The sequence below is a fragment of the Vagococcus bubulae genome (genome assembly GCF_003950315.1).
In the GTDB taxonomy this organism is placed as follows: domain Bacteria; phylum Bacillota; class Bacilli; order Lactobacillales; family Vagococcaceae; genus Vagococcus; species Vagococcus bubulae.
Genome location: NZ_NGJT01000002.1, coordinates 57,672 through 115,342 on the forward strand (window position 1 = coordinate 57,672; position 57,671 = coordinate 115,342).

47 protein-coding genes, 1 pseudogene and 1 riboswitch (2 of these 49 cut by a window edge) are annotated in these 57,671 nt (G+C 32.9%); of the genes and pseudogenes, 35 read left to right on the forward strand and 13 right to left on the reverse strand.

Annotated elements, in window-relative coordinates:
• From CBF36_RS01445 to CBF36_RS01465, 5 genes are all read left to right on the forward strand, one after another.
• On the forward strand, positions 1-806 hold the 3' portion of the coding sequence (locus CBF36_RS01445) for an NAD(P)H-dependent oxidoreductase (RefSeq protein ID WP_125955975.1). Its footprint begins 394 nt before the window's first position; 806 of the gene's 1,200 nt are visible here — the last part of the coding sequence; the start codon falls outside the window, past its left edge; it ends in the stop codon at positions 804-806.
• Between the two features lie 190 nt (positions 807-996).
• On the forward strand, positions 997-6,390 hold the full coding sequence (locus tag CBF36_RS01450) for a S8 family serine peptidase (protein WP_125955977.1): 5,394 nt from the start codon (positions 997-999) through the stop codon (positions 6,388-6,390).
• A gap of 139 nt (positions 6,391-6,529) precedes the next feature.
• The gene (locus CBF36_RS01455) at positions 6,530-6,883 is read left to right on the forward strand and encodes a PTS glucitol/sorbitol transporter subunit IIA (RefSeq protein ID WP_125955979.1); all 354 of its coding nucleotides are present in this window, start codon (positions 6,530-6,532) and stop codon (positions 6,881-6,883) included.
• Between the two features lie 11 nt (positions 6,884-6,894).
• Positions 6,895-8,058 (forward strand): AI-2E family transporter, encoded by a 1,164-nt coding sequence (locus tag CBF36_RS01460; RefSeq protein WP_243637951.1) that lies wholly within the window; start codon positions 6,895-6,897, stop codon positions 8,056-8,058.
• 161 nt (positions 8,059-8,219) lie between these two features.
• On the forward strand, positions 8,220-8,759 hold the full coding sequence (locus CBF36_RS01465; RefSeq protein ID WP_125955980.1) for an FUSC family protein: 540 nt from the start codon (positions 8,220-8,222) through the stop codon (positions 8,757-8,759).
• Here the strand turns inward: CBF36_RS01465 and CBF36_RS01470 are convergent.
• A complete protein-coding gene (locus CBF36_RS01470; protein WP_125955982.1) occupies positions 8,751-9,605 on the reverse strand; it encodes a LysR family transcriptional regulator in 855 nt (284 codons plus the stop codon). The two genes, CBF36_RS01465 and CBF36_RS01470, sit on opposite strands and share 9 nt — an antisense overlap.
• A 149-nt stretch (positions 9,606-9,754) precedes the next feature.
• Here CBF36_RS01470 and CBF36_RS01475 point away from each other — a divergent pair, with 149 nt between their 5' ends.
• Positions 9,755-10,045, forward strand: coding sequence for a hypothetical protein (locus CBF36_RS01475; protein ID WP_125955984.1), 291 nt, complete (start codon positions 9,755-9,757; stop codon positions 10,043-10,045).
• Between the two features lie 50 nt (positions 10,046-10,095).
• On the opposite strand, the gene zwf is transcribed toward CBF36_RS01475, so the two are convergent.
• A complete protein-coding gene (zwf, locus tag CBF36_RS01480; protein ID WP_125955985.1) occupies positions 10,096-11,604 on the reverse strand; it encodes a glucose-6-phosphate dehydrogenase in 1,509 nt (502 codons plus the stop codon).
• A gap of 183 nt (positions 11,605-11,787) precedes the next feature.
• Here zwf and CBF36_RS01485 point away from each other — a divergent pair, with 183 nt between their 5' ends.
• The 6 genes from CBF36_RS01485 (at position 11,788) to CBF36_RS01510 (ending at position 17,339) form a co-directional block, all read left to right on the forward strand.
• Positions 11,788-12,519 carry an acyl-[acyl-carrier-protein] thioesterase gene (locus CBF36_RS01485; RefSeq protein ID WP_125955987.1) on the forward strand — a complete coding sequence of 244 codons (732 nt, stop codon included), beginning with the start codon at positions 11,788-11,790 and terminating at the stop codon, positions 12,517-12,519.
• Positions 12,520-12,607: 88 nt separating this feature from the next.
• Complete coding sequence (locus tag CBF36_RS01490) at positions 12,608-13,771, forward strand: betaine/proline/choline family ABC transporter ATP-binding protein (protein ID WP_125955989.1); 1,164 nt, start codon at positions 12,608-12,610, stop codon at positions 13,769-13,771.
• Entirely contained in the window at positions 13,771-14,406 is a 636-nt protein-coding gene (locus CBF36_RS01495; RefSeq protein WP_125955991.1) for an ABC transporter permease, read from the forward strand. The genes CBF36_RS01490 and CBF36_RS01495 overlap by 1 nt, the downstream gene beginning before the upstream one ends.
• On the forward strand, positions 14,406-15,335 hold the full coding sequence (locus CBF36_RS01500) for an osmoprotectant ABC transporter substrate-binding protein (protein WP_125955992.1): 930 nt from the start codon (positions 14,406-14,408) through the stop codon (positions 15,333-15,335). Before CBF36_RS01495 ends, CBF36_RS01500 begins: the two co-directional genes overlap by 1 nt.
• On the forward strand, positions 15,335-16,030 hold the full coding sequence (locus CBF36_RS01505) for an ABC transporter permease (protein WP_125955994.1): 696 nt from the start codon (positions 15,335-15,337) through the stop codon (positions 16,028-16,030). Before CBF36_RS01500 ends, CBF36_RS01505 begins: the two co-directional genes overlap by 1 nt.
• Before the next feature lie 91 nt (positions 16,031-16,121).
• Positions 16,122-17,339, forward strand: a complete 1,218-nt coding sequence (locus CBF36_RS01510; protein WP_125955996.1) for a pyridoxal phosphate-dependent aminotransferase — start codon at positions 16,122-16,124, stop codon at positions 17,337-17,339.
• 40 nt (positions 17,340-17,379) lie between these two features.
• On the opposite strand, the gene CBF36_RS01515 is transcribed toward CBF36_RS01510, so the two are convergent.
• Positions 17,380-17,553 carry a DUF2187 domain-containing protein gene (locus tag CBF36_RS01515; protein ID WP_125955998.1) on the reverse strand — a complete coding sequence of 58 codons (174 nt, stop codon included), beginning with the start codon at positions 17,551-17,553 and terminating at the stop codon, positions 17,380-17,382.
• Positions 17,554-17,791: 238 nt separating this feature from the next.
• On the opposite strand from CBF36_RS01515, the gene nagA reads away from it, so the two are divergent.
• The 3 genes from nagA to CBF36_RS01530 all read left to right on the forward strand — a co-directional run bounded on the left by nagA (position 17,792) and on the right by CBF36_RS01530 (position 20,730).
• Entirely contained in the window at positions 17,792-18,943 is a 1,152-nt protein-coding gene (nagA, locus tag CBF36_RS01520; RefSeq protein ID WP_125955999.1) for an N-acetylglucosamine-6-phosphate deacetylase, read from the forward strand.
• Between the two features lie 62 nt (positions 18,944-19,005).
• Positions 19,006-20,097: a M24 family metallopeptidase gene (locus CBF36_RS01525; protein WP_125956001.1), complete on the forward strand. Its 1,092-nt coding sequence runs from the start codon at positions 19,006-19,008 to the stop codon at positions 20,095-20,097.
• Positions 20,098-20,370: 273 nt separating this feature from the next.
• The gene (locus tag CBF36_RS01530) at positions 20,371-20,730 is read left to right on the forward strand and encodes a hypothetical protein (RefSeq protein WP_125956003.1); all 360 of its coding nucleotides are present in this window, start codon (positions 20,371-20,373) and stop codon (positions 20,728-20,730) included.
• Positions 20,731-20,757: 27 nt separating this feature from the next.
• On the opposite strand, the gene CBF36_RS01535 is transcribed toward CBF36_RS01530, so the two are convergent.
• Positions 20,758-21,138: a hypothetical protein gene (locus tag CBF36_RS01535; protein ID WP_125956005.1), complete on the reverse strand. Its 381-nt coding sequence runs from the start codon at positions 21,136-21,138 to the stop codon at positions 20,758-20,760.
• Positions 21,139-21,152: 14 nt separating this feature from the next.
• Positions 21,153-21,827 carry a DNA/RNA non-specific endonuclease gene (locus tag CBF36_RS01540; RefSeq protein ID WP_125956007.1) on the reverse strand — a complete coding sequence of 225 codons (675 nt, stop codon included), beginning with the start codon at positions 21,825-21,827 and terminating at the stop codon, positions 21,153-21,155.
• Between the two features lie 145 nt (positions 21,828-21,972).
• On the opposite strand from CBF36_RS01540, the gene CBF36_RS01545 reads away from it, so the two are divergent.
• The 8 genes from CBF36_RS01545 (at position 21,973) to CBF36_RS01580 (ending at position 40,140) form a co-directional block, all read left to right on the forward strand.
• On the forward strand, positions 21,973-22,674 hold the full coding sequence (locus tag CBF36_RS01545; RefSeq protein ID WP_125956008.1) for an ABC transporter ATP-binding protein: 702 nt from the start codon (positions 21,973-21,975) through the stop codon (positions 22,672-22,674).
• Between the two features lie 16 nt (positions 22,675-22,690).
• On the forward strand, positions 22,691-25,441 hold the full coding sequence (locus CBF36_RS01550; protein ID WP_125956010.1) for an FtsX-like permease family protein: 2,751 nt from the start codon (positions 22,691-22,693) through the stop codon (positions 25,439-25,441).
• A 141-nt stretch (positions 25,442-25,582) separates the two neighbouring features.
• The gene (locus CBF36_RS01555) at positions 25,583-26,101 is read left to right on the forward strand and encodes an NfeD family membrane protein (protein WP_117973141.1); all 519 of its coding nucleotides are present in this window, start codon (positions 25,583-25,585) and stop codon (positions 26,099-26,101) included.
• Positions 26,102-26,120: 19 nt separating this feature from the next.
• Positions 26,121-27,551: a flotillin family protein gene (locus CBF36_RS01560; RefSeq protein ID WP_125956012.1), complete on the forward strand. Its 1,431-nt coding sequence runs from the start codon at positions 26,121-26,123 to the stop codon at positions 27,549-27,551.
• Between the two features lie 432 nt (positions 27,552-27,983).
• Positions 27,984-36,371: a SpaA isopeptide-forming pilin-related protein gene (locus CBF36_RS01565; RefSeq protein ID WP_125956014.1), complete on the forward strand. Its 8,388-nt coding sequence runs from the start codon at positions 27,984-27,986 to the stop codon at positions 36,369-36,371.
• Between the two features lie 143 nt (positions 36,372-36,514).
• Entirely contained in the window at positions 36,515-38,092 is a 1,578-nt protein-coding gene (locus tag CBF36_RS01570) for a peptide chain release factor 3 (RefSeq protein ID WP_125956015.1), read from the forward strand.
• A gap of 124 nt (positions 38,093-38,216) precedes the next feature.
• Positions 38,217-38,756 carry a sigma-70 family RNA polymerase sigma factor gene (locus CBF36_RS01575; RefSeq protein WP_125956017.1) on the forward strand — a complete coding sequence of 180 codons (540 nt, stop codon included), beginning with the start codon at positions 38,217-38,219 and terminating at the stop codon, positions 38,754-38,756.
• Positions 38,743-40,140, forward strand: a complete 1,398-nt coding sequence (locus tag CBF36_RS01580; RefSeq protein ID WP_125956019.1) for a hypothetical protein — start codon at positions 38,743-38,745, stop codon at positions 40,138-40,140. Before CBF36_RS01575 ends, CBF36_RS01580 begins: the two co-directional genes overlap by 14 nt.
• Before the next feature lie 46 nt (positions 40,141-40,186).
• On the opposite strand, the gene CBF36_RS01585 is transcribed toward CBF36_RS01580, so the two are convergent.
• Both CBF36_RS01585 and CBF36_RS01590 read right to left on the reverse strand, forming a co-directional pair.
• Positions 40,187-40,984, reverse strand: a complete 798-nt coding sequence (locus tag CBF36_RS01585; protein ID WP_125956021.1) for a YncE family protein — start codon at positions 40,982-40,984, stop codon at positions 40,187-40,189.
• A 4-nt stretch (positions 40,985-40,988) separates the two neighbouring features.
• Positions 40,989-41,237: a hypothetical protein gene (locus tag CBF36_RS01590; protein WP_125956023.1), complete on the reverse strand. Its 249-nt coding sequence runs from the start codon at positions 41,235-41,237 to the stop codon at positions 40,989-40,991.
• Positions 41,238-41,538: 301 nt separating this feature from the next.
• On the opposite strand from CBF36_RS01590, the gene CBF36_RS01595 reads away from it, so the two are divergent.
• The 3 genes and pseudogenes from CBF36_RS01595 to tnpA all read left to right on the forward strand — a co-directional run.
• The gene (locus CBF36_RS01595; protein WP_125956025.1) at positions 41,539-41,865 is read left to right on the forward strand and encodes a DUF3784 domain-containing protein; all 327 of its coding nucleotides are present in this window, start codon (positions 41,539-41,541) and stop codon (positions 41,863-41,865) included.
• Positions 41,866-42,002: 137 nt separating this feature from the next.
• On the forward strand, positions 42,003-42,395 hold the full coding sequence (locus CBF36_RS01600) for a PTS transporter subunit EIIB (RefSeq protein WP_125956027.1): 393 nt from the start codon (positions 42,003-42,005) through the stop codon (positions 42,393-42,395).
• 1 nt (position 42,396) lies between these two features.
• Positions 42,397-42,843, forward strand: a pseudogene (tnpA, locus tag CBF36_RS01605) (IS200/IS605 family transposase); the annotation flags it as partial.
• A 113-nt stretch (positions 42,844-42,956) separates the two neighbouring features.
• On the opposite strand, the gene CBF36_RS01610 reads toward tnpA, so the two are convergent.
• The 4 genes from CBF36_RS01610 to CBF36_RS01625 all read right to left on the reverse strand — a co-directional run bounded on the left by CBF36_RS01610 (position 42,957) and on the right by CBF36_RS01625 (position 45,905).
• The gene (locus CBF36_RS01610) at positions 42,957-43,616 is read right to left on the reverse strand and encodes an ABC transporter ATP-binding protein (protein ID WP_125956029.1); all 660 of its coding nucleotides are present in this window, start codon (positions 43,614-43,616) and stop codon (positions 42,957-42,959) included.
• Positions 43,617-43,631: 15 nt separating this feature from the next.
• The gene (locus tag CBF36_RS01615; RefSeq protein ID WP_125956031.1) at positions 43,632-45,158 is read right to left on the reverse strand and encodes an ABC transporter permease; all 1,527 of its coding nucleotides are present in this window, start codon (positions 45,156-45,158) and stop codon (positions 43,632-43,634) included.
• Between the two features lie 92 nt (positions 45,159-45,250).
• Positions 45,251-45,565: a DMT family transporter gene (locus CBF36_RS01620; protein ID WP_125956033.1), complete on the reverse strand. Its 315-nt coding sequence runs from the start codon at positions 45,563-45,565 to the stop codon at positions 45,251-45,253.
• Between the two features lies 1 nt (position 45,566).
• Positions 45,567-45,905 (reverse strand): DMT family transporter, encoded by a 339-nt coding sequence (locus CBF36_RS01625; RefSeq protein ID WP_125956035.1) that lies wholly within the window; start codon positions 45,903-45,905, stop codon positions 45,567-45,569.
• A gap of 56 nt (positions 45,906-45,961) precedes the next feature.
• Positions 45,962-46,065: riboswitch (guanidine-I (ykkC/yxkD leader) on the reverse strand.
• Positions 46,066-46,183: 118 nt separating this feature from the next.
• Here CBF36_RS01625 and CBF36_RS01630 point away from each other — a divergent pair.
• The 4 genes from CBF36_RS01630 to CBF36_RS01645 all read left to right on the forward strand — a co-directional run bounded on the left by CBF36_RS01630 (position 46,184) and on the right by CBF36_RS01645 (position 49,944).
• Positions 46,184-46,732 carry a DUF3885 domain-containing protein gene (locus CBF36_RS01630; RefSeq protein WP_125956037.1) on the forward strand — a complete coding sequence of 183 codons (549 nt, stop codon included), beginning with the start codon at positions 46,184-46,186 and terminating at the stop codon, positions 46,730-46,732.
• Between the two features lie 33 nt (positions 46,733-46,765).
• Entirely contained in the window at positions 46,766-47,851 is a 1,086-nt protein-coding gene (wecB, locus tag CBF36_RS01635) for a non-hydrolyzing UDP-N-acetylglucosamine 2-epimerase (RefSeq protein WP_125956230.1), read from the forward strand.
• A 102-nt stretch (positions 47,852-47,953) separates the two neighbouring features.
• Positions 47,954-48,502: an RNA polymerase sigma factor gene (locus CBF36_RS01640; RefSeq protein ID WP_125956038.1), complete on the forward strand. Its 549-nt coding sequence runs from the start codon at positions 47,954-47,956 to the stop codon at positions 48,500-48,502.
• Positions 48,499-49,944 carry a DUF4179 domain-containing protein gene (locus tag CBF36_RS01645; RefSeq protein ID WP_125956040.1) on the forward strand — a complete coding sequence of 482 codons (1,446 nt, stop codon included), beginning with the start codon at positions 48,499-48,501 and terminating at the stop codon, positions 49,942-49,944. The genes CBF36_RS01640 and CBF36_RS01645 overlap by 4 nt, the downstream gene beginning before the upstream one ends.
• 54 nt (positions 49,945-49,998) lie before the next feature.
• On the opposite strand, the gene CBF36_RS01650 is transcribed toward CBF36_RS01645, so the two are convergent.
• Both CBF36_RS01650 and CBF36_RS01655 read right to left on the reverse strand, forming a co-directional pair.
• On the reverse strand, positions 49,999-50,301 hold the full coding sequence (locus tag CBF36_RS01650) for a DUF1827 family protein (RefSeq protein ID WP_125956042.1): 303 nt from the start codon (positions 50,299-50,301) through the stop codon (positions 49,999-50,001).
• A 115-nt stretch (positions 50,302-50,416) separates the two neighbouring features.
• Complete coding sequence (locus CBF36_RS01655) at positions 50,417-52,576, reverse strand: ATP-dependent Clp protease ATP-binding subunit (protein WP_125956044.1); 2,160 nt, start codon at positions 52,574-52,576, stop codon at positions 50,417-50,419.
• A gap of 431 nt (positions 52,577-53,007) precedes the next feature.
• Here CBF36_RS01655 and CBF36_RS01660 point away from each other — a divergent pair, with 431 nt between their 5' ends.
• From CBF36_RS01660 to CBF36_RS01680, 5 genes are all read left to right on the forward strand, one after another.
• A complete protein-coding gene (locus tag CBF36_RS01660) occupies positions 53,008-53,274 on the forward strand; it encodes a phosphocarrier protein HPr (RefSeq protein WP_071456474.1) in 267 nt (88 codons plus the stop codon).
• Positions 53,274-54,995 (forward strand): phosphoenolpyruvate--protein phosphotransferase, encoded by a 1,722-nt coding sequence (gene ptsP, locus CBF36_RS01665; protein ID WP_125956045.1) that lies wholly within the window; start codon positions 53,274-53,276, stop codon positions 54,993-54,995. The genes CBF36_RS01660 and ptsP overlap by 1 nt, the downstream gene beginning before the upstream one ends.
• Positions 54,996-55,167: 172 nt before the next feature.
• Positions 55,168-56,196 (forward strand): glycosyltransferase family 4 protein, encoded by a 1,029-nt coding sequence (locus CBF36_RS01670; protein WP_125956047.1) that lies wholly within the window; start codon positions 55,168-55,170, stop codon positions 56,194-56,196.
• Positions 56,197-57,402 carry a glycosyltransferase family 4 protein gene (locus tag CBF36_RS01675; RefSeq protein ID WP_125956048.1) on the forward strand — a complete coding sequence of 402 codons (1,206 nt, stop codon included), beginning with the start codon at positions 56,197-56,199 and terminating at the stop codon, positions 57,400-57,402.
• A gap of 18 nt (positions 57,403-57,420) precedes the next feature.
• Positions 57,421-57,671: the start of a lysylphosphatidylglycerol synthase transmembrane domain-containing protein gene (locus CBF36_RS01680; RefSeq protein ID WP_125956050.1), read on the forward strand. The gene runs 766 nt beyond the window's last position; 251 of the gene's 1,017 nt are visible here — the first part of the coding sequence; its start codon is at positions 57,421-57,423; the stop codon falls past the right edge of the window.

Consider the following 57,671-nt stretch of genomic DNA (forward strand, 5'->3'; position numbering starts at 1 on the left):
ATGCATTGGTTATGCCAGGTAATGAATTTTTGCTTGGAAAAGTACGTGATGCATTTGATGATGAAAATAATTTAAAAGATGAGAAAACAATAGAATTTTTAGGGAGTGTATTAGATAAATTTATTCGATTTATTGAAGTTGTTTCAGCATTAGAAGGACCGAAAACTCCCGTTATGGAGCCAGAAGATTTATATTGCAATTCTTCTATAGAAACAACGATTGATGGTGTTGATAAAGGAGCAGATGACTGGGTAGAACAGGCATCAGAAAAAGTAAACGCAGTTGAAGGACAGACATATGTGAAGTTAAATCGTGGCGTTTTAACAGTCGATCAGATTAACTATTTCTTATCATCTATGCCAATGGAAATAACCTATGCCGACGATAATAATCAATTTTTATATTATAATTATACAAAAGAAGATAAAGAGATGCTGGCTTCAAGACATCCTAGTCAGGTCGGAAATCCTCTAGCATATTGTCATCCTGAAAAAGCATTAAAAGGTGTTAATTGGGTGATTCAACAATTACGTTCTGGCGCTCAAGATTGTGTGAGAGTCCATGTTCCTACTCATGGACCGGACAAATTTGTTGTACATAATTATCAAGCCATTCATGATGATGCTGGAAATTATGCCGGGATTAATGAGTACATTTTAGATTTTAAACCTATTGTTGATTGGTACTTACAACAAACAGGGCAAACACTTACTCCGGGAACAGATGCAGTCAGCGGGGCATCTGAATCAACCTCTCATAGTGAATCAGAGAATGATGCGGTATCAAGTGCGTCAGTAACAGAATAATAATAGACTAAAAATGACCAAATTGTGTGATGTTGGTCATTTTTTGTTCGTAAATAGTAAAGTATCTAGTATAAATACCTAAAACCTATTGAAAATGAGAAAAAAGTTCATCATAATGAGAAAAACTTAATAAAAAATAAACAATATTCTCATTGTATTATTGTTATTAAATAATAAAAGGGGTAGGTAAATGAAAAAGTCGGTTGTTAAAAAATCTGCAGTACTTGTGAGTAGCTTATTATTATTGTCCACGCCAATCTTAAATGCAACAGTTGTATTGGCGCAAGAAAATGAGAAAACTAGCGACAAAAAATCAGGGAAAAAGCAGATAGAAGAGAGTTTGAAGAAGTATTTATTGGAGGAAAATGCTTCTGCAAATAAAGCGTATTCTAAAGACTTTTACGCTAGAGTCAATGAACAATTAAAAAAAGATGGATTAATACAGGAAAAATCATCAGAAACAAAAGTCGATAATAGTCAGCGTATTAGAGTATTAATTCAACTTGATAAAGAAGTAGCTGTTAATCATGTTGATTTACCAACAGGATCTAAGTCTTCTGTTCAATCAATTGAAAAAGCAACGGAAAAAGTAGTAAAAAAACAATCGTCTTTAAAAAATAAAATTGAAAAAATATCCGGCTCACAAGCTAAACGATCGTTTGGTTATTTATTAAATGGTTTTTCAATTGATGTCAAAGTAGGCGATATTGAAAAAATTGAAGCGTTACAAGGTGTCATTTCAGTCACACCAGCACAAGTTTTTTATCCAACAGATACGCATGCGAATGCTATTGCTGAAGTTCAAAAGGTCTGGGAAGAAAGAAAACTTCATGGTGAGGGAATGGTCATCTCAATCATTGATAGTGGGATTGATCCGAGTCATAAAGATTTGTTTTTGTCTAACCCAGAGAGTGGAACGTTAACAAAGGATAGTGTTAACAAAATGGATAAGGGCTCTTATTTTAGTGAAAAAGTTCCATTTGGTTATAACTACGCAGACGGCAGTGATGATATCGTCGATGTGGGTGATGCAGGGATGCATGGACAACACGTTGCAGGAATCGCTGCATCAAATGGTGACGTAAAAGGAGTGGCACCAGAAGCACAGTTACTTGCGATGAAAGTTTTTTCAAATAATAAAAACATTCGTGGGTGTTACAGTGATGATGTCATTGCTGCGATTGAGGATTCTGTCAAATTAGGAGCAGATGTTATTAACATGAGTTTGGGTTCTGTTAGTGCTAACACCGATCCAGAAGATCCGCAAAATCAAGCCATTAAACGAGCGAGTGATGTGGGAGTTATTTCAGTTATTTCTGCTGGGAATAACAGTGTTAGTGGAACAAATGACATGCATGATACACCAAAAAATTTACTTGATACATCAGATATGAGTACTGTTGGAAGTCCTGGTGTAACAACAGAGGCATTAACAGTTGCTTCATCTGAAAATTCGATTGTGACAATGGAAACGCTATATGATAAATTAGGACATGCTGTTTTCAATTCAGTACCTGAACTAACAGATGGATCTACCACTATTTTTAGTAAAGTAGAAACAAATTATGATGTGTTAAATAGTGAGCGTCAATTAGTTGACGTAGGTCTTGGACGAAAAGAAGACTACACAGACGATATTAAGAAAGCACTTAAAGGAAATATCGCTTTAATTAAACGTGGGGAAATTTCTTTTACCAATAAAGCAAGATTAGCTAAAGAAAATGGAGCTGTTGCTGCTTTTATCTATAATAATACAGATGGTGTTGTTCAAATGTCTCTAGAAGATGCTGAATATCCAACGATTGGTCTATCAGATGTGGATGGAGAGATATTGCTTCAAGTCGCTAAAGATAAAAAACCTGTTGCTTTTACGCTTGGTAAGGCGGAAGTTGATAACAAAATGTATGGTAAAATGTCTGATTTTAGCTCATGGGGACCAACACCCGAATTGAATTTTAAACCAGAAATTTCAGCACCTGGTGGAAATATCTATTCATTAGCTAATGGTAATAAATACCAGACAATGAGCGGAACAAGTATGGCATCACCATTTGTTGCAGGGTCACAGGCATTGATTTTACAAGCAATTAAAGAGAAAAAAATAAATTTAAGTGGAAAAGAATTAGTGAAATTTGCAAAAGACTCAGCTATCAGTACCTCTGTGCCAATGTTTGATGTGGCACATACGAAGGAAATTATTTCACCTAGACGTCAAGGTGCTGGTGAAATAAACGTGGCTTCAGCTATTGAAAATGAAGTGAGTCTTCATTACACACCAACTAAAGATTCAACCATTGCATTAAAAGAAATTGGCCGCTCAACAACTATCAATGTCACATTAACAAATCATGGAGATAAAGAAAAAGAGTTTACGGTTAATGATTTTGGTGGTGTATACACTCAAGCAACAGATGCTAATAAAGAAATCTATGATACAAAGATTGAAAAAGCATCTCTGTCAACGGATAAACAAACCATTAAACTTGCAGCTGGAGAAAGTAAAGAAGTAGTATTCCAGTTAAGTTTACCTTACTCTTTTGAAGAGCAACAATTCGTGGAAGGATTTATTGGTTTTGATGGAGTAGATACACCAAATCTTGTGATACCTTACATGGGATTTTTTGGTAAATACTCAACTGGAAATACAATTGATCCGTTAATTTACCAAGATGGACATAGTGCTCCTACTGCGTCAGGTTTTCTAGCAAGTAATAATAATTTTATTTTAGGAATGCTTAAAGATGATCAAGGTCAATCAGTTGTTTCTCCTGATGCGATGGCCATCTCTCCTCAAAATGAAGATAACATTCAAGATTACAGTATTCCTTATCTATTTTTCAATCGTAATTTTGCTAAAGCGACTTATGATATTGTAGATGATAAAGGGGAAACGATAAAAGAGTTATATATTGCTAAAAATGGACGAAAAGATTTTTACAATACAAGTTCTGGAAAATGGACAACTCATGTCGTATCTCAAGCAAAATGGTCAGGAACTCAATACGATAAAAAATCAGGAAAAGAAGAGGTAGTTCCAGATGGTCGTTATCAATATAAAGTTACGGTATCATCACAAAATGATAATTCCGATCAAGTAACGTATATCCCTGTCACAGTCGATAACACAAAACCTAAGATAGAAAAAGTTGAGGTAACAAAATCAGGAAAACTATTAGTAGATGCAAGTGATAAGTTATCGGGTATTAAGCAAGACGTTGTAGCATTGAGCGTCAACGGTAAGAATTACAAAGTAGCACTTAGACAGATACCAAAAGGTGAGGAAAATGCAGGGAAATATGAAACAGTTCAAAAAATTTCAAGTGTCTTTTTACCAGGGAAAAATCAAGTCATTCTTGCATTGAGTGATCATGCAGGTAACGTTGAATTTTCTTCAACAATCGAAGAACAAGGGAACCAAGATAATTTATTAATTTACAACGTGTCTCCAAATCAAACCATTAGCCAAAATACAGCAGGGTATAACAAAGAGGACAGCACATTTACTTTAACAGGAAGTTATGCAAAAGATACGTTACTTTATGTGGATGGTGTAGAGGTTAAAACATCAAATAAAGGATTATTTGAAGTGAGTGTTCCAATTACTAAAGATAAGACAGTTTTCAACTTTACACTAGACAAAGAAGGAAATGAACCTTTAGGAACATTACCTATAAAAGTAGATATCGAAGCACCAACTATTCAAGTGCAGGACTTGACAGATGGTGTCATTAATACAACAAAAAATAATTATACAGTAACTGGACAGATAACAGATGCAAAAGAAGCTGTTATATATGATCCAAAAGAAGACGTTTCGACGCCACTTACATTAGATAATGGGGCATTTTCATATGATTTATCGCTTGTTTACGGGGATAATTTATACTTTGTTATTGCGGCTGACGATGCTGGTAATGAAACCGTTCAACAAGTTGTTATTCACTCATCTGGTACGACAAAATTAGATGATACTTTCATTAAATTTGATAATATCGAATCAAGTTTATCTATTATTAATACAGAGAGTCCTGGCTATGATAAGGAAAATAAAGTGTTAACCATAACAGGTAAATTAGCTTATCCAGTTAAACAGTTTACATTAAATGGAGAGAAAGTTGATTATGATCCAACGACATTAGCGTTTAGCTACCAAATGAAAAATATTTCAACAGGTTCTTATCGATTAACTGCTTATGCACAAGATGATGATTTAAATAATGGTCGACCTGTTGTTAATTATGGCTATACGATTTGGGTAGATGACAAATTACCAACGTTAACGTTAGACAATGTGGAACAAGATGAGTCAGGAAAACTTGTAGGATTTACGAATCATAATCCATATGTAGTAAAAGCAACGATTACAGATAACTTAGCTGGGTATAACTTAAGTATCAATCATAATCACGTTCATACTGATTCAGATTATGATGTGTTTAATGAAGCATTTTTTGCTAATCGACCTGCTGTTGATGTAGCATATAAAGTGAAAATATTACCAGAAGAAACATCAAAAATGACAGCGACACTAACAGATTTAGTTGGGAATAAACAACAGTTAGATTTTGATATTAATCATCATAAAGATGAGGCTATTAGTGCGCCAGAGATTACGTCCAATGAAACATCATTAACCAATAAGCCAATTGTTCTAACACCAAAAAATAAAGAGTCTGTCATTAAACATGCTGGGAAATTCAGTGCGCCAGAGTTATATTATTCAACTGATCAAAACACTTGGACACTTGTGCCAGATACGATAACAGTCAGTGAAAATGGTGATTATTTCTTTAAATACAGTGATAAATATGGAAATGAATCTCCAGTGACTCAAACAACAATTCAAACTATTCGTTCTGAAGTTAAAGCTCTTCCAACTGTCTCATTAAGCTCATATGGAGGAAAAGAGAAGCAAGTAACGGTTACTTTAGGTATGACGACAAAGGATGAACATACAAGTATTAAGTATAGTTTGGACGAAGGAAAAACATGGAAAGATTATAAAGATGCCTTTGTTGTGACAAAAAATAGTGTGCTACAAGTGAAAACAGTTGATACAGCATCTAATGAAAGTCCAGTATTTTCTGAAAATATTATGGTAAAACCATCATCTGTTGAAACGACTGATAGTGGTACACAAACAGATTTGCCAACTAAAAAAGAAGATGAAGTGAAACCATCAAAAGAAACGCCATCTGAAAAAGAGGATGAATTAACTAAAGATGATGGCAAGAAAGAAAAGGATTCAAACAATGATGATTCTGATAAGTCAAAAGAAACATTACCACCTTTTGATGATAATAAAGATGACTTAAAAGAAGAAAAAGGTAAAGATAAAAAAGTAGACAAACATATGACATCACAAGCACCAATCGGTTTTATTGATGGAAACACAAGTAAACAGATTACCTCATCAAATCAATCATCAGCACAAAGTACGAGACAAGAATCTAATGCAACAAAAGGGTTGCCTAAAACTGGTGAAGTAACGAATAAGAAAGTGTTTATTTTAGGATTATTAATGCTATCTTTCGTTTCTATTGGTTGGTTTGGTAAACATAGAAAAGATACAAAAAATAGTTAATACATGAAAAAGGAGAGGGATAGAATTCCTTCTTCTTTTTTAAATCCTTTGCAAATAATCTAGCATAAAATGAGAGTCTTGTTTGTTATTGTGGTATAGTTATATCATAAAATACTATAAAAGTGGGGAAGATGTCTTTATGATAAAAGCAGTTGTCAAACAAATTGGAGAACATTCAATGGATGCAAAAGATGAAATGATTATTTTATTTGGAGAAAAAGTGACAGATGAGTTAGAAAAATTTTCTGTTATTCAAAAAATTGAAACAGATGGACCATTTAATCTTGAAGTAGGTGGAACGATTTTATTTGATGAGCAAGAATATCACATTGTCAAAATTGGATCAGTAGCTAACAGACATTTAGACTCTATGGGTCATGTCTCATTAATGTTTAAAAATCCAGAAGGAATGGATGAATTATCTAACGCTATCTATTTAGAACCATATACATTCCCTACAATTAATGAGGGGACTGTTATTACATATCGTTAGGGGGAAGGTAGTTGAAATTAAAAAAAGAAGGAAATTCTAAGTCCTTATTTTATCGTTTATTTTTAAATAATAAACTTGTGACAGGGCTCATGGTTATATTACTGATATTGTTGATATTATTAGTGTTTACGAAAGTATCAAATTTATTTACGCCGGTTGCACAATTTTTAGGTATTGTGGGTGTTCCTATCATTGTATCAGGATTGTTGTATTACTTACTGAACCCAGTAGTAAATTTTTTTGAAAAGCGTGGCATTAAACGTGTTTACACAATAAGTGCCCTGTTTATTACTATTTTAGGGTTAATTATTTGGGGCATTGTTATTTTGATTCCTAAAATAGAATACCAAACAAAAAGCTTTATAACAGAATGGCCACATTACTGGGAAATTATTGAGCAAAAGACGACTGAATTTTTGGCGTTACCAGCTTTAAGTGAATTCAGTGAACCATTTGAGAAATATTTTAATGAGCTGACAGCCTCTATCAGTAGTTTGGCAAAGACTGTTTCAAAGACGACATTTAATAGTTTGGGTAATATTGTAGGAGCAGTCGCAAATATTGTGGTTATGGTCATTACTGTTCCGTTCATTTTATTTTATTTATTAAAAGATGGAAAACAACTTGTACCTTATATTACACCAGTGATACCAACTAAGATGAGAAAACCAACACTTAGAGTGTTAGAAGATATTAATAAACAATTGTCTTCTTATGTTAGAGGTCAAGTAACAGTAGCATTCGCAGTAGCTGTCATGTTTATGATAGGGTTTAGCGTGATAGGTCTGGAGTATAGTGTGACATTGGGGATTTTAGCAGGAGTACTAAATCTGATTCCTTATATAGGGTCTGCGTTAGCCACTATTCCAGCAATTGTTTTAGCATTGGTTAACGGGCCTAAAATGTTAGTGGCCGTGATTATCGTTTTTATTGTTGAACAAACGATTGAAGGACGAGTTGTGTCACCACTTGTTTTGGGCAGTCAATTGGATATTCATCCTATAACCATTATTTTTGTGTTATTATCAGCCGGGAAATTATTTGGTGTATTAGGTGTTATATTAGGAATACCTGGATATGCTGCTATTAAAGTTGTTGCAATACATGTATTTACTTGGTACAAGGAAGTATCAGGACTATATGAAGACGAAGAAGAAACGATAGAAACTCAATAAAGGAAAGACCGTCGAAAAATTTTTGACGGTCTTTTTATAATGACTAAAACGATTCCAATATTCTTCACATATAGTCACAAAAACATTCATAAACAAGTGGTTTAATAAGAGTGCTCTTAGCTAAGAAATTCTTTAAAGAACCTTTGAAGGTAGGTTACAAGGTGATTAATCGTTTTAAAGATATCACAACAATCAAAATAACACTTGTTACATTAATGGTTGTAGCATCCTATTATTTTTTTAATCATGTTAAAGATTCAACACTTACTGTTATTTCTTTAACAAATGCTGTTTTTGGTATAAGACCCAAAACAATTGACGCCTGGATTTTTTTAAGGTATCGGTTATTAGGCACAGTGATAGGCTGTACGTTTGGCGTTATATATTTAGCAGTAGCGACTCATTTACCCAAAAACAGTCCGTATATTATTTTTTTGATTCCATTATTTACGTATGTAACAGTTTTTTTATCAGGAGGTAGTCAGTCGCCCACCACGGTGAAAGGAGCAGTCATGACGCTAATTACAATGACTTTACTTTGTGCTCCTTCTGGTAGTAATCAATACGCATTTTACCGGATTATAGCGACTTTTTATGGGTTATTAATTTCTATTTTAGTTAACTGGGTCATTGCACCAACAAAAGAACATCCTTTAAAAGATTTTGAGAAAAGCTTAGATGATGACACATACTCAAAATGATAAAAATTCTGTCATAATTTGTGGAAGGTATCTATTTTTTAGATATACCCACTGATAAGAATAAACTAAGCTAGGATTAGTCACTTTGTGAACATGGATGCTTTTGGGTAATTCACTAAGCAAAAATTCTGGAACAAAACTCACACATTGATTGGTTTTAATCAGTTGTAAGAGTAACTTGATATCAGTGCAACTTGTGATTCTTTTTTCACTATCAATGGTACGATTTAACCAGAGTACAAGTTCTTTATAAAGTGTTTCTTTTTTATGTAAAGGTAAAATAATATCATTTGATTGATTTAGTATTTCATTTACTGTCCAGTGTTCGTCATAGTTTTCAGAGTAAACGAGATAAACAGGAACCGTTTCTTTGCGAGCTGTAACGTACTCTTCTTCGTTAAGAAGATAATGAGTTAATGCGATATCGATTTGTCGATCTTCAAGCATTTCTTTCAATGTAAATGGATCATTTTGAAAGAAGTTGAGTTTGACATCAGGAAATTTGTTTAGGTAGTCCTTGATAGCGGCATACAATACAGTAGATAAAAGGGCATCTACACCAATATTAATTGATCCTAGTGTTCCAACAGAGCTATCTTGGATACGTTGCTTGGCTAGATTGATTTGGGCAATAATAGATAGTGCTTCATCATACATAATCCGACCACTAGGAGTAAGATGGTGTTGCTTTTTATGACGTTCAACTAAAACAGTACCTAATTCAGTTTCTAATTGTTTAAGCATTTGACTCAATGCTGATTGGGCAATGTTTAATCTTTTAGCAGCGTCGGAAATCGTATTTGCTTCGGCAATCGCAACAAAATAAGTGAGTTGTCTTATGTCCATGTGATTTCCTCCTTTCTGATTAAAAAATAGTTAAAAAATGAGATTATTCTAATGATATCAAAAAAAGAGATACACGTCATCAATAAATTGAATAGAAAGTAAAGTTGTTTGTCTTTAAACAACTAACAGTTAATTATGGAGGGCTTAACATGGAAACAAAAGAAAAAAAAGAAGAAAAAATTATTAATCACATTGTAAAGAGTATCGAAAAAATGGACAAACATTTAGATAGTATAGAACAAGAAGAGGAAACAACTCAGTCAAGGTTAAAAGAATGGTTTTTTGAAAAAGAAACATTGTATGATATCAGACACATACTACATGAAGTAGATAAGTATGATGGTTATAATTTAAAAAAACTTCAACCAATTGATGAAAATTTTCTTGAACTTGGTCTAGACTCTGAAACAGCTTCTTTCATGAAAGATTATTTTGGTTAAAAATAAAAAGTGTGAGCTTGATGATGTAATCAAGTTCACACTTTTTTGTTTTATAATAATTCTTTTTCTCTATACCATTGGTCTGGTTCCCAAACCCATGAGCGCCCATCTTTTTCAAGCAAATCAAAGGCTTCTTTAGGGCCCATTGTTCTTGCTGGATAAGTAGGAACTTTAGTTACTTGTTTATCCCATGCTTGTCTTATAACATCAACAATCTTCCAGGAAGCAGCTACCTCGTCCCAGTGAGTGAAGTTTGTGGCATCTCCTTTTAGACAATCCAAAAGTAATTTTTCGTAGGCTTCAGGACTATTTTCTAATGTCTCACTTGAATGACGATAATTTAATTTAACAGGGTCCATTGCAAAACCCGGCCCAACTTCTTTACCGTTTAACGTTAGAGAAAATCCTTCAGTGGGTTGAATATAAATAGTTAAAATATTTTCAGGAATGTCTTCTGTTTGATCTGAGGTACGAAAAACATTAATAGGTGTCGTTTTAAAGACAATGTTAATACGAGTTCCTTTTTCAGTCAGACGTTTCCCAGTACGAATGTAAAATGGAACACCAGCCCAACGGAACGTATCAATCATTAATTTTCCAGCTACAAACGTTTCAGTTGTTGAGTCTGGATCAACATCTTTTTCTTCGTGGTAACCTAAAAATTGATTATTACCTAAATGGCCTTTTGAATACTGTCCTCGTACAAAGTTTTCTTGAACTTCATCTTCATTATAGATACGAATCGACTCTAATGCGCTTATTTTTTCAGTTCGAATAGCATGATCAGAAAAAATGGTTGGTGGTTCCATAGCAAGAAGAGCAACTACTTGCAAGATATGATTTTGTACCATATCTTTTAATGCGCCACTCTTATCATAATACCCACCGCGTTCTTCTACGCCTAAAGATTCTGCTAAAGTGATTTGGACATTGTCAATATAGTAGTGATTCCATAACGATTCAAAAATATTATTCCCAAAGCGAATCGCAGAAATATTTTGAACCATCTCTTTTCCTAAGTAATGATCAATACGGAAAATTTGATCTTCAGTAAATGCAGCAGAAATAGAATCATTTAATTCTTTTGCCGTTTGATAATCTGTTCCAAATGGTTTTTCGATAATTAAACGGTTGAAACCATTTTCACTTAAAATATGCTCAGATTTAATGTGTTGAGCAATTGTTCCAAAGAAACTTGGTGCCATAGCTAGGTAAAATATACGATTGCCATCTAATTGATAAGTATCATCTAGTTCACTAGCAAGTTTTTCAAGAGTGACGTACTCTTGTGTATTGGTAACATTGTGTGCTTGATAATAAAAATGTGATGTAAAAGAATCAAGTTCTTTTGGGGTAGGGTCTAATTCTTGAATACTTTCTGTTACGACTTCTCTAAAGTGCTCATTTGTCCATTCACGACGTGCTGTTCCTATGACAGCAAAATGTTTGTTGATGGCTCCTTTACGGAATAAACGAAAAAGAGATGGATAAAGTTTTCTTTTAGCTAAATCTCCAGTTCCCCCAAAGATGATGAATAATGCTTTATTGTCTTGTGTCATCTTATTTCCTACTTTCCTAACGATATATCTGAATAATCTTATTATTGGTCTTATTTTACTTGTAAAAGACAGACAAATCAATAAATTAGAGTTTTATGAGAATCTTTTTTACTCAATCGCCATGATAAGATAAACATGACTTTTGTGATATAATTGATTAAAAACATATGAGAGGTTGAGAATATGACAAATACGTTTACTGAAAAGTACACAATTCCATATTATGATTGTGATGCTGAAGGGTTATTAAAGGTACCAACCTTAATAAAAATGATGATACGAACATCAGGTAATCAAAGTGACTCTCTAGGAGTGAATGCAGAGTTACTTAAAAGTTTTAATATTAATTGGATTATTACAGAACATGATTTAACGATTCATTCTCTACCTATGTCTGGGGACAGTGTCTTTGTGACCACCCAAGCTGAAAGTTATAATAAATATTTTTGTTATCGTAAATTTTGGATACATGATAGTCATCGTAATGAATTAGCCGTTATGGAATCTACGTTTGCTTTGATGGATAATACAACCAGAAAAGTTCATGCAGTACCAGATGAGGTAATCGTACCATTTGAATCTGAAAAAACGAAACGAATAAAACGTGGAGAAAAAATTCCAACGCTGCAATCAGAATCAATCAATCGCTCATTTGATGTCAGCTTTTGGGACATTGATGATAATCATCATGTTAATAATGCTACCTATCCTGCTTGGATGATGGATAGTATGTCCTATGATTTTTTGATTAGTCATGTGCCAAGTCGAGTGATGATTAAATTTAATAAAGAGATTCGCTACGGAGAAGCAGTGGATAGCTATATTGAAGAAATGGATGATAATAAAACGATTCATCAAATAAAATCAGGGGCAGATGTTTGTGCAGATGGTTTGATAGAATGGAAGAAACGTTAGTTTAATAATCAAAATAAATCATATTTGCATATTTAGTTGAAATCGTGCACACTTAAATTAGACAAAATAAAAAGGGAGTTGCGAAGTTTTGATTGAATTTCAAAATGTGTCGAAAATCTATAAAGGAAATAAAAAAGCGGTATCTGATATAAATTTATCATTTGGGGATGGTGAATTTATTTGTTTTATCGGGACAAGTGGTAGTGGTAAAACTACTGCGATGCGTATGATTAATCGGATGATTGAGCCAACATCGGGAAAAATCTTAATTGATGGAAAAGATGTGACAAAAGAAAATCCAGTTGATTTAAGACGTAGTATTGGATACGTCATCCAAAATATTGGGTTATTACCGCATATGACAATCCGTGAAAATATTACATTGGTGCCAAAATTGTTAAAATGGCCTGAGGAAGAACGGGATGAAATTGCCGAAAGATTGATTACGCTCGTTGAATTACCAAAAGAGATGTTAGATAGATACCCAAGTGAATTATCAGGTGGACAACAGCAACGGATTGGTGTCATTAGAGCATTAGCAGCAGATCAAAATATCATTTTAATGGATGAACCTTTTGGTGCGCTTGATCCTATTACTCGTGATTCTTTACAGGATTTTGTTAAAGAATTACAAGAAAAAATGGGTAAGACCATTGTTTTTGTCACACATGATATGGATGAAGCTTTGAAACTAGCGACAAAGATTGTTGTCATGAGTCATGGCAAAGTGGTTCAGTGTGACACGCCAGAAAATATTTTACGAAATCCAGCCAATGACTTTGTTCGCGAATTAATTGGAGAAGAGCGTTTGATGCATAGCCAACAAGATTTTATTACAGTTGGTGAAGTGATGATGAAACGAGCTATTTCTATTACACCAGAAAAATCATTATCACAAGCGATTCGTTTGATGCGTGAAAAACGAGTGGATACTTTACTTGTTGTTGATGGAAATAATGTCTTAAAAGGATTTATTGATGTTGAATCCATCAATGATAAACGAGGCTATTCAACAAGTGTGGGTGACATTATGGAATTAGATGTTTTCTATATCAAACAAACAGCCCTTCTAAGAGATGCCATTCAACGTATTTTAAAACGCGGACTGAAATATGTTCCAGTTGTTGATGGCAATAAAAAATTAGTCGGCATTTTAACGCGTTCTTCTCTAGTGGACATGGTTTATGATACGATTTGGGGAGAAGAGGGGTCATCTGAAGATGAAACTCCAGTGGAAAAGGAGGAAGTATAATGAACACCTTTTTATTGGAGAATGGAAACGAATTAATTGTTAAGACCTTTGAACATATTTATATCTCAGGAATTGCGTTACTTTTAGGCGTGATTGTAGCAGTGCCACTAGGTATTGCATTGACGCGAACTAATAAATTAGCAAATATTATAATAGGTCTAGCTAGTGTATTACAAACGGTACCTTCCTTGGCATTACTTACAATGTTTATTCCGTTATTTGGTGTAGGAAAAGCAACGGCTGTTGTGGCTCTATTCATTTATTCGCTCTTACCTATTTTAAGAAATACGTATCTGGGCATTAAGGGAGTCGACCCAAACATGGTAGATGCCGCTAAAGGAATGGGAATGACCGATTTTGAACAAATACGTTTAGTTGAAGTTCCACTCGCTTTACCAACTATTATGCGAGGTATTCGTCTAGGGACAGTTTATGTTATCGCTTGGGCAACACTTGCTTCTTATATTGGTGGTGGTGGACTGGGAGATTTAATTTTTAGTGGTTTAAATCTTTATAAACCAGATTTAATTATAGGTGGTACTATACCAGTTGTTTTACTCGCTTTAATTAGTGATTTTTTATTAGGGTTGCTTGAAAAAAAATTGTCTCCAAAGATGAAGGAGGCAAATAGTTAATGAAAACAAAACGAAATAAATTATTATTATTGCTTGTTCTAGGCCTTCTTTTTTTAACAGGTTGTGAATTACCTGGTCTAGGAGGGGGTAAGGGTGACAATCAAACCATTCGTGTGGGTTCTTTAGCTACAACCGAAAATCAAATTTTAGCTAATTTGGTAAAAGAAATGATTGAACACTATACAGATGATAAAGTAGTCCTTGTCAATAACTTAGGAACCAGTACAGTTGTTCACAATGCGATGATAAATCATGACATTGATGTTTCTGCCGGACGATATACTGGAACGGATTTAAGTGGGACGCTAAATCTACCTGCTGAAAAAGATCCAGAAAAAGCGTTTGACATTGTTTCGGAAGAATTTAACAAGCGATATAATCAAACATGGTTACCATCATATGGCTTTGCCAATACTTATGCTTTTATGGTATCAAAAGAAACAGCAGAAAAATATCATTTGGAAAAAATTAGTGACTTAAAAAATGTTGCAGATCAACTAACAGCTGGTGTCGATACGTCTTGGATGAAGCGTGATGGAGATGGTTATCAAGCCTTTTCTGATACATATGATGTTGATTTTAAAAAAGTTTATCCTATGCAAATTGGTCTTGTTTATGATGCGGTAGCTGCAGGCAAGATGGATGTGGTGTTGGGGTATTCAACAGATGGTCGTATTGCGAGTTATGACCTAGTTGTGTTAGAAGATGACTTAAGATTTTTCCCTCCATATGATGGCAGTATTGTGATTGATAATGATGTGATGGAGAAAAATCCAAAATTAAAAGCAGCACTGCTTAAATTATCTGGAAAAATTGACACGAAAACGATGCAACGACTTAACTATGAAGCAGATAATAATTTGCTCGAACCAGAAACAGTTGCTAAAAAATTCTTACGAGAAAATAACTTTTTTGAGGGGGAAAACTAATGCAAGACATGAATATTGCACAACAATTCTTTTATTATTTACAAAATAATAGTGGTTACGTCCTTTCTCAATTTATTCGTCATTTTCTTATTTCAATTTATGGCGTCTTTTTTGCCGCAGTTGTTGGGATACCAATAGGCATTTTTATTGCGAAAAAGAAGCGGTTAGCAGACTGGGTGATTGGGGCAGCAAATGTTATTCAAACAGTCCCTTCTCTGGCAATGGTCTCTTTACTGATGTTGGCTTTCGGTTTAGGAGTCAATACGGTTATTATTACCGTATTCTTATACTCACTTTTACCGATTATTTCCAATACTTATACAGGTATGACACAGGTAGACAAAGACATACTTGATGCTGGTAAAGGAATGGGAATGACTTCTTTTCAACGTCTGTGGATGATTGAATTACCATTATCTATTTCTGTTTTAATGGCAGGTATTAGAAATGCGTTGGTTGTTGCCATTGGTATTACAGCGATTGGTTCATTTGTTGGTGCTGGTGGTTTAGGAGATATTATCATTAGAGGAACAAATGCCACCGATGGAACGGCCATTATTTTAGTTGGAGCATTGCCAACTGCGCTGATGGCGATTGTAACAGATTGGGCATTAGGAATAGTGGAAAAACGTCTTGATCCAGCAGGAAAATTAGTTGGTGCGTCAACAGCAGTAGAAGGAAAAGACACACCATAAACAATTTAAAGAAAAATTAACTTGCATTTCATTGATTCTAGGTGTAATTTAGAAAAAATGAAGGCAAGTTTTTTTATTAGGGGGAGAGTCAGTGAGACAATTTAAAAAATCGTCAAAGTTAGATTATGTTAGTTATGATGTAAGAGGTCCTGTACTAGAAGAAGCAGATAGAATGACTGCTAAAGGAATTGATGTATTAAAATTAAATACAGGAAATCCTGCCGCGTTTGGCTTTAAAGCTCCTGATGAAATTATTCATGATTTAATAACGAATGCTAGAGAGTCTGAAGGTTATTCAGATTCAAAAGGGATTTTTTCCGCACGAAAAGCGATTCAACAATATTGCCAATTAAAAAAAATACCGAATGTGACTATTCATGATATTTATACTGGAAATGGCGTCAGCGAACTCATCACATTATCTATGCAAGCATTGATTGACAATGGCGATGAAGTACTTGTCCCAATGCCAGATTATCCCTTATGGACAGCAGCTATTACACTATCAGGTGGTCGCGCAGTTCATTATGTGTGTGATGAACAAGCTGATTGGTATCCTGATATTGATGATATCAAAAGTAAAATCACACCAAAAACGAAAGGGATTGTGTTGATTAATCCTAATAATCCAACTGGAGCTCTTTATCCAAAAGAGTTATTATTAGAAATTGTAAAAGTAGCAAGAGAACATGAACTAATTATTTATTCAGATGAAATTTACGACCGATTAGTGATGGATGGTTTAGAGCATATATCTATTGCTAGTTTAGCACCTGATTTATGCGTGGTAACGTTTAATGGGTTATCCAAATCTCATCGTGTAGCAGGATTTCGTTGCGGTTGGATGGTTATTAGTGGAGAAAAGAAACATGTTCAAGGTTACATTGAAGGAATTAACATGTTAGCCTCTATGCGACTATGTTCAAACGTATTGTCGCAGCAAATTATCCAAACAGCTTTAGGTGGGCATCAAAGTGTGGATGAATTACTCTTACCAGGTGGACGAATTTATGAGCAACGTGAATACATAACCAATGCTTTAAATACGATTCCTGGTGTAACAGTGAAAAAACCACAAGCTGCATTTTACATTTTTCCAAAACTAGATGTAGAGAAATTTAATATCCGAGATGATGAAAAATTTGTGTTAGATTTTTTACATGAACATCAAATTTTATTGGTTCATGGAAAAGGATTTAATATGTCGACTCCAGATCATTTTAGAATTGTTTATTTACCAGAGATGGAAGAACTAAAAAAAGCCGCATTAAGTTTAGAAACCTTTTTATCAACTTATAGACAAAAGTAAAAAGTAGCTAGCCGATTTTGGCTAACTACTTTTTTAATGTCTATTTCTTTTTAATATCTTTTTTGCTCACGACGATTCGACCTAAATACTTATCTTTTAATTCATCATCGGGATTATTGACTTCAATTAAAACAGAATTTTCGTATTCTTTTTCAATGATGCCTTCATAGCGTCCACCTTGCCATTTAAAGAACACTTTTTCTTTAGTATCCATACTAATCTCTCCCATATCATTCAAAAATAAAAAGCATAGTAATAATTATTTTTGTATTATAACATTAAAAAATCAAAAAGTGGAATAAAAACCCTTTTAAATTTACGCTATTATATCATAAATAAATATACAGTGCACTAATAAACGAAGTGTTTGTGAAATATCTAGACCAATTATTGACTAATGAATTGAATAGTGATAGTTTTAAGTTATACAAGAAAAGAAAGAAGTGTTGGCAATGAAAAAAGTAATTTACGCTGATAAATTTTTTTTAGCAAGTGGAGAAGTCGGACCAGGTTATTTGGAAATAAATGACGGTGTTTTTGGAAACGTTACACTTGAGATTCCTAATGAGTATGATGAGTTAGTTGATTTATCTGGCAAATGGATAGCACCAGGGCTTGTGGATACTCATATTCATGGTTTTAAGAACCATGATGTCATGGATAACGATGCTGATGGGATAAAAGTGATGTCAGAAGCACTCTTATCATGTGGTGTGACTTCTTTTTTACCAACAACATTGACGTCTGATCACGAGAGGTTAAAAGAAGTGGCGACAACGATTGGTAAAGTAAAAAATAAAGTCGATGGAGCTAAAATTCAAGGGATTTATTTTGAAGGCCCATTTTTCACAGAAGAACATAAAGGAGCTCAAAATCCTGGTTATTTTTCAGACCCAAGTATTGAAGTATTTCATGAGTGGCAAGAAGCATCAGGTGGTATTATTAAAAAAATAGCATTGGCTCCTGAAAGAGAAGGCGTAAAAGAATTTGTTCAGCAAGTGACAAATGAAGGAGTTGTTGTGTCTCTTGGTCATAGTAATGCGACACTTGCTCAAGCTAAAGCAGTAGTTGAGTCAGGTGCAAGCGTCTTTGTCCATACTTATAATGGGATGCGTGGATTAAATCACCGAGAGCCAGGAATGGTAGGAGCAGCCCTTAGTTTGGAACATGTTTTTTCAGAATTAATTTGTGATGGTCATCATGTTCACCCTACAGCTGCCGAAATTTTAATGGATTCAACTGGTCGAGATCATGTGGCACTAATCACTGATTGTATGATGGCTGGGGGGATGCCTGATGGAGAATATATGTTGGGTGAATTTAAAGTAACGGTTAAAGATGGCACTGCTAGAATGCAAGAGGGAAATCTAGCTGGTAGTATTTTGAAATTAAAAGAAGCTGTTAAAAACGTGGTCGAGTGGGGGATTGCGACACCTGCTGAAGCCATTATGATGGCAAGTTATGTTCCCGCCGTTAGTTGTAAAATAGATGACGTATGTGGCATGATTAAGCCAGGTCGTGCGGCTGACTTTATTGTTTTAGATAAATCATTAAATTTAGAAGCAACTTACCTAGACGGTGAATGCCGTTATGAAGTACAATAAAATAAGTGAAACGGTAGAGTTTTCTACCGTTTTTTTATTCAAGAAAAAGGAGACGAAGTTTAATGAATAAAGAACGAATGAACCGTGTGTTACAAGAGATGAAACGACAACAATTACCCCAATTAATCGTATCGGATCAGGCATCAATTGCTTATTTGACAGGACAATCGATTGATCCAGGAGAACGTTTAGTTGCTTTAATTATTAGAGAAGATGGTCATCATGTAGCTGTAATCAATCGATTGTTTCCTATTTCTGAAGAATCGTTAGGAATGCCGATAATTTTTGTGGATGATACTGATAAAGGAATGGGTGTTTTAACATTAGCTAAAGAACTAGATTCTAACAAACCAATAGCAGTTGAAAAAAATTGGGCAGCCCATTTCTTATTAGATATTATGAAAGAACTGGATGCGCCAATTAGTCAATATACGTTAAGTTCTAATGTTATAGATAAAGTAAGAGCGATTAAAACAGAAGAAGAAATAGAAAGAATGTTAGAAGCATCTCATGATAATGATTTGGCGATGAACCAATTAATAGGGTTAATTCCTGAAAAACTAACTGAATTAGCTATGGCAGAGCGTTTAGAAAAAATTTATCATAAATTAGGTAATGATGGATTTTCATTTGAACCGATTGTTGCTTATGGAGCTAATGGAGCTGATCCCCATCATATGAATGATGAATCAGTAGTAAAACCTGGTGATAGTATTATTTTAGATATTGGCGGTGTTAAAAATGGCTACTGTTCAGATATGACGCGAACAGTTTTTTATAAAGAAGTATCCGATAAAAGTCGTGATGTATACGAAACAGTACTTGAAGCGAATAAGCGAGCAATTGACACAGTTAAACCAGGCGCTCGTTTATGCGATATTGATGCAGCGGCACGAGATTATATTGACTCAAAAGGATATGGAGAGTATTTTACTCATAGAACAGGACATTTTATCGGAACAGAGGTACATGAGGCTGGAGATGTATCAGCCAGTAATACGGATATAGTTGAAGAAGGAATGATTTTCTCGATTGAACCTGGTATTTATATTTCTGGAGAAGTTGGTGTTCGAATTGAAGATTTAGTTGTTGTAACAAAAAATGGCTGTCAGATTTTAAATGAGTATCCAAAAGAATTAATTGTGATAGATTAAAAATAATAAAAACTATGAACATAGATTTTTTGTCTGGTTCATAGTTTTTATTACTTTAGTGAGAAATCATTAGTCTAAATCTATTAAAATAACGATGACATGTTTTTATAAAATAAGAATATGCTTATTTTAGACGATTATTTCAATGAAATTATTTATTTTTTTGTTTATTTAATGTAATATAAATAATGGGAACTATCTTAGTCATCTTTCTAAGATAGTCATGGAATAAAGTTGAAATAGTAACAAAAGGATTGTGTCAGGGGGAAGAGGATGGAAAAAAAGCCATATAACAGCATAACTTGCTTTAAATGTGTTATATCATTTTTATTAAAAATTGTTTTTTGGGGATTAATAGTGTTTAGTATCTCATGTTTTATATGGAACGTTGTAAAATACCATCACATTAGTATCATTGTACTGTTAATCTTTGGTAATTCGCTTTTTGGATTGGGATTATTAAAAGATTTAAAAAATAAATCAATTAAGCGAATGTCTTTTTTTACGTTGATTTTCGTTATGATGTCTTTTTTTATTATGTATAGCATTCACTATAAATTATTTTTTTATCATGGAGAAGTTGTGAATGACAGCATAGAATTAAATCATGATTCAATAGAGTCTTTAACATAAAAAAATAGACTAGTAGGAATTGTTCCTCTAGTCTATTTTTGCGATGATTTTTGAGTGTAGTTCATTATCCTCAACAAGTGAAAAAAAAGTGAAGACAGATACATCAAATGTTTCACTATCAGATTGATAACAAGAATAAGGGACAACCAATGTTTTGTCATCTGTTGCTAAAACATAATCATTGTCAATGGTTTGAGCAACAAAGGTGTAGCCTGTTAATTCTTCTTTTGTCCAGATACCATCATCGGCCAGGAACTCCAACGTTTGATAAAATTGTTGGCTGTTTTTTTCATTGTTAAAAATGAAATAGTCTGTCATCTCTTGTAGATTTTTTTCTTTAATGAGATTTAAAAAATGTGTTGGTGAAGTATTTGTTGTCATTAGTGCTAGTTGTTTAAACGTCTCCATTAACCTCAACTCCATTATTGTTTGTTTTCAATTGTCACATAAAAATCAATGTTTGATTGTTTGCTTAATCCTTTACCTTCTATATCAACTGCAACAGGCATAGGATCATTCCCATTATACACTGGTTCCACTCGGTAGCGAATGGTTTCTCCATCATCAGCAGCTTTTCGAACCATGTTTTCATATTTTGTCATGAAGGGAGTGTTAACTGGATTTTGATACAGCGTGACCAAGTTTTCTAACTTGTCGCCTGTTCCACCAAGTTGTCTTCCAATCAAATGGCCACGCGAATGGTTATGAGGTTCTAAACCAGAAATAAAACCAGGAGGACGAATACTTTGGTTAGCAGATGTACCTGTATTGACCATATTGGGTTTAATAAGGGCATTGGCAGTAGTTGGTCTACCAAGTTTATCTAATTTGCCATATTCTATCCATCCTTTTGAACTATTTGTCAATTCTTCTGCTGTAAACCTTGCTTTACCATGTTCTATTGGTCCAGGATTATCTTTTTGAATGATGTCGTTAGTTTTTTCAGTTTTTGTGACAGATTGATTATGCTCAAATGGTAAAAACTCCATCAATGTTTCAGGTGATTTTACACCTGCTACTACTAATATAATACAAACCACTAATCCAATGATATATTGAATAGGTGATGATTTTTTATTCTTGTTTTTTTTAGTCATGTCATACTCCTTTTTTGTAGTCGCTTGTTATTATACGATACTCCTATAAAAAGAACAAGAGTTCTCTTTATTTAGGATTGTTATTAATGTTTAAATAATCTATCTTTTGTTATAATAATAAATGAGATAAAAAAGGGGTGATTAGATGAGTTATGTAGAATTAAAAAATGTGTATAAACGTTATAAAATGGGAGATAATGTGATTGTTGCTAACAATGATATTAGTTTCTCAATTGAAAAAGGAGAATTTGTTGTGATATTGGGGCCTAGTGGTGCTGGTAAATCGACAGTCTTAAATATTTTAGGCGGTATGGATAGTTGTGATGAGGGGCATGTCATTGTAGATGAAACAGATATTGCCACGTTTAATGCTAAGGAATTAACCAAGTATCGTCGTTTGGACGTAGGATTTGTTTTTCAATTTTATAATTTAGTTCCCAACTTAACGGCTAAAGAAAATGTTGAGTTAGCATCACAAGTCTCACCAAATGCATTAGATGTTGACAGTGTGATTGAAATGGTTCAATTGGATCATCGTAAAGATAATTTTCCTGCCCAATTATCTGGTGGAGAACAGCAACGTGTAGCGATTGCAAGAGCGTTAGCTAAAAACCCTAAATTATTATTGTGCGATGAACCAACAGGAGCATTAGATTTTGAAACAGGAAAGCATGTGTTAGCAATTTTAGAAGAAACTTGTCGTAAATATGGCACAACCGTGATTGTGATTACACACAATTCAGAAATTGCAAAAATGGCTGATAGAGTAATCCGGATTAATGATGCTAGAGTGAGAAGTATTGAAAAAAATGAACATCCAGTAAAAGCCAGCGAGCTAGAATGGTAGAGGGAGGTTCAGCTAAATGAAAAAGAAAAAAGCATTATGGACATCTACTTTTCGAGAAATTTATCAATCTAAAGCGAGATTTATCTCAATCCTATTAATTATTATGTTAGGTGTTGGATTTTACGCGGGTATTAAAGCAACAGGCCCTGATATGTTAAATACAGCAGACACATATTATAAAGACTATAAGTTAATGGATACAAAACTTGTGTCAACGATAGGATTAGAAGACAAAGACATTGAATTAATCAAGGAAGACAAGACTGTCAAAACAGTTGAACCGTCATATAGTTTAGATGTTCTTACAAAAGAAAATAATCATGTCTTAAAATTAATGTCCTATGAATCTGGAAAAAATGAACTTAACAAACCAGTTCTTGTAAAAGGAAAATTGCCAGAAAAAGATAATGAAATTGCACTTGATACTCAAGTACAAGACAATCAATATTATAAAATCGGCGATACATTAACGATTCAATTGGACGATAAGAAAAGTGTCTCACAAACTAGTTATAAAGTTGTTGGATTTGTGAATAGTCCTATGTATATAGATAAAGTTTCCAGAGGCTATACAACAGTTGGTAAAGGAACCATTGATTATTTTGGTTACATAAAAGAAGAAGTGTTTACGTTACCCGTTTACACAGAAGCTTATATTAAATATGTTAATACTGAAAAGACAGCAAGTTATAGTAAAGCTTATAATAACTACTATGATAAAGATGTCAAAAATTTAAAAAACACCTTAAAAAATCGTCCATCAGAACAGCTAGAAGCAATGAAAAAAGAAGCAAATGAGTCATTAGCTGAAGCTAAAACGCAGATAACTGATGGTGAGACACAATTAACAAATGGAAAAAAACAATTAGCTGAAAAAGAAAAAGAATTAAATGATAATAAACAGTTAATAGAAGCAGCAAAACAGCAAGGCTTACCTGTAGATGAAACACAGGAAAAAACATTACAAGAAGCTAGTAACACATTAAATGAGGAAAAGAAAAAAATAGAACAAGAAGAACAAAAATTAGTAGAATCAAAAGAAGAATTAGCAAAAAATCAACAAGCCATTGATGACTTAAAGGCACCAACCTATCATTATTTTTCAAGAGAAGATAATCCTTCTTATGCAGAATTTCAAGACAATGCCGATCGGATTTCTTCTATCGCCACAGTATTTCCGGTATTTTTCTTTATGATAGCTGCTCTTATCTCCTTAACAACCATGACACGTATGGTAGATGAAAAGCGTGGAGAGATAGGAACACTAAAAGCCTTAGGTTATACAAATTGGGAAATTTCACAAAAGTATATTGTTTATTCTACAACAGCCAGTATTATCGGAAGTTTAATTGGATTAGCGATAGGTTATCATTTGTTCCCAACAGTCATTTTTGATGCTTATGGCAGTATGTATAACTTGCCATCTGTGATTATTACCTATTATTCAAGTTATACCATTCAATCAATTATAGTGGCTTTACTTTGCACATTATTAGCCTCACTTCTTGTATTAAGAGTCGATTTATTGAGCACTCCAGCTACATTGATGAGACCAAAAGCGCCTAAACCAGGTAAACGTATTTTATTAGAAAGAATATCGTGGTTATGGTCTAAATTTAGTTTTAATCAAAAAGTAACGGCTAGAAATCTATTTCGTTATAAACAACGTATGTTGATGACAGTCTTAGGAATAGCAGGCTGTACAGCAATGATTTTAACTGGATTTGGATTGAAAGATTCAATTGGTGATATTGTTAATCTTCAATTTAATAAAATATGGCATTATGATGCAACAGTAACCATTAATGAAGATAGTACAACGCAAGAAAAAGAAGATTATGAGAAAATAAAAGCAGATGATAGTCAAATTAAAACAAGTTTGAATCTATCGCAAAATAATATGACCGTTGTTAAAAAAGGATACACAAGTCGAGAAGTGACAGTCGATGTTCCTGAACAAGAAAAAAAATTATCAGAGTTTATTACATTTAATGACCGAAAATCTGGTGAAACATATACTTTATCTAATGATGGAGTTATTATTAACGAAAAGTTAGCAAACTTCTTTGATGTAAAATCTGGAGATGAGTTGACCATCAGAGATACGGACAATAAAGATGTGACGGTAAAAGTTCAAGAGGTTGTTGAAAATTATGCCATGCATTTTGTGTATATGACACCAAGTTATTTTGAAAAAACATTTAATAAAAAACCAAATTATAATGTCGAATTACTAAAATTTGATAAGTCATTAAGTGACAAACAAGAAGATAATTTAGCTGATAAGTTAATGAAAAGTAATTATGCTGCAAATGTCTCCTTTACTAGTCAAATAGGTAAAACGATGGATGATACGATGTCTAGTTTAAATATAGTGGTATGGGTATTAATAATTTCAGCAGCGTTACTTGCGTTTGTCGTGTTGTATAATCTAACCAATATTAATATATCTGAACGTATACGTGAATTATCTACTATTAAAGTATTAGGATTTTACGATAGAGAAGTGACCATGTATGTGTATAGAGAAAATAATATCTTAACTGTTTTAGGGATTTTACTAGGATTTGTATTAGGGGTCCTTTTACACGGTTATGTTCTTAAAACAGCAGAAATTGATATGATGATGTTTCCAACAACCATTCATCCAATTAGTTATGTGTACTCAGCATTACTAACGATTCTATTTTCATTTATTGTCATGTTAATTATGCATCGAAAATTAAAACATGTGGATATGATTGAAGCACTAAAATCAACTGAATAATCTTTTTAGACAAAGGAGGAAAGTCCTTTGTCTTTTTTATACCATTTTCGAATATCGGTTGGAAAATATACGATTTTTCTGTTGTTTTGATTGAAATATTGGTAAACTAATTATAATAAGGTGGGAAGGAGAGTGGGAGAGATGTTTGGAATACAATCAATTGAACAAGTGTACTTTTATATTTTAATATTTTGTACTATTTTATCTGTTGTTTTATTTTTAGTTGGTGACATCTTACAGTTTGATGGGCCAATTGATCCAGTATTAATTGTACCTTGGATTGCATTTGTTTCGCTTTTTGGCTATCTAGGGGAAACGCTATCATCATTAGGTAGTGGCTGGGTATTAATTATCGCCATTTTGCTATCATCAGTTATTGTATTTTTATTAAACTTTTACATATTAATTCCTCTAAAAAATTCTGAATCAACCCTATCTGTATCAGAAAAAACATTAGAAGGAAGAGTGGCAACCGTCATTACGCCAATACCTGTTAAGGGAATGGGAGAAATTACCATTAGTAATGTTACAGGTACGATGAGTCGTCCTGCGGCATTTTATAAGGAACAGGAAACACCAATTAATAAGGGTGAAGAAGTTCTTATTATCGAAATTAGGGAAAGAGTATGTTATGTAGTACCATATGTTGAAAATTTTTAAAATAAAAGGAGAAATGTAAATGAATTTAGGGATTATTGCGATTGGACTTGTTGTGTTTATACTGATTATGCTATTGATTGTATTTGTATCCAAATATCAAACAGCTAAACCAGATGAGGCATTGATTATTAGTGGGAGCTATTTGGGAAATAAAAATGTTCATGCAGATAATGAAGGCAATCGTTTGAAAATTGTTCGTGGTGGAGGAGCATTTGTTTTGCCAGTGTTTCAACGAAGCAATCGTTTAAGCTTACTATCTAGTAAATTAGATGTGTCAACACCTGATGTTTATACAGAGCAAGGTGTGCCAGTTATGGCTGATGGAACATCAATTATTAAAATCGGATCATCTGTCGAAGAAATCGCGACAGCAGCAGAACAGTTTTTAGGTAAAACACGTGAAGAATTAGAAAATGAAGCACGCGAAGTATTAGAAGGTCATTTACGTTCGATATTAGGATCAATGACAGTGGAAGAAATTTATCAAAATAGAGATAAGTTTTCGCAAAGTGTACAAGAAGTTGCCAGTGTAGATTTGGCAAAAATGGGATTAGTGATTGTGTCCTTTACTATTAAAGAAGTTCGTGATAAAAATGGCTACCTTGATTCATTAGGTAAACCGCGTATCGCTCAAGTTAAACGAGATGCAGAGATTGCCGAAGCAGAAGCAAGCAAAGAAACACGTATTAAAAAAGCTCAAGCAGAAAAAGAGTCACAAGAAGCTGAGTTACAACGTCAGACAGAAATTGCTGAAGCAACGAAAGAAAAAGAATTAAAATTAGCAGCTTACAAGCAAGAACAAGATATTGCTAAAGCCAAAGCCGATCAAGCTTATAACTTAGAAAGTGCCAAAGCACAACAACACGTTATCGAGCAAGAGATGGAAGTTAAAGTCATTGAGCGTCAAAAACAAATTGAATTAGAAGAAAAAGAAATTCAACGTCGTGAACGTCAATATGATTCTGAAGTGAAGAAAAAAGCGGACGCAGATCGCTATGCTAAAGAACAAGAAGCATTAGCTGAAAAAGCAACAGAAGTAGCTGAAGCTGAAGCACAACAATTTAAAATTGAGGCAATGGCTAAAGCGAATGCCACTCAACTTAGAATGGAAGGTCAAGCTGAAGCAGATGCTATTCTAGCAATTGGTGAGGCCGAAGCGAAAGCGAAAGAACAAATTGCCGAAGCTTTTAAACAATATGGTGAAGCAGCTGTTATGAGTATGATTATTGAAATCTTACCAGAATTAGTGAAACAAGCAGCACAGCCATTAGGAAATATTGAGAAAATTTCTGTTGTCGATACAGGACAAGGTGGAGAAAATAGTGGAGCAAATCGTGTAACCAATTATGCAACGAATTTACTTGCTTCTACACAAGAAACATTAAAAGAGACAACAGGTTTAAATGTTAAGGATATGTTAGAATCATTTGTCGCAAAAAAAAGTGAATAAAATCAAAAAACTCCCTTAGGTATTTTTGCTAAGGGTTTTTTTGATTATATAGCGAATTATTATATATTATTTTTAGTTAATTCACTATTTTTTTGCTTGATGTTTTTTTAAAAGTGCATTTATTGAGTGCTTTTATAATGATTATTAGATTATATAAAAATTAGTTAGAATGAAATGACTTTTATAAATTTATTAAGCAAGTAAGTCTTTAAATATCTAATAAAATAAAAAATAACAAATATAATAAGCGATAATTACTATTTATCAACGATTATTTTTTTTAATAATTTCCTCATACTAGAATCTTTGTGAAAAAAATATTAATATTTAGGTCTATTTTTACCTATAAACATGAAATTATTGGTCTAGAGAGATGCTCTGATATCCCTATAATTAGATTTACTAAGTAAAGTTTTTGAGGGAGAGGGAAACATGAAATTATTAAAAGAAAAACAATTTGGTTTTTGGTTGAGCTTGATTTTGATCATACCATATTTTTTACAACCAGTTGTAGCAGTTGCTGAAGGCTTGTCGGAAAGTATAAATGAAACAGAAATTAGTTTAAAGGACTTTAAATTTGACACCTCTGATAAGTCAACTGTTTCAAAACTATCATTTAATGTGAATAAAGAGAGTGAAACAAAGGAAGAGTTTTTAATTAAAAGCTCTGAACCGTTAAAACAAGTCACAACAGTTAATAGTGATGAAAGTATGTCAACAGAAGTAGTTAAAGAAGGTTTTAAATTAACACTGTCTAGTAAAAATAAAAGTTTATTGGATTTTCAATTAGAAACAGTAAATGAGAATGTTGATACATGGAATGTTACTTTACCAAATGGGGAAACAAAAGAAATTCATAAAGAAAAAACTGAAGCATTGCCTCAAATAGAAGAAGGATCAAAAGAGGATAAGCCTTCTGAAAATGATTTAGGTAAAACGATTAACCCAGAAATAAAAACACCGGAAGAAAGACAGTCTGGTGATGTTAAACCCTTATTAGATGAGCTAAATGAAGGGAAATCTTTAATTGAATCATTGTCTGTGACACTTGATGGCAAACAACCGCTTCCCCCTGAGGGTATTAAAGTAGACCAACCATTGAGATTAGCGATTAAATGGGCGATACCTGAAAAAATCGCACAAGAAATGTTACCAGGTGATTTCTACGAGTTTAAATTACCAGAGCAAGTGCAAGTAACACCTAGAACAGGAAATTTATCAGGACAAGATGGTGTGGTTTTTGGAACATATAAATTAACATCCGATGGAACGGTTCGTTTTGAATTTAATGAAGAAATCTCTAAACATGGTTTTATTGAAGGAGAATTTATTCATAACCAACAGTTAAAAAATATTACTAAACCAGGTAAAGTGGAAATTCGTTTGCCACAAGAACAAGGAGTACCACCAGTTGAAGTCTTAGTAAAATCTAATACAGATAGTGTCATTGAAAAAAGTGGACAAGTTGATAAACAATGGGGAGCCAATAATATTGATTGGACGATTGATATCAATAAGTCTTTATCAGAATTAAAAAATGTCAAAGTAGAAGATATTTTACCTGTTGGATTATCAAAAGAATCAATTAGTGTGGTTCCAATTGATGTGACGCTTGATGGTGAAGTGAGCGGAGAGAGTGGACCAACATTAGTAGAAAATGTTGATTATGAAGTAAAACAAAATACGGTTATCTTTTTAAAAGATGTGACACAAGCTTATCGCATTAAGTTAAAATCAAAGATTGGTGTTGAAGCCAAAACACCTAAAGAGAATGAAGATAGCGTATATTTTACAAATAAAGCTATTTTACATATTGGAGACAAACAAAAAGAAACGTCAGCAACAGTAGAAGCACACTATTATAAAAATTTAACCAAAAGTGGTCCATACCGTCAGGATAAAGGTGGACAAATTTATGAATGGGAAGTAAAAGCAAATTATCTTGAAAATGAAATGAAAACCGGAACAAAAATTCAGGATAGGTATAAATTGCCTAAAGATGCAACCTATACAATGGGACTTGTTCCAAATAGTGTAAAAGTACAAATTGTAACATTTGATGAATCTGGAAACGAACAATATGAAGAAAAAGAACTTCCTTCTGATAGTTATAAAATAGTTGATAAAAAAGAAGATGGATTTGATATTGAATTAATAAAAGATATTAAATCTGCTATAAAAATTACGTATTTAACAAAAGTTAACGGATATGTTTCAGGTTACGAAAAGTTAGGTAACGATGTAGCGATTGATGGTGAGTACACAAATGGCAGTGCAGGATATACCGAAAATCAAAACTTAGTTAAATGGTATGATAAGGTCAATTACGAGGATAAAACGATTGGTTGGATACTAGATGTAAACAGAGCACAATACAACATGATTGATTGGGTTTTAACAGACAAAATGTCACCGGGACAAACACTGATAGAAGATAGTTTGATTGTTCAATCTATTGGAGAAAAAGAACTTGTTGTTAATAAAGATTATAAAGTCGAAGTTGATGGCCAGCAGTTTAAAGTAATCTTTTTAGGTGATTTGGCTAAAGGAACGGATAAAGCTTATCGAATTACGTATAAAACAAGTTTTGATATAGAAAAGATTGATCAAGGCCATGGAAAAGAAGATGAAAATAACTTTTGGAATGAATCTTCTCATGATTGGACGGATAAATCAGGTAAGAAACAACATGCAGATACTGGAAAAATAGAAGCTGATTTAGAAAATCATTTTAAATATAATGGTTCTAAACATGTTAGTTATAAAATGAAAGATAAAGCATATGATTGGGTAGTTGATGTCAATGTAAATCGTCATAAATTAGTAGATGCTGTAGTTGAAGACGTAATAAAAGGTCAACATGAATTAATTGAAGACAGTATCAAGATTTATGAGTTAACTGTTTACTCAAACAGTGTAACGGATAAAGAAACTGATGTGACATCAAGTGTGATTCACAAAGTTATGCAAGATGGTGAAAATAAAAAAATACGAATTGAATTACCAAAGGATAGTACTAAAGCTTATCGTATTGAATATCGAACAAGTCATGAGGGGAAACTTGTAAAAAAAGAAACCGTATCAAACAAAGCCGTATTTGAAAATAATCATGTGAAGCATGAACTCTCAGCTGAAACTCAGCCATTCTTTGCAGGTGAAACCATTCAAAAAACAGGTAAAGTTAATCCAGAAAATGGCAATGAAATACTATGGGATGCGTTAATTAATCCATCTCAATCGCATTTAGAAAATGTTGTTATTACAGATAAACCATCTTCTAATCAAGTATTAGATAAACAGGCTATAAAATTATATTCGACTGTCGTTGGGAACGATGAAAATGATGACAGTATAACACAAGATAAAGAATTGACTGCTGGTAAAGATTTTGAAGTTGATATTACATCCAATGATTTAACTGGAGAACAAGTATTAACAGTGAAATTAATAGGCGATTTAGCTAAAATTGACACATCATATATGTTAAGGTACGTGACAACGTTAAATAATACAACGGATAAATCAAATGTAGAGGTATTTAATAGCATTAAATTAAATGCAGATCATGTTGAAAGTATGAATACAGAAACGTCTTCTACTTTTATGGTTGTGGATAATGAGGCAACAGCTACGGGTAAAGCGGGTAAAATTCGTATTAGTAAATATTCTTCGTTTGATAATAAACCGCTTGAAGGAGCCCATTTTGAGATTTGGAAAACCAATCGTAATAAAGAGAAGAAACAATTATTACGTTCTGGAGTGACTAATAAAGAAGGACAATGGGATTTTGGAAATATTCGTCCAGGCAGTTACTTATTAGTTGAAACAAAAGCACCAGATAATTTCTTGATTAGTCCAGAATTAAAAAATGGTCGATTAATTGAGGTTAAAGCACAAGAAAATATAACCGATATTCAAGAGTTTAAAGCAACAAATGATCCGAATGAGATTATCGTGACCAAGCAATCAGCAGATGGTCAAAAACTTTCAGGTGCAACGTTTAATTTATTAGATGAATCAAAACAATTGGTATTAAATGACACGCCACTTGTCTCTAATGAGGAAGGTGTGATTCGTTTAAGTCAACTGAAAGAAGGAACTTACTACCTAAAAGAAATATCTGCACCAAATGGGTATATCAGAAATGATGAATTATTACCAATTCATGTAACAAAAGAAAAAAGCACGCCATTAACATTTACTAATTATCAAGGTAGTGTGTCATTTGATAAAATAGATGGTCAAACAAATCAAGCACTATCAGGTGCAACGTTTGATATTTTGTCACTAGATAAACCTGAATTATCCATTAAAGGTATCACGGGTGATGATAAGGGCCACTTTACTGTCAGCCATTTAGCACCAGGAAACTATAAATTAGTCGAAACAAAAGCACCAAATGGCTATGTATTAAATACAGAAGGTGTTACATTTAGTATTCCAGAACATGCAATAAATGAACCTGCAGCATTAGAGTTAGGTCAAATCAAGAACGTACAAGGAACGGCTAAATTTAATAAAGTATCTGAAGAGGGTAAAGGGTTATCAGGTGCGGTATTTAAATTAACTGATAAAGCAACACAAACAGTAATAAAAGAAGAATTACAAGGTAATGAAAAAGGTGAATTTGAAATAAAAGGTTTAGCACCAGGGGAGTATCTTTTAGAAGAAATCATGGCGCCAACAGGTTACATTAGAAACACAGAAATAAAAACTTTTTCGATTGATAATAAGGGCAATGGAGAAGTTGAAACAGTCGATATTGGAAGTATCGTGAATTACAAAGGTAAAATAAATTTTGACAAAGTGAAGGAAGATGGCAATTCTTTATTAGGAGCTAAATTCCAAATTATTAATCAAGAAACAAAAGAAGTTGTGGTAAAAGAGATTCAATCAGATGATAAAGGTCATTATATGGTGGATGGATTAGCACCTGGAAATTATGAGTTAGAAGAAACTCACGCACCAGTTGGTTATATCCGTAACAAAGATAATGTTGCCTTTACTATTCCAACAGAAGTTAGTGGAAAACCTGAAGAAACTCAATTATCTAATGTAGTGAACTATCAAGGGGATGTTCACTTCAAAAAAGTGGATGAAACCAATCAATTATTAAATCATGCCGAATTTAAATTAAGTGACAAACAATCAGGAAAAGTTATTAAAAAAGATGTAACAGAAGTATCACCAGGTGAGTTTGCCATTAGTGGATTAGCTCCTGGAGAGTATGTATTAGAGGAAACAAACGCACCAGAGGGGTATATTTTAAACACAGAAGTGTCTGAATTTACGATTCAAAAAGATGAATCTGGCAAACCCACTCGTATTGAGTTAAAAGATTTTGTAAACTATCAAGGTAGTGTGTCGTTTAAGAAAACAACTGAAACAGGTGAATTATTATCAGGAGCAATCTTTTCTTTAAGAGATGCTAAAACAAAACATATCATTCAAGAAAATATTAAAGAAACAACTACAGGTGAATTTGTTATTAGTCATTTAGCACCAAATGATTATGAATTAGTCGAAACAAACGCACCAGAGGGTTATATCTTAAATACAAAACCTATTTCTTTTTCTATCAAAGAGAAACAGCAAGGAAAACCAAGTACGCTAGTATTAGATGATGTTGTTAATTATCAAGGTAGTGTGTCATTTAATAAGGTGGATGATAAAGGCAATTCATTGTCAGGTGCTGAATTTAAAATAGTGAATAAAGATTCCGGTCAAGTTATACAGGAATCACTAAAAGAAGTCTCACCAGGTGAATTCAAATTAGATCATTTAGCACCAGGTACTTATTCTTTAGAAGAAGTTGTTGCGCCAACAGGTTATATTAAAAATACTCAAGTTATTGAATTTACAATTGATAAAGAGCAAGAAGGAACACCTCAAACAATTAAATTAGACTCATTTACAAATTATCAAGGTAGTTTATTGATTAAAAAAATGAATGAAGATGGGCGTTTACTGTCTGATGCGGTATTTGAATTAAGTCGAGTAGTTGATGGAAACAATCAAGTAGTCGCAACAGATTTAACAACAAATTTACTGGGAGAAGTGGCAGTGAATCACTTAATTCCTGGAGAGTATGTTGTAAGAGAAATAAAAGCACCATTAGGCTATAAAATTAATACCCAAGAATTTACTTTCAAAATTGAAGAAAATTATTTAGGGCAACCGGAACAATCAGTTATTTCTGTTACGGATTATCAAGGAAGTATTCAAATAACAAAAACAAATAAAGAAAACCAATCTTTAGCAGATGCCACATTTGCTATTAGAGATGCCGTTTCTCATAAAGTAGTGAAAGATCATCTTACAACAGATAGTACAGGTAAGGTTATAGTAGGTGAGTTAATTCCTGGGACATATGAATTAGTTGAAACAAATGCTCCAACTGGCTATGTTAGAAATGAACAAGCGATGCCATTTGATGTGTCATTTGAAGACAAAGGTCAGCCAAAACGTTTAGAATTAAGCATGATTAATTATCAAGGTAGTGTATTATTACAAAAAGTTGATGAATCAAACCAACCATTAACTGGTGCAGTATTTAACTTAATTGATCAAGCAACAAAAGATGTTATTAAAGAAAATCTTGAAGTGGATAGTCAAGGAAGTTTAATGATTGATAGTCTAGCACCTGGAACATATGAGTTACAGGAAACCAAATCACCAACTGGCTATATTATTAATACAGAAAACACTGTGTTTACTATTTCAGAATCATCATTAGGAGAACCAGAATCTGTTAAAGCAGTTGTTGTAAATTATAAAGCAAAGGCTGAATTTAAAAAGACAGATAAAAACGGTCAAGTATTAGAAAATGCAGTCTTTGAATTATATGACAAAACAAGTGATACAAAAGTGAAAGAACATCTTGTCACAGATAAGTCTGGAAAAGTTGTCTTAGATAACCTTTCACCAGGCGACTATGAATTAGTTGAAACCCAAGCACCAACAGGTTATATTTTAAACACTGAAAAAGTATCTTTCAAAGTAGAAGATAGTCAAAAAGGTGAACCACAAATCATTAATGTTAAAGATATTGTGAACTATCAAGGAACTGTTGAATTTACTAAAGTAGATGAAACAGGTAGAGGTTTAGAAGGTGCAATCTTTGAAGTATTAGATAAAGATGGTAAGGCAATTCAAGAAAATATTACTGGAGATAAAAACGGTAAGTTTGTAGTCGAAAACTTATCCCCAGGCGAGTATGAATTAGTTGAAACCCAAGCACCAACGGGTTACATCTTAAATACTGAAAAAGTATCTTTCAAAGTGGAAGAAAGTCAAAAAGGTCAACCAGAAGTTATGACATTAAAAGATGTTGTGAACTATCAAGGAACTGTAGAATTTACAAAAGTGGATGAAACAGGTAGAGGTTTAGAAGGTGCAATCTTTGAAGTATTAGATAAAGATGGAAAAACAGTTCAAGAAAGTATCACGGGTGATAAAGATGGTAAGTTTGTCATTGAGAACTTATCGCCAGGCGACTATGAATTAGTTGAAACCCAAGCACCAACAGGTTACATCTTAAATACTGAAAAAGTATCTTTCAAAGTGGAAGAAAGTCAAAAAGGTCAACCAGAAGTTCTGACACTGAAAGATGTTGTGAACTATCAAGGAACTGTGGAATTTACAAAAGTAGATGAAACAGGAAAAGGTTTAGAAGGTGCAATCTTTGAAGTATTAGATAAAGATGGAAAAACAGTTCAAGAAAATATTACTGGTGATAAAGACGGTAAGTTTGTCATTGAAAACTTATCGCCAGGTGAGTATGAATTAGTTGAAACTCAAGCACCAACAGGTTATATCTTAAATACTGAAAAAGTCTCATTTAAAGTAGAAGATAGTCAAAAAGGTCATCCGCAAATTATGACATTAAAAGATGTCGTGAACTATCAAGGAACTGTCGAATTTGCAAAAGTAGATGAAACAGGAAAAGGCTTAGAAGGAGCAATCTTTGAAGTAGTAGATAAAGATGGTAAGGCAATTCAAGAAAATATTACTGGAGATAAAGACGGTAAATTTGTAGTTGAAAACTTATCGCCAGGCGACTATGAATTAGTTGAAACCCAAGCACCAACAGGTTACATCTTAAATACTGAAAAAGTATCTTTCAAAGTGGAAGAAAGTCAAAAAGGTCAACCAGAAGTTATGACATTAAAAGACGTCGTGAACTATCAAGGAACTGTGGAATTTACAAAAGTGGATGAAACAGGAAAAGGCTTAGAAGGTGCAATCTTTAAAGTAGTAACTAAAGATGGTAAGGCAATTCAAGAAAATATTACTGGAGATAAAGATGGTAAGTTTGTCATTGAAAACTTATCACCAGGAGAATATGAACTAGTTGAAACTAAAGCACCAGTAGGCTATGAAAGATTAACAACAGTTATTAAATTTACAGTTAATTCAAAAGAAGCAGGAAAAGTTAAATCTGTTCAATTAGAAAATATTGTAAATAAAAAAATTGTACCTAAACCAGATACAAGTGAATCAAGTACAAGTGAATCAAGTACAGGTGAATCAAGTACAGGTGAATCAAGTACAGGTGAATCAAGTACAAGTGAATCAAGTACAAGTGAATCAAGTACAGGTGAATCAAGTACAGGTGAATCAAGTACAAGTGAATCAAGTACAACTAAACCAAGTACGAGCGAAACTAATCGTCCTAATAGTTCAGACAGTACGAAAAAATCAGATGCAACACATTTACCTAAGACAGGTGAAGATATGGTGAAACATTGGATTCTGACAATAATAGGATTGGTATTGATAGCAAGTATGGTAGTTATTTATAAAAAAAGACAGAAATAGGTAATTAGGCAAGGGATATTTTCTCTTGCCTTTTTAAAATTTCAAGAAATAAAATCTATTGTTTGATATTTTATGTTATACTAGAGCGTGAATTTCTACTAACTAAGTAATAACTACATAGAAAAACTAAGAGGAGTCTACATATGGGATTTGATCAACAAAAAGAAGTCGACAGAAGAAGAACGTTTGCCATTATTTCGCATCCGGATGCTGGTAAAACAACGATTACTGAACAATTATTATTGTTTGGTGGCGCGATTAGAAATGCAGGGACAGTAAAAGGTAAAAAAACTGGTAACTATGCTAAATCAGACTGGATGGATATTGAAAAACAACGTGGAATTTCGGTCACAAGTTCTGTTATGCAGTTTGACTTTCAAGGGAAACGTGTGAATATTTTAGATACACCTGGACATGAGGATTTCTCAGAAGATACTTATCGTACATTGATGGCAGTGGATAGTGCAGTCATGGTAATTGATAGTGCTAAAGGGATTGAAGCACAAACGAAAAAACTTTTCCAAGTTTGTCGTATGCGTGGGATTCCTATTTTTACCTTTATCAATAAGCTAGATAGAGATGGTCGTGAACCACTTGATTTATTAGAAGAATTAGAAGAAGTATTAGAAATTGATTCATACCCAATGAACTGGCCGATTGGTATGGGAAAAGGATTTGAGGGATTATATGATATTTACAATAATCGTATTGAAATCCATCGTCCTGATCGATTTGATGGTGAAAGATTTTTACCATTGAATGATGAAAGAGAATTGGAGATGGACCATCCATTAAAAGAGCAGTCTATTTTTACTCAAGTGATGGAAGAAGTAGAATTATTACTTGAAGCTGGGAATGAATTTTCAGAAGAAAAAATTGCTAAAGGTGAATTAACACCTGTATTCTTTGGTTCTGCTTTGACAAACTTTGGTGTGGAAACATTTTTAGAAACATTTTTACAATTTGCGCCAAAACCAAGCGAGCATGAAACAAAAGAAGGGGGCGAAGTTAGTCCTTATGATAAAGACTTTTCTGGGTTTGTCTTTAAAATTCAAGCAAACATGAACCCAGCCCATAGAGATAGAATTGCATTTGTTCGTATTTGTTCAGGAAGTTTTGAAAAAGGCATGGAAGTTAAATTAGCGCGTGAATCGAAAAAAATCAAATTAAATAACTCAACGCAGTTTATGGCGGATTCTCGTGAAGTCGTGGAAGAAGCTGTTGCAGGTGATATTATTGGGTTATATGATACTGGGACATATCAGATTGGTGATACGTTGTTTACTGGTAAAGATAGAATCGAATTTGAAGATTTACCACAATTTACGCCAGAATTATTTATGAAAGTCACAGCTAAAAACGTGATGAAACAAAAATCATTCTACAAAGGATTGTATCAATTGGTTCAAGAAGGAGCTATCCAGTTATATAAAACTTATTTAACAGAAGATTTTATTATTGGAGCAGTTGGTCAACTACAGTTTGAAGTATTTAAACATCGTATGTTGAATGAATACAATACAGAGTTAATTATGGAACCAATGGGAACAAAAATCGCTCGTTGGATTGATCCATCACAGTTAGATGAAAAAATGAGTTCAAGTCGAAATATCTTAGCAAGAGATCGATTTGACCAACCGTTGTTCTTATTTGAAAACCAATTTGCGATGCGTTGGTTTGCAGATAAGTATCCAGAAGTTGAATTGAAAACATTGTTATAAAAATGATTTATTAGAGATTTTTCCTGTAATTTAGGAAAAATCTCTTTTTTTATGTTAAAAAGTGTCACATATTAGTTTCTTGAAACGTTATATATTATGAAGGTAGCTACGAGAGGAGTTTATCATGAAAAATCACAAATCAGATAAAGAATTTTTTGAGTATTTATATGAGAGTTATGAACAGAAAATATTTTATCAAGCTTTATCAGTATTGAATAATAAAGAGCAAGCAGAAGATATTACTCAAGAAGTTTTTGAACAATTATATTCAGATTTTGAAAGTATAAAAAAATTTGATGATCTACATTTAAAAAAATTTATTATCAAAATAACAAAGAATAAATCGATTGATTTGTATCGTAAAAACAATACTCAGATAAAATATCTTGAAAATTATAAAACTAAAAAGGATAAATATGAAGATGATAATAATGTGAATGATTATGTAGATAAAATGATATCTGAACAGGAAATATTAGATATTAGTAAGGAATTAAAAGAACCATATCTTCATGTCTTTTTGTATAGAGTTTACTATGGATTATCAAATAAAGAGATAGCAAAAATAATGGATTCAAAAGAAGCAACTATACGAAAACAATTTGAGAGAGCTATAAGTATGGTGAAAAATGTGATTGGAGGGAAGAAATATGGGAAAGAATGAAAAATTTGAAAGGAAAATAATAGAAGAAATAGCAAATAGGTTAGTTGAAGAAGAGTTTGATAAAGAACAAGAGGTACATCATTTTTCATCATCTTATCAATCAAATAAAAAAATTTTTTTAAAACAGGTTTCAACTAAGAAAACTAATATCAAATTTGGGTTAAAACATGCACTTATGGTAGCTATTATTATAACATTTTTGATTCCAACAACTATTTATGCTTCAAAAGAAATTTATCAATGGATAGTAAATAAAAATAATTATGAATTAAATATTTCTTTATCAGATAGTAAAAAATATAATCATGATCATTTTTATAAATTGAAATTCGACTATATTCCAAGAGATATGGTAGAAGATAATGACTCTAATAAGTTTAGTTATAAGAACAACATAAACAGCGGAGGGATTAGTTTTGTTTTATGGCAATTATCTGGGAAAGATGATTTTAAAGAACTTTATACAAAAGACTATAAGGAATTAACGATTAGTCATCATCCTAGTATTGTCATTAAAAAAAATATGATGAATTCCGGAGATATTCAATTTGACACCGTAGTGTATCTGTTTTTTGAAAAAGAAGGTTATGTTTTACAAGCCTATATTTCAAATGATGTTAAGGAATCAGAATGGAAAAAAATGTTAGAAAAAGTGTATTTAGAAGAAACCAATGAAAAGGATGCTACTCATTATGGTATTTTAAGTAAAGACTTATTCAAAGGTAAACAACCAGAAAAAAATTACTATTTACCTAAAAATAGTTCTAATATCCATAAGATAGGTGATGCAGTAAATACTAAAGTTTATGACACGCAAGAGGTTTTATTTACCGTTAAAAGTGCCACTGTTATGGATAATATAAAATTATTAGATAAAAATAATTTTAATAGTAATTCATATGAACAGCTTAAAGACAAACAGTTAATAGCAAATGATGGTGAATTATTGCCATTTAATCAAAAAATAATCAAAAAAGGAGATGGTATACAAACACTTGATGAAGTAGTAGGAGAAAGAAAAGTAAAAACTAAATTTGTTTATTTGACAGCTACTATAGAAAATAAAAGTAAAAAAACCATTAAAGACTTATATTTTCAAAATAGACTTTATCTTTTAGAAGATAGTAAAAAAGGGTTGAGTGTTACTAAAGAAGAAGTTAATTTCACTCCATATTCAGGAGAAGTAGATTATTTAGATAGTCATGGTGAAGGAAAAAGTTTTTATAAAATGCCAGATATTAAACATGGAGAAAAAAGAGAAATAAAATTTGGTTATTTTGTTGATGATACACAAATTAGTAAGATGTTTTTACCAGTTTTGTACTATGGTGATATTGAAAAATTAAACGCAAAGGGATTAGAATGGATAGAGATTAGACAATAAATAAAAAGTCTCCTCAAAGGATTTTGGACTCTTTGAGGAGATTATATTATTCATTTAATAATTTCTCCATATCTAATGGCACGACGTAATTCATGACAGTCAGTCCGTTTTTATCTCGGAAACGTTGTGTACCAGATTCAAAAATAGTGTAGAGTTTGTCACCTGATACGGAAATTTGTTCTAAGTAAGGTGGTGCTTCTATCGTTTTTATGGCATCTTTTTCAAGGAATAAATCATTGTCACCTAATTCGTAGACAAGTATTTTCGAGTTTTTATCCCCGTAAGAACGTGATAAAAGCATATAATTTTTATAAAAAGTAATACCCTGAATTTGTGTTCCAACATGTAATTTTTCTTCAGGAGAAAGAGTTGTATCATCATCTATCAGTTCTTTTTTTCCATGTAATGTTGTATCAAATACGCCATCGTCGTTAAATTGATATTTTTCTAAAACGGCTTTGTGATTGACAGAAAAGTAACCAACATATAGAGCATTATCATAATAGGTAACATAAGAGGATTTTTTTATGCCATCTAATGTGATTTCTTGGTCATAAATAATTGGTTTATAGTTTTCTTTCATGTCATATGCTTTGAGTTTATCCATAGAAAAAGCCACAAGTTCAGCTTGATTAGCGTCTGTAGATGAGCATACCCAGATATTTTTTGCAATAGGATCATAGGTAATACCTCCTACATGAGGGTGACCTTTTAAAATAATTGTTTTAATGTATTTGTGAGTATTTTTATCTAGGACATAGACGACAGAATGGTGGGTGTCATCATGACTATAAGATGAAATTAATAAATAATCCTCTGCAATCGTCACACCTTGGGGATCCATAGAATTACTGATACTTTTTTTTACCAGGTTTATCAAGTAATGGAACAATCGTTTCCTTGAGTCCAGGTACAGGATAGGTATCACCGTTTGATACATCGGAAAAATAACTTAAGTTATAAAAATCTGCGTAGTTTTCTTTTAATTCTTTGGCTTGTTTAGTGACATCTTTTTGTTCTGTTAATTTAGAAGAAGATTGACAAGCACTAATAAAAAATAATGAAATCGTCAGAATGGTTAAGGATAGTTTTTTCATTAAGTATCGTCCTTTTTGATTATGATATCTTTAGCATAACGGATAGATATTTGAAACACAACGTTATTTATAAATAATTCTTTTAGTGTTAAGTCTTTCTATCATGGAAAAAGAGAGTTCTTTTTAAACAGGATACTTATATTGTATAATTAATTAAAAAAAGGAGGTTTAAAGATGAAGAAAGATAATTCAGAAAGAACCAAAAGTATGATTAAATCTGTAGGTTGGTTTATTATAGGTATTATAATAGCAACTGTTGCGATTAAATTTTTCCAATAGCCATTGTTGTGGGAGGTAAATCATGAACGTTATGGTAATAGTTTGTTTATTAATTGGTGTCCTGTTACTAATATCAGGTATTATATTTTTTCTATTAAAGGAAAAGTCTGTGGGTTTAATTGCTGGATTTAATAGTTTAAGCCAAGACGAACAACATCAGTATGATACCTTAACACTCAGTATAGATGTGAGAAATCAATTGTTTAGATGGTCCATTCTTTTATTTTTAGGAGGAGTGCTATCCTTTTTTAGCGATTATTTTGGTGTGGCAACTATGTTTGTTTGGTATTTACTTCTTATTAATAATATGGGAAGTGACAGTTTTGAAAAATATAAAATAAAGCAATAGGAGACAGCTAGTACAAAGGTTTGTCTCTTTTTTGTATAGAAAACTAACATTTCCTAAATCTGGAAATCGATTGAATCTTAATGGAAGCGATTTTACAATATACTTAACCCGGGAATAAAATCTTTAGGAGAAAAAGTATGAATAATAGAGAAATAGCGGAAAGAATCGTTGATATTATTACCTATATGACGTATTGTGCCACACGCTTAAGATTTAATGTAAAAGATGAATCAACCGTTTCTTTATCTAAGTTAGACCAAGTAGAAGGTGTATTAAAGTCTCAATTTCAAAATAGTCAATTGCAAGTCATTGTTGGAGAAAAAGTGACAGGAATATTTGAAGAACTACAAAAAATTGTCATCGTTTCAGATGGGATTACAGTAGAAAAACAAGAAGTAAAGAAGAATGTTGTTTCTAGAGTAGTTGAAGCTATATCTGGTTGTTTTGGTCCTGTTATTCCTGTATTAATTGGTTGTGGGATGGTGAAATCCATTACAGCAATTTTAACCACCTTTTCTTTATGTCTATAATGACGATAAAAGTTTAGCACACACAAAATGGAATTGTAAGTATCATTTAGTATTTACTCCAAAATACAGAAGGAAAGCAATTTATGGGGAGTTAAGGAAAGATATAGGAAAAATATTGAGAAAGTTATGCGAGATGAAAGATGTAGAAATAATAGAGGCACACGCAATGCCAGATCATATTCATATGCTGGTAAAAATACCTCCAAAACAATCGGTGTCAGGCTTTATGTGATTTCTTAAAGGAAGAAGTGCTGTCTTAATTCATGAGCAACACGGAAATTTGAAATATAAATATGGAAATAAAAGTTTTTGGTCTAAAGGATATTATGTGAGTACTGTAGGATTGAATCAGAAGACAATCCAAAAATATATTCGAGAACAAGAGTCTGATGATAGAGTAAGAGATAGTATAAGTAAACGTGAATACATGGATCCATTCAAAAAATAGAAAGTTTCTCGAATTGCGGTTGGCAGTCTTTTAAGAGGCTCTCTTTAGAGAGTATGTAGGTAATGAGCCCTTCTAGGGCTATTAAAAAGCCACCCGTTTTCACGGGTGGATATTTATTTAACTAAGTCAAATTGTTTATTTTTAAGTTCATAGATAGCATCACATTTTTTGGCAACATCTTGTTCGTGAGTCACAATAATAATGCATTTCTTTTGCTCATGAGCGACTTTTTGAAATAAGGAGACAATATCTTGTGATGTTTGTTCATCTAGGTTTCCAGTGGGCTCGTCTGCTACGATTAAATCATGATTACAACATAATGAACGGACAATCGCAACACGTTGTTGCTGCCCTCCTGAAAGTTGTGTGACGGGTTTTGTAGCTAGTAACTCATCAATCCCAACTTTATTTAGGTGTTCAAGGGCGTATTCTTTTTTATTATCTACGGGTGTTTGACAAATACTCATGGCAGTTAAAACATTATCTAAAGCAGACATGTAAGGTAACAAGTTATACGATTGAAAAATGGTTGATACATCATTTTTTCGATAGTTTCTTAGTCCAATGGAATGAATATCCTGATCATTATAATAAATATGACCAACTTTAGGAACATCTAATCCTGCAATCAGGGAAAGAAACGTTGTTTTACCAGAGCCACTTGCACCAAGGATGGCATACATTTTTCCTGCATCAAAGGTTAAATCTACATCTTGATATAGAAAATCTTGCTCATTTGTGTACCAATAGCCGATATCTTTTGTTTTTAACATATTTCTTCCTCTTTTCTAAGTTGTTAATATTTTTTTCGGTTGTAATCGTAAGATACCAAGTGATGAAAGAAGTATCGAAATGAAACTAATCAGAAGTCCAAGTCCTGCTAATTTTAGGATGTCCGTACTACTAACAGAAATGTTTAAGTTTTCGATTTCTTTAGCAACATCTTGTGAACTGGCTCCTATTGAACCAAATCCACCACGCATGCCACCACCAGAAGGTTTTTCAGGGATTTGATTGTTATTTGCACCAGGTTGTTCACCACCAGGACCACCTTGATTTGTTTGAGTAGTTTGGGTTTGTTGGGTAATCAACTGTTCACCCACCACGTTTCCCACAATATTTCCACTAAATGTCGCAATAATTAAAGCAACAACCATACACACAATTATTTCACTGAAGAATTGAAGAATGACTTTTAAGCGTGACTCACCTAGTGCTAATAAAACGCCTATTTCATAGCGACGTTCACGAATCGTCATCATGACAATCAGTGTTAATATGATGATTCCAGCAATGGCTACTAAGATGACAATATTTTTAGCAAAACTAGCTACGTTGTTAAGTGGTGTTAGCATTTGTTGATAGGCTTGGTCATTTGTTTGTAGACTAAATGATTCTGTATCAATTAGTTTTTCTGCTTCTTGCACAAACGTGTCCATCTCTTTGGGATCAGATAGAGTGTAAGTGGCAGAATCAATGGTACCTTTCGCGTCATCGCCTTTTAAAGTATTGGCAAAAGTGTATGAACTATAAATCGTATTGGCGGGATTTAAAAAATTAAAACGCATCCCCATACTATCCCCAGATTCTGATGTTGTATAAATTCCTTTGACAGTCATGTTGTATGTTTTTGTTTCATCATCTGAATTTTTTAACGTGAATGTGTCTCCAACTTCTAAATCGTTGGCTTCAGCTAATGATTGTTCAATCACAACATTATCTGTGTCAATATCCTCACTAGAAATTGCCTCTCCGCTAGTTATTTTGGCTGTACCATCTTCAAATGCAGAAGCCATTGACTGATTAACAACACCACTTATTTGAAAATCTCCTTGATTCATCTGTTCCATAGGGCCACCTTGTTTTCCACCACCAGGAGCATTTGGTGCAGCTTCATCAGAAGAGTTATCTGTCGATGTCTCTGTTGTTTCAGTTGAGCTACTTGAAATAGGTGTAATGCCATCTCCAGCAGTTGCAGAGGTTGAGGAGACAAATGAGTAAGATTTTACATTGTCTAACTTCGCAATTTTTTCTGCATCTTCTAATGATACAGGTGTTAAACTAAAGCTACCTGGGTCAGGACGTTCACCGCTAGAAGATTCTTGATTTTTTTTCATAGCCGCTTCACGATTGGCACTAAGTGTGACTTGTGCGCCAATGCTTTTTTTTGCATTTTCTGTTGCAGTAACAGAAGCTCTTTGAATGGTTAATCCAGCTAAAACAAAAATTAAAATAGCTGAAAACACTGCACATAATAAAATCGTTCGCCCTTTTTTTGCTTTCATACTGAGTAACGCTCGCTTGATAAAATCCATAATAATCCTCCTAAATGTTTCTTTAACTGATTATTACTTTAAATAACTTAGCTTAAACGTAACTTAAAAAAAGGTGAATTTTTTTATTGGTCTTATCCAATCACTTTTAAACCGATTGATGATAGCAAAATAACTAAAATACATAGTAGTCGTTTCCAATCTGTTGATTCGTTAAAACAAATCATACCGATTAGCGTGCTTCCAACAACACCAATACCGGTCCAAATAGCATAACCTGTACCCATGGGGATAGATTTTAATGCCAAACTCAGTAAGAAAAAACTAAAACTAAATCCTATAATAATTAGTAGAACGGTTGAAAAAGTTCGTTTTATTGATAAACGATTAATCATTGCGACACCAAACATTTCAAAAAAGCCAGCGATAATTAGTATTATCCAATCCATTTCAATTTTCCTCCTTAACCTTTTTTTCTGGCGTCAAAAGTTTTAGGCCAATAACACCACAAATCAGCAATAAAATAAGTAATAGTTTTAGCCAATTTAGTGTTGCTCCGAAAAATAGGGCATCCGATAAAATAATCCCTACTGTTCCAAGTCCTACAAATACAGCATAAACTGTTCCAGTAGGTAGTTTAGAAGTTGCTGAAATCATTAACCAATTACTGATAATAATGAGTAAGACAGTCAATAACCACTGAAGTAAAGTAGTTGAGTGAGTTAATCCTATTACCCAAAATATTTCTAACATGGCGGCTTTTATGACGTTTAACCATTCTTTTTTCATTTTTTTCCTCCTAACTAAAAAATAAAAAAGCCTGAAAGACACTGTAAAAAAACAGTATCTCCCAGGCTTTTGTCCTTCCGTGACATAGATAAACTATCTATGAGTTTTCTCTTGGACCAGTCTAATACAAGTGTATTACGGAACCCTAGAAAACTTAATATATGTAATTGATTGTCATTTTAGCAAATTATGAATCTCCCCGTCAACTAAAATTAATAAATAAAAATATCGTTTGTTTGCTTCATTCATGGTAATATGGATAAAAAAGGTATGAGAATATGAAAGGATTTTTACAAACTGATAGCCTGGAGACGTTGTTTTCTTATCAAGAAGCAGTGGATTTGCATCCTAATATGTATCAATTTTTAGAGGATAGCTCATATAATGAGGAGATGTTTTTTCTTACATATACAACATTAAAAAGTATCTTAACTGATTTATTTTTTAAAGATGATAAGGTAATTCTTTTAATAAATAAATATCCGCTACACTATAAAAATAAAACAGATAAGATTCTCTATAAACTGGTAAAAAATATGGGAGAAATCACTTTGTCAGAACAAACATTCGATTACCTTAACGATGATATAGATACTTATCATCGATTGCAAATTGAAACAACTTGTTCCAATATAAAATGGAAACAGTTGATTCTTTGTGTAATTAATCAAGATTTTCCGGACAGACGACCGCAGTTTAATCGAAAGAATTCTCTAAGAGCTCCTGAAATATACCTAGTTAGTCCAACATCTGAAACGATGATTTATGTTTATGATGACAGAGGGTATATCATTTATAGCGATGATAAAAACAAAAAAATTAATTAAATAATGAGGTGACCTAAGTTGAAGAAAAAAGTGATGTTAGTATTTGGGACACGACCTGAAGCAATAAAGATGTGTCCATTGGTAAATGAGTTAGAAAGACACGAAGAGTTTGAAACAATCGTTTGTGTGACAGGGCAACACAGAGAGATGCTTGACCAAGTATTGAGTGTCTTTAATGTTGTACCAAAATATGATTTAAACATTATGAAATCACAACAAGATTTATTTGATGTGACGACAAATATTTTAGAAAAAATTAAATCGGTATTGTTAAAAGAAAAACCAGATATTGTGTTAGTTCACGGAGATACTAGTACGTCTTATGCCTCTGCTTTAGCAGCCTTTTACCTTCAAATACCAGTAGGCCATGTAGAAGCAGGGTTACGTACCCATAATATTTTTTCTCCCTTTCCAGAAGAGTTTAACAGACAGTCAATTAGTTTGATATCATCAGTTGATTTTGCTCCAACTAATCAAGCCAAAGAAACTTTAATTAAAGAAGGAAAAAACGAAGATACAGTTTTTGTCACAGGTAATACGGCGATTGATGCGTTGAAAACAACTGTACAAGAGGATTATACGAGTGACATTTTAGAGTGGGCGAGTGACAGTCGTTTAATAGTACTGACAGCTCATAGACGAGAAAATCAAGGTGCACCGATGAAAGAAATGTTTCAAGCAGTAAAAAGAGTGGTAGATACTCATGAAGATGTTAAAGTGGTGTATCCGATTCATATGAATCCCTCTATTCAAACACTTGCTAAAGAGATATTTGGTCAGACAGACCGAGTTAAATTAATTCCACCAATGGATGTCGTTGATTTTCATAATTTATTAGCTAAAAGCTATTTAATTATTACAGATAGTGGAGGGATACAAGAAGAGGCGCCATCTCTTGGTAAACCAGTGTTAGTCATGCGCGATACAACAGAACGACCTGAAGGAATAAAAGCTGGTACATTAAAATTAGTCGGAACAAAAGAAGAAGTCATTTACCAAGCATTAGATGATTTATTAACCAATGAAGGTAGTTATCTGGCTATGTCTACTGCAAGTAACCCTTATGGAGATGGATCAGCTTGTCAGAAAATTGCCATGATTTTAAAAGATAAATTATAAAAAGTAAAAGTTTTAGAGATTTCTCTAGAACTTTTTTTATGTTTTTAAGGAATTTGAGAAAAATCACTGTACTGTAAGTGAGAAACAAAAGGAGGGGATAACATGACAGATGAGGAATACTTGATTGGATTACTTAATAGAGATGAAGAAATATTAAGTGAACTGATGGACACCTATATGAAGTTACTATGGGCAGTTGGCTCTAAATACCTAAATCATCAACAAGGAGTCACCATACAAGACATTGAGGAATTAGTCAGTGACGTATTTATTAGATTGTGGAAAAATCCAAAGGGGTTTAATCCAAGTAAAGGGAGTTTGAAAACATATCTTTGTATGATGACACGAAGTATGGCGTTAAATAAAATGAAACAAACATCAAAGGACGTCACAGTGGAGTTGGATGACAGCATTAAAGCCACATTGACAAAAGAAGAAAGTAGCATGGATTGGCAATCTTTTTATCAAGCAGTGATGACACTGGAAGAACCAACGCGAGAAATAATTATTAAACGATATTTTTATGAAATGAAACCAAAGGAAATTCAAGAAAAAACAGGTTATGATTCAAAATTAATTGATAATAAATTGTATCAAGGGAAAAAAAAATTACAAAAACAGTTTAGAGAATTAGGAGGAGAAATCGGATGAATAGATACCAAAAAGAACCTTTTGAAGAGTTGTCAGATGAACAGTTAGAAGAGTTGTTGGCACAGATGGATCAAGAGATGTCGAATAAATCGAAAGAAAAAATAAAACAAACAGTGTCTGAAAATATCAACAAAGAAACAGAAAAAATCAAACCATTAAAATCTAAAAAGAAAAAATGGGCCACTATTCTAGGTGCTGCTGCGGTGCTTAGTTTAATGGTTGGTTATACTCAAGTAGACACCATAAAAGCTGCTTATGTTAAAGCTTTTGGAACAGAGGCAGAGAAGGTATTAACGAATTCAGAAAAACTCGATTATTCAGTAGAAGATCAAGGATTGAAATTAACAGCAAAAAATACTTTTAGAGATGGCAATACTACCTATGTTTTAATGGAGTTGCAAGACTTAACAGGAGATAGACTATCAGAAGACACCAGTATTAGTGATTGGTCAATGTTAAATGGTGGGAACACGCAAGTGATTAACTATGATAAAAAAACAAAGACAGCGATGTTATTGGTCAGTTCAGTATCTTGGGAAGAACATAAAGATACAGGATTTATACTGAAACAATTTGAATCCCATATTAAAGAGATGAGAAATACAGTGTCGGTTGATTGGAAAAAAGATCTGGCGACAAATGTTAAATGGAAAAAATATGATGGGAAAAATGGAGTAGGTGGTGGAAGTGTTGATGACTCTATTTTAGAGAAGTTGAATGTCAACTATGAGGAGTTGTATAGTGAATACTTACCGAACAAACGATTATCGATTCCATTAATTCCTGACGAAGATTATTTTATTGAAAATATGGCATATAAAGATGGCTTATTACATATTTTGGTGAAATGGCCCAATATAAAAGGGTACAATTTCTTAAACTTAGATTTTCAGCCTAAGGATGCTAGTAAAGAGATGCCAGAAAAAAATGGAAATGAGGTATGGCCATACATTGCTTCTTATTCAGCATATAATACTGAAACACATAGTGATGAAACAGGACGAAGTGATTATGAGGAATTTGTTTTTGATATAAAAGAATCAGAGCTACAAAATTATGATTTAACAGTAGAAGCTGCAAAAACACAAACAGTTGTTTCTGGTAATTGGGCGATAAAATTGAAAGAACCAAAAGAAATAGAAAAAAAAGCATTAAAAGATATCACACTTAAAAAAGAAAACTTAGCATTATCTAATATAAATCTATCAGGTTTATCTTTAAGCTTTGATGTAAAAGATTCTTCTCGAGAGCAAATGGAAAAGTTGACTTTAGATGTAAAACTAGTTAAAAAAGATGGGGAGATAATTGATTTAACGAAAGATGGTGGCGGTAATATATACACTGAAAATGGAGAAAGCCAAGTATCCTTAATGTATGATTACACTGAATTAAGTGACATTGACTCTGTTATCATTAATGGTCAAACACTTAAAGTAGAATAAAAAAATAAAACCATTCCTGTGCAAACGACAAGTAAAGCATAGGAATGGTTTTATTTAACTTATTTTTTTCTTTTGTTTGACAGGTATCTCAACTTCTACGACACCATGCGTTCGAATGATTTCTAATTCTGGGTTATCCATTGTAGTATGAAGTAGTTCTTCTAATACGGCATTTAGCTCTATATCTTTGATGTCACGCGTTTTATTAACTAAAACAACATCAATATGAGTATCTGCTGTACTATGAATGACTAACGTTTTACCTAATGAATAGACACTGACAAATCTAGCATCTGTGTTTTCCAATTGTTTAGAAACCAAAGTAGCATAACTGTTTGTAACGTCAATTAATTTCATTAATATCACCCCAATTTAGTTGTACCGTTCTTTATAAATTAATTATACCACAATGATTAAAAATTAAGGAGAAAAGCTTCCTATATATAGGAAAGAATTTTCTCCTTAAATCATATTATTGGTTAATTTGTTCTGTTATTGTGATTTTATCATCTACTAAATTGGCTGATAATATTTTTGCGTTAGGATTATCTAGATAACAATCAGCGATACCATCTTCAATGTATTCTTGAATAATCCGTCTTAGAGGTCTTGCTCCCATATTTGCATCATAACCAAGTTCAACTAATTTTTCTTTTGTTTCTTCGCTTGTTTCAATCACAATCCCTTGTTCTTGTAATTTTATGTTTATCTCATCAAGCATGAGAGACACAATAGAAAGTAAATTATCTTTGCTTAATGGTTTGAATTCTATAATCCCATCAAAACGATTTAAGAATTCAGGTTTAAAGTAATGTGTTAATTGGTTTAAAACAGATTGAGTGGTGCCATCTTTTATTGCACCAAATCCAACACTTGCTTCAACATTTTGTGTACCAGCGTTACTTGTCATGATAATCAAAGTATCTTTAAAACTAATCGTTCTACCTTTTGCATCAGTTAAACGTCCATCTTCTAATATTTGTAAAAAGAGATGCAATACGTCAGGATGAGCTTTTTCAACTTCGTCTAAAAGAATTAAACTGTATGGATTTCTACGAACCCTTTCAGTTAATTGACCAGCTTCATTGTATCCAACATAGCCTGGTGGAGAACCAATTAATTTTGATACGCTGTGTTTTTCCATGTATTCACTCATATCAAAACGAACCATATTTGTTTCATGACCAAAAAGCTCTTTAGCAAGTTGTTTAGCAAGTTCTGTTTTACCAACACCAGTCGGACCAACAAAAAGAAATGAGCCGATTGGTCGATTTTTATTTCCCAATCCAATACGATTTCTTCTGATAGCACGTGATACTTTATCAATGGCCTCATCTTGTCCAATGACATGTTGTTTCAAATCGCTTGCTAAATGTTTCATTTGTTGTTGTTCTGTTTCTTTTAATTTTCCTACTGGGATACCAGTCATGACTTCAACCGTTTGTTCCATATCGGTAATCGTAACCACTGGCATACTATCTTCTGAAACTTGGTGAATTTTTAATTCTTCTAATTTTTTTATTTGATCTCTGTAGTAGGCTGCTTTTTCAAAATCTTCTTCTTCAGAGGCAATTTGTTTGTTAGCCTCAGCTCTTGCAATTCTTGAATTAAGTATTTTGGGATCAATGGAGGGAATGGTTAAATTCTTTTTAGAACCAGTTTCATCAAGTAAGTCGATTGCTTTATCAGGTAAATGTCTATCTTGTATGAAACGACTTGATAAATATACAGCTCCCTCTATTGCATCATCAGTGTATTTAACATGATGATAGTGTTCATATTTTTCTTGAATTCCTTTTAAGATATGGATTGTTTCTTCAATAGTTGGTTCATCCACTTTAACAGGTTGTAAACGTCTTTCAAGAGCAGCATCTTTTTCTATAATTCGATATTCATTAAATGTTGTTGCGCCAACAAGTTGTAACTCACCACGAGCTAAAGCTGGTTTTAAAATATTTCCAGCGTCCATTGAACCGTCATTAACAGAACCGGCACCAACAATTTCATGGATTTCATCAATAAATAAGATGATATTTTTTTGTGATTTTAATTCTGTTATTAATTGTTTCATGCGTTCTTCAAATTGTCCTCTCACACCAGTACCTTGTACAAGTGAGACAACATCAAGACGAATCACTTCTTTATTTTCTAATTTACTAGGAACATCTCCATTGACAATACTTAAAGCAAGTCCCTCAACGACAGCCGTTTTACCAACACCGGGTTCTCCGATTAATACAGGATTATTTTTTGTTCGCCGATTTAAAATTTCTATAACCCGTTTTATTTCTCCGTCACGTCCGATGACAGGGTCTATTTTTCCTTCACGGGCTAGTTGAGTTAAGTTTTCACCATATTCACTAAGAATAGACGTTCCACCATTTGCTCCATGTTGTGTTTGGGTATTACTCTGTTGTTGTTTCATTGATTGTTGGGCTAATTGTTTAAAAAAATCGTTTAGTTGACCAAAACCATAAGGATCTTGAGCAAATTTTTCTCTGTTCATTTGATCTTCTTGAGATTTTAAGTCACGATAACATTTTTGACATAAATCTATTTGTTGTTGTTCTCCATTTAGTGTGGCATGTAAATGGATTGTCGCATCATTTTTTTTACAGTTTTTACATAGCATAGGCAAATCCTCCTTTAATCAAATGACACAGTCAGTTTTTGACCTGTTTTGACCTTAAAGCAATTATATAATTTTTGAATATAAGAAGCAAAAATTACGCTTATTTTTTTATCATGTATTTTAAGGGAAAAAATATTGAAAATAAATTGTAACAAAAAATGTTTTTTTATTATAAAGATTAGAATTGCGATTTAGTGCACAAAATGATTGCTATATCAAATTAATTACTAGAAAATCGTAAATTATTTTCTGAAATAGCCTTGAAAAGTTTATAAAAGGTTTTTAAAGTTCTTTATAGAACATAGGAAAAAAGTTGTAAGTAATAGAAAAACATGGTATTCTTTATCATTGAAAGGGTTATTTTTTTAGGGTGATTTTTGATTAAATAATCCATCATAAAAATTTTTCACATGACAAAGGAGAAGATAATTATGGAAAAAAAAGAATTTCACGTAGTAGCAGATACAGGTATCCACGCTAGACCAGCAACTTTATTGGTGCAAACAGCTAGCAAATTTAGTTCAGATGTAAACTTAGAATACAAAGGTAAATCTGTTAACTTAAAATCAATCATGGGTGTCATGTCATTAGGTGTTGGCCAAGGTGCTGATGTAACAATCACTGCTGAAGGTGCTGACGAAGCTGATGCAATCGCAGCTATCGAAGAAACAATGAAAAAAGAAGGGTTATCTGAATAATGACAAAACAATTGAAAGGTATTGCAGTTAGTGATGGCATTGCAGTTGCTAAAGCATATCTTTTAGTTGAACCGGATTTATCATTTGAAAAACGTTCAGTTGAAAACGTCGAAGCCGAAGCAGCACGTCTTTCAGATGCTCTTAGTCAATCAACTAAAGATTTGCAAGCAATTAGAGACAAAGCGGTAAAAAGTTTAGGTGAAGAAGAAGCACAAGTATTCGATGCTCACTTAATGGTTTTATCTGACCCTGAATTGATCAGTGCAATTGAAGGAAATATCAAAGATAACAAAGTTAATGCTGAATCAGCATTAAAAGAAGTGACTGATATGTTTATTGGCATGTTTGAGGCTATGGAAGATAACCCTTACATGAAAGAAAGAGCTGCCGATATTCGTGACGTGACAAAACGTGTCATGAGTCATTTACTAGGTGTAAAATTACCTGATTTAACAATGATTGATGAAGAAGTCATTATTGTTGCTGAAGATTTAACACCAAGTGATACCGCTCAATTAGACCGTAATTTTGTTCGTGCGTTTGTTACAAATATTGGTGGACGTACATCTCACTCTGCTATTATGGCACGTTCTTTAGAAATTCCTGCTGTTGTAGGAACAAAAGAAATTACTGAGTATGTTGTCGAAGGTGACATCTTAGCTGTTGATGGTAGTGAAGGAGACGTTATTGTTAATCCTACTGATGAACAAGTTGCTGATTTTAAAGCAAAAGAAAAAGCATTTAATGAATTAAAAGCTGAATGGGATAAATTGAAACATGCTAAAACAGTAACTGCTGATGGCAAACATTTTGAATTAGCTGGAAACATTGGAACACCTAAAGATTTAGAAGGTGTGTTAGGTCATGGAGGAGAAGCAGTTGGGTTATACCGTACTGAATTCTTATATATGGACTCTCCAGATTTTCCAACTGAAGATGAACAATTTGAAGCTTATAAAGCAGTTTTAGAAGGTATGGAAGGTAAACCAGTTGTGGTTCGTACAATGGATATTGGTGGGGATAAAGAACTTCCTTACTTAAAATTCCCAGAAGAAATGAATCCGTTCTTAGGTTACCGTGCTATTCGTATTTGTTTAGCAGAAGATCAAATGTTCCGTACTCAGTTACGTGCATTATTACGTGCATCTGTTTATGGAAATTTACGTATTATGTTCCCAATGATTGCTACTTTAGCTGAATTTAGAGAAGCTAAAGCTTTATTGGAAGAAGAAAAAGCTAAATTAGTTGCTGAAGGTGTGGACGTTTCTGATGATATCCAAGTAGGTATTATGATTGAAATTCCAGCTGCGGCAGTAATTGCTGACCGCTTCGCTAAAGAAGTTGATTTCTTTAGTATTGGAACAAATGATTTAATTCAATATACAATGGCAGCAGACCGTATGAACGAACGTGTTTCTTACTTATATCAACCTTATAATCCTGCAATTTTACGTTTAATTAAAAACGTTATTGACTCAGCTCATGCTGAAGGAAAATGGGCTGGTATGTGTGGGGAAATGGCTGGCGATCAAACAGCTGTTCCATTACTAGTTGGTTTAGGACTAGATGAGTTTTCTATGAGTGCAACAAGTATTTTACGTACTCGTAGCTTAATGAGTCGTCTTGATTCTAAGAAAATGACTGAATTAGCTGAAAAAGCTATTACTGAATGTGATACTGCTGATGAAGTTGTTGCATTAGTTGAAGAGTATACTAAATAATCAACATTTAAAACTATAATTTACTGTTTTTATACAGTAAATTATAGTTTTTTTTTATTGTAACGTGTTAAGATAGGTACTAGTGTATAAATTTCGTATAAAAAATGCGACTGTAGTATGATGTATTGTGAAATAAATTTACGTATTATAGTAGATATTAGGAGTGGATTTTTTGTTAAGGATAAATATGTTTTCATCAGCTGATAAAGTGAAAGGCCAAGGGGTTGGAAGTGCCTATATCGAATTAATTAATATGCTCAATAAACATTTTTCAACTGAGTTTGATATTTCAATTAATAAATTTAAGCAATCGGATATCTCGCATTATCATACTGTGGATCCACAGTTTTTTATCTCAACTTTTTTTAAAAAGAAAAGAGGCACAACAATAGGATATGTCCACTTTTTACCTGAAACACTTGAAGGAAGTCTAACTCTTTTTTCACCATTTAAAAAGATATTTGATTGGTACCTTATTCGTTTTTATGGACGGATGGATCAATTAGTAGTAGTGAATCCAACGTTTATCCCAAAATTAGTTGAGGCAGGATTAAAAGAAGAACGAATCACCTATATCCCAAACTTTGTATCCAATAAAACGTTTTATGAAGCAACAATAGAAGAAAAAAAAGATTGGCGGAAAAAATATCAAATTCCAGAAGAAAAATTAGTCATTCTAGGGACGGGACAAATCCAACAAAGAAAAGGTATTGATGATTTCGTTCAATTAGCGATTGATAACCCTGATAGTCAATTTATTTGGGCAGGTGGTTTTTCTTTTGGTAAAATAACAGATGGATATGATCGATATAAAAAGATATATGATAATCCACCAAAAAACTTATTATTTACAGGAATTGTTGACCGGGAAGAAATCATGAGATTATACAATTTAGCCGATGTGTTTTTATTGCCATCTTACAATGAACTGTTTCCAATGAGTATATTAGAAGCATTTAATTGTGGTACACCTGTCATGTTAAGAGATTTGGAGTTATATCATGCGATTATAGATGAGCAGTATATCTCAACAAAAGATATCAATGACATGAATAAAGAAATTGATAAAATTAAAAAAAATCCTCAAATATTAAAAGAATATCAACAAAAATCAAAAAATTCAGCCTTATATTATAGTGAGGAAAATGTCGCCAAAATATGGTATGACTATTATAAAGAAAGTGCTAAGGAGGAGAACTAGGTGAAAATAGGTTTTTTTACGGATACATATTTCCCTCAAGTTAGTGGTGTATCAACATCTATTAGAACACTAAAGCAAGAACTTGAAAAGTTGGGACATGACGTGTATATTTTCACAACAACAGATCCTGATGCAAAAGAAGTAGAACCACGTATTATACGAATGCCAAGTATTCCGTTTATTTCATTTAAAGATAGACGCGTGGTTATTAGGGGAATGTTGTATGCTTATCATATTGCCAAAGAAATAGATTTGGATATTGTTCACACGCATACAGAATTTGGTGTGGGGATATTAGGTAAACAAACAGCCAAAGCATTAAACGTTCCAGTTGTTCATACTTATCACACGATGTATGAAGATTATTTACATTATATTGCTAAAGGAAAAGTATTAAAACCAGTTCATGTTAAGCAATTATCTAAGTTATATACTAATCATATGTCTGGTATTATTTGTCCTAGTCAAAGAGTGGTAAGTAAGTTACAAGAGTATGGGATAGAACGTCCAATGTCTGTTATCCCGACAGGAATTAATGTGTCACAATTTAAGCCCGTTGAAGAAGAATTGATAAAAAATGTGCGTCAAACGTATCAAATTGATGATGAGGCGTGTTTGTTGTTATCAGTTAGTCGAATATCTTATGAAAAAAATATTCAAACAGTTCTAAATGGTATGCCGGATGTTGTTAGGGAAATACCAAACGTTCAATTATTGATTGTTGGAGATGGTCCATTTAAAGCGAAATTAGAGAAACAAGTTGAGGAACTTGGTTTATTGGATTATGTGACGTTTGCAGGGGAAATTCCTAATAAAGATATTGCCCCATTTTATCAAGCAGCAGATTACTTTGTCAGTGCATCAGATTCTGAAACTCAGGGATTAACTTATACAGAGGCTATGGCAGCAAAAACAAAGGTTGTTGCTAAAGGAAATGACTATTTAGATAGTTTGTTTGATGATGAAACTTTAGGTATTACTTATGTCGAAAATGAAGATTTTGCGCAAGCATTGATTGAATATGTAAAAAAAGATTTATCAACTAAGAAGACTATTTTAGAAGATAAATTATATGATATTTCAAGTGAGGCATTTGGTAAACGAGTGGAAGAATTTTATCAAGAAGCATTTGCTTATTTTGAAGAAAATCATCAAGATTATGAGGATGATAGTAGTTTGTACTCATTGAAATTATTTAAAAAGTAGTGCGTTAGGAGGAACTCTATGACCAAAAAAAACAAATGGTACCTACTTTTAGCAGTTATCTTAGGTCTAATTGTTATTGGAAATGAGATGAAAAAGGTCAGTTTACAGGATATGGCTACAGAGTTTTCTATTATTAATTGGTGGTGGATAGCTGCTTCAGTTGCTTGTATCTTAATATATTGGGGAATTGAGGCAAAGATTGTTCAAGTCTTGCTAAAACGGAGTAATCCTAATTTTAGCTTTGCATCAAGCTACCGTATACCATTAAT

Bases quoted from the DNA above. Each gene is read 5' to 3' on its own strand.
- CBF36_RS01450 (WP_125955977.1), top strand. From the start codon at position 997: ATGAAAAAGTCGGTTGTTAAAAAATCTGCAGTACTTGTGAGTAGCTTA.
- CBF36_RS01455 (WP_125955979.1), top strand. From the start codon at position 6,530: ATGATAAAAGCAGTTGTCAAACAAATTGGAGAACATTCAATGGATGCA.
- CBF36_RS01470 (WP_125955982.1), bottom strand. From the start codon at position 9,605: ATGGACATAAGACAACTCACTTATTTTGTTGCGATTGCCGAAGCAAAT.
- CBF36_RS01475 (WP_125955984.1), top strand. From the start codon at position 9,755: ATGGAAACAAAAGAAAAAAAAGAAGAAAAAATTATTAATCACATTGTA.
- zwf (WP_125955985.1), bottom strand. From the start codon at position 11,604: ATGACACAAGACAATAAAGCATTATTCATCATCTTTGGGGGAACTGGA.
- CBF36_RS01485 (WP_125955987.1), top strand. From the start codon at position 11,788: ATGACAAATACGTTTACTGAAAAGTACACAATTCCATATTATGATTGT.
- CBF36_RS01495 (WP_125955991.1), top strand. From the start codon at position 13,771: ATGAACACCTTTTTATTGGAGAATGGAAACGAATTAATTGTTAAGACC.
- CBF36_RS01500 (WP_125955992.1), top strand. From the start codon at position 14,406: ATGAAAACAAAACGAAATAAATTATTATTATTGCTTGTTCTAGGCCTT.
- CBF36_RS01505 (WP_125955994.1), top strand. From the start codon at position 15,335: ATGCAAGACATGAATATTGCACAACAATTCTTTTATTATTTACAAAAT.
- CBF36_RS01515 (WP_125955998.1), bottom strand. From the start codon at position 17,553: ATGGATACTAAAGAAAAAGTGTTCTTTAAATGGCAAGGTGGACGCTAT.
- nagA (WP_125955999.1), top strand. From the start codon at position 17,792: ATGAAAAAAGTAATTTACGCTGATAAATTTTTTTTAGCAAGTGGAGAA.
- CBF36_RS01525 (WP_125956001.1), top strand. From the start codon at position 19,006: ATGAATAAAGAACGAATGAACCGTGTGTTACAAGAGATGAAACGACAA.
- CBF36_RS01530 (WP_125956003.1), top strand. From the start codon at position 20,371: ATGGAAAAAAAGCCATATAACAGCATAACTTGCTTTAAATGTGTTATA.
- CBF36_RS01535 (WP_125956005.1), bottom strand. From the start codon at position 21,138: ATGGAGACGTTTAAACAACTAGCACTAATGACAACAAATACTTCACCA.
- CBF36_RS01540 (WP_125956007.1), bottom strand. From the start codon at position 21,827: ATGACTAAAAAAAACAAGAATAAAAAATCATCACCTATTCAATATATC.
- CBF36_RS01545 (WP_125956008.1), top strand. From the start codon at position 21,973: ATGAGTTATGTAGAATTAAAAAATGTGTATAAACGTTATAAAATGGGA.
- CBF36_RS01550 (WP_125956010.1), top strand. From the start codon at position 22,691: ATGAAAAAGAAAAAAGCATTATGGACATCTACTTTTCGAGAAATTTAT.
- CBF36_RS01555 (WP_117973141.1), top strand. From the start codon at position 25,583: ATGTTTGGAATACAATCAATTGAACAAGTGTACTTTTATATTTTAATA.
- CBF36_RS01560 (WP_125956012.1), top strand. From the start codon at position 26,121: ATGAATTTAGGGATTATTGCGATTGGACTTGTTGTGTTTATACTGATT.
- CBF36_RS01565 (WP_125956014.1), top strand. From the start codon at position 27,984: ATGAAATTATTAAAAGAAAAACAATTTGGTTTTTGGTTGAGCTTGATT.
- CBF36_RS01570 (WP_125956015.1), top strand. From the start codon at position 36,515: ATGGGATTTGATCAACAAAAAGAAGTCGACAGAAGAAGAACGTTTGCC.
- CBF36_RS01575 (WP_125956017.1), top strand. From the start codon at position 38,217: ATGAAAAATCACAAATCAGATAAAGAATTTTTTGAGTATTTATATGAG.
- CBF36_RS01580 (WP_125956019.1), top strand. From the start codon at position 38,743: ATGGGAAAGAATGAAAAATTTGAAAGGAAAATAATAGAAGAAATAGCA.
- CBF36_RS01585 (WP_125956021.1), bottom strand. From the start codon at position 40,984: ATGGATCCCCAAGGTGTGACGATTGCAGAGGATTATTTATTAATTTCA.
- CBF36_RS01590 (WP_125956023.1), bottom strand. From the start codon at position 41,237: ATGAAAAAACTATCCTTAACCATTCTGACGATTTCATTATTTTTTATT.
- CBF36_RS01595 (WP_125956025.1), top strand. From the start codon at position 41,539: ATGAACGTTATGGTAATAGTTTGTTTATTAATTGGTGTCCTGTTACTA.
- CBF36_RS01600 (WP_125956027.1), top strand. From the start codon at position 42,003: ATGAATAATAGAGAAATAGCGGAAAGAATCGTTGATATTATTACCTAT.
- CBF36_RS01610 (WP_125956029.1), bottom strand. From the start codon at position 43,616: ATGTTAAAAACAAAAGATATCGGCTATTGGTACACAAATGAGCAAGAT.
- CBF36_RS01615 (WP_125956031.1), bottom strand. From the start codon at position 45,158: ATGGATTTTATCAAGCGAGCGTTACTCAGTATGAAAGCAAAAAAAGGG.
- CBF36_RS01620 (WP_125956033.1), bottom strand. From the start codon at position 45,565: ATGGATTGGATAATACTAATTATCGCTGGCTTTTTTGAAATGTTTGGT.
- CBF36_RS01625 (WP_125956035.1), bottom strand. From the start codon at position 45,905: ATGAAAAAAGAATGGTTAAACGTCATAAAAGCCGCCATGTTAGAAATA.
- CBF36_RS01630 (WP_125956037.1), top strand. From the start codon at position 46,184: ATGAAAGGATTTTTACAAACTGATAGCCTGGAGACGTTGTTTTCTTAT.
- wecB (WP_125956230.1), top strand. From the start codon at position 46,766: ATGTTAGTATTTGGGACACGACCTGAAGCAATAAAGATGTGTCCATTG.
- CBF36_RS01640 (WP_125956038.1), top strand. From the start codon at position 47,954: ATGACAGATGAGGAATACTTGATTGGATTACTTAATAGAGATGAAGAA.
- CBF36_RS01645 (WP_125956040.1), top strand. From the start codon at position 48,499: ATGAATAGATACCAAAAAGAACCTTTTGAAGAGTTGTCAGATGAACAG.
- CBF36_RS01650 (WP_125956042.1), bottom strand. From the start codon at position 50,301: ATGAAATTAATTGACGTTACAAACAGTTATGCTACTTTGGTTTCTAAA.
- CBF36_RS01655 (WP_125956044.1), bottom strand. From the start codon at position 52,576: ATGCTATGTAAAAACTGTAAAAAAAATGATGCGACAATCCATTTACAT.
- CBF36_RS01660 (WP_071456474.1), top strand. From the start codon at position 53,008: ATGGAAAAAAAAGAATTTCACGTAGTAGCAGATACAGGTATCCACGCT.
- ptsP (WP_125956045.1), top strand. From the start codon at position 53,274: ATGACAAAACAATTGAAAGGTATTGCAGTTAGTGATGGCATTGCAGTT.